Below are 52,157 nucleotides of genomic sequence, written 5' to 3' on the forward strand. Positions count from 1 at the left end.
CGGCTGGCAGAGCGCGCTGTTGGACGAGGACGCACCGCGCCCGCGCACCGAGGTCACCGAGGAACGCGCGCGCAGCGTGATCAGCCGCAACGACTCGCCGGACATCGCGTTCAGCCAGGCGATCAACCCCTACCGTGGCTGCGAGCATGGTTGCATCTACTGTTTCGCACGGCCGTCGCACAGCTATCTCAACCTCTCGCCCGGGCTGGATTTCGAGACGAAGCTGCGCGCGAAAGGCAACTTCGCCGAGGTGCTGCGCGCCGAGCTGGCCAAGCCGGGCTACGCGGTCAGCCCGATCAACATCGGCAGCAACACCGACCCGTACCAGCCGATCGAGAAGCGCTGGCGACTGACCCGCGCCGCGCTGGAACTGCTGGCCGAATGCCATCACCCGTGCACCATCGTGACCAAGAACGCGCTGGTGGAACGCGACCTCGACATCCTGGTGCCGATGGCGCACGAACGGCTGGTGCAGGTGTTCGTCTCGGTCAACTCGCTGGACAACCATCTCGCCGCGAAACTCGAACCGCGCGCCAGCGCGCCGCACCGGCGGATCCAGGCGATCCGCACCCTGGCCGACGCCGGCGTGCCGGTCGGCGTGCTGGTGGCGCCGATCATTCCAGCGCTCAACGACCGCGACATGGAGGCGGTGCTGGCGCAGGCGGCCGAGGCCGGGGCAAGTTGCGCCGGCTACACCACGCTGCGCCTGCCGCACGAGTTGAAGGCCCTGTTCCGCGAATGGCTCGCCCTGCACGCGCCGCAGCGCGCCGAGCACGTGATGAGCCTGGTGCAGCAGATGAACGGCGGGCGCGACTACGACAGCAACTTCGCCACCCGCATGCGCGGGCAGGGCGTGTTCGCCGACCTGCTGCGCCGCCGCTTCGAGGTCGCCTGCCGCAAGCACGGCTTCGGCCGCGCCCGCGAACTCACCCTCGACACCTTGCGCTTCGTGCCGCCGCGCAAGGCGTCGCCGCAGGGTGAGTTGTTCTGAGCCGATCCCGCCGCGCGGAGTTTCACGCGCTGCTGATGGCCACCCGGGTCAAATCGACTGCCACAAGTTGCTATTCCGGCAGCTGTTCCGCTTCGCGGCGCAGGACCGGAAAACACGGAGGCACCGATGTCCTCATTTGCGCTTTACCTGATCGGCATGATCGTCGTGATCGGCGGCCTGGCCTATGCCGCCTTTCTGCTGCACGCACCCACGCAATGGATCATCGTCGGCGTGGTGGTGCTGCTGGGCATCGGCATCGTCGGCGCGGTCACGCATACACGTCGGCGCGATCCACCCGAATCGTGAGCGACGGTTCCTTCCGGCAAGCACCGGAAGGAACCACGCCGCGCGCGGTCAGCCGCCGGCCGGCAGGTACTTCGCGAACCAGCCCAGCGCCCGCTGCAGCACGTCGCGCTGATGCGCCGGGTCGACGAAGTGGTGGCCTTCGTTCGGGTACACCACCAGCGAGGTCGGCACGTTCTGCGCGCGCAGCGCGTGCCACATCTCGAACGACTGCGGCGCCGGGCATTCGGCATCGCGGTCGCCGACCACGATCAGCATCGGCGTCTTCACCTGCTTGATGAAGTTGATCGCCGAACTTTTCGCGTACACCGCCGGATCGTCGTACACGGTGGCGCCGAAGAACGGCGGCATCCACTGGTCGATCAGGTTCTGGCCGTAATAGCTCTGCCAGTTGGCGATGCCGGCGCCGGCGACCACCGCGCGGAAACGCTGGGTCTGGGTCGGCGCGAACATGCTCATGAAGCCGCCGTAGCTCCAGCCGGTGAGGCCGAGCCGCTGGTCGTCCACCGGCACCTTCTTCTCCACCGCGTCGACGCCGGCGAGGATGTCACGCAGGTCGCCGTAGCCGAAATCCTTGCGGTTCGCCTGCACGTATTTTTCGCCCTGGCCGAAGCTGCCGCGCGGGTTCGGCATGAACACGAAATAGCCCAGTGCCGCCAGCGGTGCGCCGCCGTAGCCGACGCCCGGCCAGCGCGGCAGCACCGCGCTGGCCGGACCGCCGTGCACCACCACGATCATCGGGTAGGTCTTGTTCGGATCGTAGTTGGCCGGATACAGCAACCAGCCCTGCACGTGGAAACCTTCGTTGTTCCACTCCACCGATTCGGCCTTGCCCCAGGCCGGCTTCAGTGCGGCATTGAACGCGGTCACCGCCGGCGGCGGCGTATGGCCCAGCGCGCCGGCGTGAACCTCGGTCGCGGCCGTGTACGAGCTCTGCAGGAAGGCCACGGACCTGAGGTCGCCGGACAGCGATATCGCCATCGACACGCTGCCGTCGCCGATGCTGGCCGGCACGGTGAAGTGCACGCGCTGTTGCTGTGCACGCGTGGCGGAAACCGCGTAATCGGCCAGCTGGCTCCGGCCGTTACTGACCTGGCTGACCAGCATCGACTGCGGCCCGCTCCAGCGCAGCCACGACGGCGTGACGCGGATGCCCGGGGTGAGATTGACCGGCGCGCCGCCGCCGGCCGCTACCGCGTAGAGGTCGCCGCCGGTGGCGCCCTGGTCGCTCATCAGGCCGCCGATGAAGGCGATCCGCGTGGCATCCGGCGACCAGCGCGGCAGCGCGATCTGCAGGCCACGCAGGGAACCACTGTCGGTGCCGGCGGGATCGACCAGCACGCTGGCGCTGGCGTCAGCTTGCGCCGGCTGCACGTAGAGTTTCGCGACCCACCAGTTGTTGTCGCCCGGCGGCGGTGCGGCGGTGTAGGCGATGCGCGAACCGTCCGGCGACCAGTCGAATTCGTACGCGTACAGGCCGGCCGGGGTCAGCTCGCGCAGCGCGCCGCTGGCCACATCGAGGCTGGCCACGCGCTGCACTTCCACGCCGCTCACGCCGATTTCGCCAGCAGCCGGCTTGGCCGCGGCCACTGCGCTGGCGTGACGGGTGGCGCCGGGCACGTAGAGGAAGCCGAGCGATTTGCCGTCGGTGGTCCATTGCAGCGACCGCACGTAGCCTTGCAGTTCGGCCAGCCGTGCCGGTGCGCCGCTGCCGCGCGTGTCGGCCAGGTAGATCGCGTTCTGCATGACCTTGGTGCTGGTGAGGTCGACACTGCAGTTGGAGACGAAGGCGAGGCGACGCGAGTCGGGCGCCCAGGCGACGCCGGATTCGGCGCAGCTGCCCGGCTTGGCCGCGGCACTCACCCGATGCGCATGGCGGCCGGCGGCATCGGCCACCTCGATCGCCGGCTTGCCGTCGCGCTGGATCACCCACGCCAGCTGCTTGCCGTCCGGCGAGATCGCCACCGCCTGGATCGACTGCGCCTTGCCCAGCTGGGCCAGTACCTGTTCGATGCGCGGATCGACCGCGGGCGCGGCGGCGAAGGCGTGCGGTGCCAGCGCGAGGGCCAGCAGCAACAAGGGAGCGGGCAGGTGCGAGCGTTTCAGCATGGGAGGATTCCGGCACGGGGAATCCTCAACGCTACAACCCGCCGGTCACAGGCGCCAAGTGCAGGACGGCATGGCCGGCGTGGCTCAGGGCGCGATGGTCGCGGCGGCCTGGCGCGCCGCGACCATCGCGGCGAGTTTGGCGCGGATCGCGGGGATCGCCGCCAACGCGGCCTTCTCGCCGGCGAGGATGGCCTGGTTCTTCTGCTCGAAATCGGTGGGGCCAATGCCGCGCAGGTCGGGCCGGATCACCACGTCGGCGCGCGCGCTTTCCTGCGCGGCCAGTTGCCGGCCCATGATGCTGATCGACTGGCCGACGATGTTCATCATGCCTTGCGGGTTGCTGCCGTCGGGCGCAGCGGAGATGTCCACCGCGATCACGAAATCGGCGCCGAGCCGGCGCGCCGCGTCGACCGGGATCGGGCTGACCACGCCGCCGTCGACGTAGTGCTTGCCGTGGATCTCGACCGGCTCGAACACGCCGGGAATACTCGACGACGCGCGCACCGCGCGGCCGGTGTTGCCGCGCACGAACACCGTGCGCGTGCCGGTTTCCAGCTCGGTGGCCACCGCGGCGAACGGCATCTTCAACTGCTCGATCGGCTGCTTGTGCAGCAACTGGTTCACGTAGTCCTGCAGCGCCTGGCCTTGCACCAGGCCGCCGGAAAACAGCCGCACGTCGCGGATCTTCGCCTCATCCAGACCGAACGCGGTCTGCTGCAGCGCGAACGCATCCATGCCGCTGGCGTACAACGCGCCGACCACGCTGCCGGCGCTGGTGCCGGCGACCACGTCCGGATGGATGCCGCTGGCCTCCAGCATCTTGATCACGCCGATATGCGCGAAACCCTTCGCCGCACCGCCGCCGAGCGCCAGGCCGATCTTCAGCGGCACCGGTGGCGGCGCAGCCACGATCGGCGGCGGCACAGGCTTCGCCGCGTGGGTGCAGGCGCCCAGCGCTAGCGTGGCAAGCAGTGGCAGGAGCAGGCGGCGGAAGGTCATGGTGTACGCGTGCGTGATTTCTGTAGGAGCGCGCTTGCGCGCGATGCGTTTCGGCTTTCGCGAATCCCGGGCAAGGAGCATCGCCCGCGAGCGGGCTCCTACGCCACGGCGCCGTCGGCCTCCAGATGATAGTGCGTGGCCACGTCGACTTCCTGCTTCGAACCGAGGAACACCGGCACGCGCTGGTGCAGGCCGGTCGGTTGCAGCTCCATGATGCGTTCACGCCCGGTGGTCGCGGCGCCGCCGGCCTGCTCGACGATGAAGGCCATCGGGTTGGCCTCGTACATCAGCCGCAGCTTGCCACCCTGCGCGAAGATTTTCGCGTCCAGCGGGTAATAGAACACGCCGCCGCGGGTCACGATGCGGTGCACGTCGGCGACCATCGAGGCGACCCAGCGCATGTTGAAGTCCTTGCCGCGCGGGCCCTCCTTGCCGGCCAGCAGTTCGCCGATGTAACGCTGCATCGGCGCCTGCCAGTGGCGCTGGTTCGACATGTTGATGGCGAACTCGGCGGTCTGTTCCGGAATCCGGATGGCGCGCCGGCTCAGCATGAAGCTGCCGACCTCGCGCTCGAGGGTGAATTCGTGGGTGCCGTGGCCGAAGGTGAGCACCAGCACGGTGGCCGGGCCGTACACCACGTAGCCGGCGGCGAGCTGGGTGGTGCCCGGCTGCAGGAAGTGTTCGGCCTTCGGTTCGGTCACGCCGTCGGGGCAGCGCAGCACCGAGAAGATGGTGCCGACGGAAACGTTCACGTCGATGTTCGAGGAGCCGTCCAGCGGATCGAACAGCAGCAGGTGCTGGCCCTTCGGATAGCCGTCCGGGATCTGCTGCGGGTCTTCCATTTCCTCCGAGGCGCAGGCGGCGAGGTGGCCGCCCCAGGCGTTCGCCTCCAGCAGGATTTCGTTGGAGATCACGTCCAGCTTCTTCTGCGCCTCACCCTGGATGTTCATGCTCAGCGCGTCGCCGCTGCCGGCCATGCCCAGTACGCCGCCCAGTGCACCCTTGTTGGTGGCCACCGCGATGCGCTTGCAGGCGCGCGCGACCACTTCGATCAGCAGCGAAAGTTCGGCGTTGATGTGGCCGGCGCGGCGTTCCTCGATCAGGAACTGGATCAGCGAGATGGGCTTCATGTCGGGTCCGTGGCAGAAGGAACGCGTATTGTCCCGGCTCCGGCTGAACGGTGCCAGCCTGGCGCCGCCCGTGGCCCGCATCCGGCCCGGCTGCTGACATCACGTTGGCAGCAGGGGGCGGGCAAGCTGTACCTCCATAGCGGAGGGATACGACATGCGCGATACGGTTTATTTCCTGGTGTTCGACGGCTTTGCCGACTGGCAGGCCGCGCTGGCGTTGTGCGAGATCCGCCGGCCCGGCGACTGGCAGGTGCAGGCGGTGGGCTTCTCGCGGACGCCGGTGACCTCGATGGGCGGTCTCTGCGTGCAGCCCGACCTGTCACTGGCCCAACTCGACTTCAAGCGGGCGGCGCTGCTGATCGTGCCCGGGGGCCACCTGTGGCAACGCGGCGAAGGCGAGCCGGCGGTGGCGGCGATCCGCCAGCTGCATGCGACCGGCGCGCCGGTGGCCGGCATCGACAGTGGCGTGTTGGCGCTGGCCCGCGCCGGCCTGCTCGACCACTGCCGTCACACCGGCAACTGGAACGGCCAGATCGCCGCGCAGGTGCCCGGTTATGCCGGCGTCGAGCAGTACGACAGCGAGGTGCTGGCGGTCAGCGACGGTGGCGTGATCAGCGCCAGCCACCTGGGCAGCGTGGAATTCGCCCGCGAGGTGATCCACACGCTCGATCTGTACAGCCCCAGCGATCGCGAACACTGGTACCGCCTGTTCAAGCACGCCCAGCTGCCGCCCTGGTGCGTCGGCGAAGCCGTGACCGCGTGAGGAGAAGACCATGCATCCGCTACTGCAACGCACCCTGATGGCCTACCGCCCGCTCTATCTGAATGGCCTGCTGCTGGACGGGCAGTACAAGCTGCCCAAGGCGGACTCGACGGATGCCGCCGGCAGCCCGCGTGCGCGCCGGCGCACCCTGCTGGCTGCGCTGACCCACATCGTCTTCCATCCCCGCGACCGGTGAGGCCCAGAATCCATCACTTCGTGATCGGTCCGGACGGACACGACATCGAGGCAGTCTGCCCGCTTCCGCAGGATTGAATCACCGCATTGGTCAGGAGTATCCAGCATGGACACGACACCCCGCGTCACCTTCTTCCATTCGCCGCAGAGCCGCTCCGCCGGCACCCGCGCGCTGCTGGAGGAACTCGGCGCCGACTACGAGCTGCACGTGCTCAACCTGAAGGCCGGCGAGCAGCGTGAGTCGGCGTATCTCGCGATCAACCCGATGGGCAAGGTGCCGGCGATCCGTCACGGCGGTGCGCTGATCACCGAACAGCCGGCGGTGTTCATCTACCTGGCCGATCTCTATCCCGCGGCAAAACTGGCGCCGCCGCTAGGCGATCCGTTGCGCGGGCCGTACCTGCGCTGGCTGGTGTTCTACGGCTCGTGTTTCGAGCCGGCGGTGACCGACAAGTCGATGCAGCGCGAGCCGGCGCCGCCCTCGGTCTGCGGCTATGGCGACTACGACACCATGCTGAAGACGCTCACCGACCAGCTCGAAAAAGGCCCCTGGCTGCTCGGCGATACGTTCAGCGCGGCCGACGTGCTGTGGGGTACCGCGCTGAACTGGACCACCCTGTTCAAGCTGGTGCCGGAGCTGCCGGTGATCCGCGCGTATGTCGACCGCGTGCTCGCGCGCCCGGCGATGCAGCGTGCGGCGGCGAAGGACGCCGAACTGGTGGCCGCGCAGTCGGCCTGATGCCATGCGCCGTGACGTTCGACGCTGTTCGCCATCGTCCGCCTCGGCGATGATGCGCGGATGCGCCGAGCCGATCGCCTGTTCCTCATCATCCATGCCCTGCGCGGCCGCCGTACCGCGCTGCAGGCGCGCGCGCTGGCGCAGACCTTGGGCGTTTCGTTGCGCACGGTGTACCGCGACGTCGCCGACCTGCAATTGTCCGGCGTGCCGATCGAGGGCGAGGCCGGCGTCGGCTACGTGTTGCGCAAGGGTTCGGACATCCCGCCGCTGATGTTCACCGCGAACGAGCTCGAAGCCTTGGTGGTCGGCACGCGCTTCGTGCGCGCGTTCGCTGGCACCCAACTGGCCGAAAGCGCGCAGTCCGCCCTGCTGAAGATCGAAGCGGTGCTGCCGCCGGAGTTGCGCGAGCGCGCCACGCGCACGCGGATCTTTGCGCCGGTGTGGCGCGACCAGTACCGCGAGGATTTCGCCGCGTTGATCGACCGCCTGCACGCGGCCATCGTGGGCAACCGGGTGCTGCGGCTGGAGTATCGCGACGAGAGCGGCAACGCCAGCACGCGCGAGGTCGAGCCGCTGTGCCTGTCGTTCTGGGGCGGCAAGTGGACGCTGGGCGCGTGGTGCCGGCTGCGCCAGGACTTCCGCAATTTCCGCCCGGACCGGATCACCGCCTGCGTGCCGAGCGACGAAGTCTTCGTCGAGACCGACGAACGCAATCTGGCCGCCTACCTGCGTGCGGTCGGCGTGGGCAAGCTCGATCTCGGCTGAGCAGTGCGGCCAGCCCAACGTTGCCATGCCGCGGGATGAAGGCGAGGATAGGCGTCCATGTCACTTCGCGTGATGCATGCCGACGTCGTCCCGCTACAAGGAATCCGTGTGAACAAGCTCCTGATGATGGCGCGGCTGGCCGCGCTCGCGCTGGTCTGCAGCGCAGTGCCGCTGTACGCCGCAACCACGCCGCCGGCTGGCGCCGCCGCCAGCGCCGACGTGCGCTTCAAGGACATCTACAGCAGCGAGTGGGCCTGGCGCACCGGCCAGGCCGGGATCAGCACCTCCGGCGAGCCGCAGCCGAACAATGGCCGGCTCGACCAGGTCGACGCCGCCGGTCAGCAGGGGCGACTGGACTATTGGCAGGGCGTGCTGAAGCGGCTCGACGGCGTCGACGTGACGCAACTCTCGCCGGCCAACCGAATCAACTACGCGATCTACCGCGCGCAGATCGGCAACTTCGTCGCCGGCCAGCAGTTCATGAACTGGCAGATGCCGTTCAACAGCGACTCCGCATTCTGGTCCGACCTCGGCTACGTGCTGGGCGGCGACCGCCTGCGCACGTCCGCCGATTACGACCGCTACCTCGACCGGCTCGGTCAGATCCCGGCCTACTTCGACCAGCAGATCGCGAACATGCGCGCCGGCCTCAAGCGCGGCTTCAGCGTGCCGCGTGCCGTGCTGGGCGGGCGCGACGTGTCGATCGCCACGGTGGCCGAGCTGAAGGATCCCACCCAGAGCAGCTTCTACGAACCGTTCAAGCAATTGCCGGCGTCGATCCCGGCCGAGCGGGCGCAGGCGTTGCAGGGCCAGGCGCTGCGGCGCATCCGCGACGAGGTGATCCCCGCCTACGCGAAGCTGCTGGCGTTCTTCCGCGACGAATACGTGCCGCAGGCGCGCACCACGCTGGCGGCCGAGGCGCTGCCGGACGGCAAGGCGTTCTATCGCCAGCAGATCCGCGAATACACCACGCTTGACCTGGGGCCTGACGAGATCCACCAGATCGGCCTCGACCAGGTGGCGAAGATCCACGCGCAGATGCTGGAGGTGATGCAGGACACCGGCTTCAAGGGCAGCTTCGCCGACTTCCTGCAGTTCCTGCGCACGGATCCGCAGTTCTACGCGAAGACGCCGGACGAACTGCTGATGCGCAGCGCCTGGGTGGCCAAACAGGTGGACGGCCAGATGGCCAGATACTTCGGTCACCTGCCGCGCGCGCACTTCACCATCAAGCCGGTACCGGCCGACATCGCGCCGTACTACACCTCCGGTCGCGGCGGCGCCGACGCCTACCTGGTCAACACCTACGATCTCAATTCGCGGCCGCTGTTCAACGTACCGGCACTGACCCTGCATGAGAGCTACCCCGGCCATGCTCTGCAGCTGGAGCTGGCCGACGAGCAGCACGACCAGCCCGCGTTCCGTCGCAACAGTTACATCTCCGCCTACGGCGAAGGCTGGGGGCTGTACTCGGAATACCTCGGCAACGAGATGGGCATCTACCACACGCCGTACGAGCGCTTCGGCTACCTCACCTACCAGATGTGGCGCGCCTGCCGGCTGGTGGTCGACACCGGCATCCACCACCTGGGCTGGACGCGCCAGCAGGGCATCGACTACCTCACCGTCAACACCGCGCTGTCCGCGCGCGAGATCGCCAACGAGGTGGACCGCTACATCAGCTGGCCGGGCCAGGCGCTGTCGTACGAGCTGGGCTACCTGAAGCTGCTCGAACTACGCGCGAAGGCGGAGCAGGCGCTGGGCGCGAAGTTCGACCTGCGCCACTTCCACGACACCGTGCTGCAGCTAGGCTCCGTGCCGCTGCCGGTGCTGGAACAGCGCATCGACCGCTTTATCGCCGACGGCGGCCCGGAGCCGGACTACGCTTGCGACTGCGCGAAGGCGAGGGACGTTTCAGGGCATTGAGACCGGGACGGCGGCTCGTTGGCCTTTACTGCAGTTATGAAGTAGAATCTCATGTAACTTCACAGGGAGAGCGAGTGCCATGACTGCTCATTCGACCCGCATCGCCGAAGTCGCGCCGCGTTATGCGTCGCCGGATACGCTCGCCGATCCGGCGCTGCGCGCGTTCTTCAAGCTCGCCGAACACTGGAAGCTGCGCATCGCCGACCAGCGCAGGCTGCTCGGCGACCCGCCGGAGTCGACCTTCTACAAGTGGAAGCGCCAGCAGGGCGGTGCCCTGGGGCGTGACACGCTGGAGCGGATCAGCTACCTGCTCGGCATCTGGAAGTCGCTGCAGATCCTGTTCCCCGACCCGGCCCAGGCCGATGCCTGGCTGCACAAGCCGAACACGGCACCGCCGTTCGGCGGCCATTCCGCGCTGGAGCGCATGCTGTCGGGCAACGTCGCCGACCTGTACGTGGTGCGCCAGTATCTGGATGCGCAGCGCGGCTGAGCGGTGCTGTGCTGCTCGTCGCGGTGAGCGAGACAGGAAAGCCACACGCTTCGCTCCTCCCCTGCTTGTCCCTTGAAGGACTTCCTTCGGTCGCAGAGGAGGGAGTTCGCTTGCCCGATACGGAATCTCGATGCCAACCGAGTTGCCACCCGTCAAACGCATCCGCTGGAATCAGGCCTACCGCATCGTGCCCAGCCGCTTTCCGCCGATCGGGGTGTACGACCGCATCGCCGATCCGGCCGATCTCGACGCGGTGTTCGCGATCGAGGCGCTGACCAACCCGCGCCTGCGCGAGGAAGCCGGCGCGTTGAAGCTGGTGCCGAAGGAGCATCGCATCAGCGGACCGGGCTCCACTCCGGTGATGGCTGCGTTCACCCACCTCAATCCGGACGGCAGCCGCTTCTCCGACGGCAGCTGGGGCGTGTTCTACGCCGCGCACAGCGTCGCCACCGCGGTCGAGGAAACCGTCTATCACCGCGAGCGCTTTCTCGCCGCCACCGCCGAGCCGGTCTGCGACATCGAGATGCGCTGCTACCGCACCAGCGTCGACAGCAAGCTGCACGATATCCGTGGCGGCTGGGCTGCGGCGCACGATCCCGCCAGCTACACCGCCAGCGTCACGCTGGCGCGCGAGCTGCGCGGCGCGGGTTCCAACGGCATCGTCTACGACAGCGCCCGCCATCGCGGCGGCGAATGCCTGGCTGCGTTCCAGCCCGACGTGGTGGCGCCGTGCGTGCAGGCGCAGCATCTGGTGTATCGCTGGGATGGCACGCGCATCGCGCAGGTGTTGGCGGTATCGGAACTGGCGCGGCCGCGCTAGTCCGCAGACGGACAAGTTCGAGCCGAGCCGATGAAGACCCTGCGCAACCTGTTGCTGTTCCTGCTGCTGTCGCCGTTGCTGGCGATGGCGCGAGACAACCGCGAGAACGATCACGCGCAGTGGAACGCGGAGATCGCCGCGTTCCAGGCCGGCGACCAGGCACATCCGCCGGCGGCCGGCGCGGTGCTGTTCATCGGCAGTTCGTCGATCCGCAAGTGGGCCTCGCTGGCGACGGATTTTCCCGGCGTGCGCACGATCAACCGCGGCTTCGGCGGCTCGGAGATCGACGACGCCACTTTCTTCGCCGACCGCATCGTGAGGCCGTACCACCCGCGCGCGATCGTGATCTACGCCGGCGACAACGACTTGCAGGACGGCGACAGCCCGACGCACGTGCGCGACGACTTCGCGGCCTTCGTGCGCAAGATGCGTTCGTTCGATCCCGGCGTGCCGATCGCCTTCATCGCGATCAAGCCGAGCGTGGCGCGCCAGGGGCTGCTGCCGAAGATTCGCGAGGCGAATGCGCTGGTGCGAACGTATGCAGCGACCCAGCCAGGGGTTGCTTATCTGGACGTCTTTACGCCCATGCTGGGCAAGGACGGCCAGCCGCAATCGCCGTGGTTCATCGCCGACGGCCTGCACATGAACCGCCGGGGTTATGCGCTGTGGGTCGAGTTGGTGAAACCCTGGCTGGACGCGACGCTGCGCTGATCCTACGGCTCAGGTATCCGCGTTGGTGGCCCAACCCACGCGATCACCGCGGGTGAATACGCGGTCGTCGTCCAGCACGTCGCCGGCCGCATGCACGGGCTGTTCGCGCAGGCGCGCGTAGACCGGCGTGAAGTCCGGGCGGGTTGCCTCGAACAACTGCTCGAAGCTGTCGATCACGAAGTAGGTCTGCTGGTAGGTGTCGATGCGGTAGCGCGTGCTCATCACGCGTTCCAGGCCAAAGCCGATGCGGTTCGGTGATGGCGAATCCAGGCAGTAGATCGATTCGCCTTTGGAGCTGACGATGCCGGCGCCGTAGATGCGCATGCCCTCGTTCGTGTTGATCAGGCCGAACTCCACCGTGTACCAGTACAGGCGCGTGAGGTTCATCAGTGCCTCGGGACCGATCGCGAACGCCTTCATGCCGCCGCGGCCGTAAGCCTGCATGTAGTCGGCGAACACCGGGTTGAGCAGCAGCGGCACGTGACCGAACAGGTCGTGGAACAGGTCCGGTTCGCTGAGGTAGTCGAGCTGGTCGGGCTTGCGGATCCACCAGCTGACCGGGAAGCGGCGGTTGGCCAGGTGGTCGAAGAACACCTCGTCCGGCAGCAGGCCTTCCACTGCCACCACTTCCCAGCCAGTGGCAGCACCGAGCACCTTGTTCAGCTCGGCGAACTTCGGGATGCCGCCGTCGCCCAGGCCGAAGCGCTCCACGCCAGCCATGAATTCCTGGCAGGCACGCCCGGGCAGCAGCTCGCGCTGGCGCTTGTACAAGGTGTCCCACACCTCGTGATCGGTCTTGCTGTAGCTGGCCCACGGCTGCTCGACCACGCCGGTGGCGTACACCGGCACGTAGCCGCGGTCGGTCTGCTGGTGTTCGACTTTGCGGGGCGTGTCCATGGGCTTGACTCCGGTGCGGCCTGGGGCAAGCCACAGCATACGGCCGTTTCGCCGCACTAAGGTTGTTTTGTTGTCTTGATCGGCGCGATGAATGCACTATTCTTGCGTTTGGATGGATATGACGCGAGGTTTATTGCGCATGACGACACTCGATCGCACCGACCTGCGCATGCTCGCCGTGCTGCAGAGCGAGGGCCGCATCACCAACGCGGAACTGGCCGAGCGGGTCAGCCTGTCGCCGTCGGCCTGCCTGCGCCGGTTGCAGCGACTGGAGACCGAGCGGGTCATCACCGGCTACGCCGCACAGATCGACCCGCAGGCGGTCGGGCTGGGCCTGCAGGCGTTCGTACGGGTGCAGCTGAGCAAGCACGAGAGCGCGGCGATCGAGGGCTTCGTCGAGCACGTCAACGGCTGGGACGAGGTCGTCGCCTGCCACGCGCTGACCGGCGACATGGATTACCTGCTGCACATCTATGTGGCCGACCTCAAGGACTTCTCGCGGTTCCTGCTCGATCATCTGCTGAACGCGGCCGGCGTTGCCGATGTCAATTCCAGTTTCGTGCTGCGCACGGTGAAGCGCTCGCCGTCGCTGCCGCTCGCGCAGCTGGAGCGTTGAGTGCCTCCGCGCCTGCGCCAACTGACGCTAAACTAACCGACTGATGAGCATCGACACCACCACCGAGCCCGACCGCGACCTGCTGCGCCCGCTGCGTTATCTGTGGCGGGTGCCGCTGCTGCTGCTGCACATCGTGCTGGGCATCCTGCTGTGTTCGCTGATCCTCAGCTGGAACCAGCACGCGGTGATGAAAAACGGCCGCGAGCCGTTCGCACACCGCATGATCCGCTGGTGGTCGGTCAATCTGCTGCGGGTCTTCGGCCTGCGTCCGGTGCGTATCGGCGAGGCGCAGCGCGACCCGGTGCTGTTCGTCGCCAACCACACCTCGTGGATCGACATCGTGATGCTGCACAGCCAGCGCGCGGCCTGCTTCGTGGCCAAGGCGGAGATCGCCGGCTGGCCGCTGGTCGGCTGGCTGGCCAGGAACGGCGGCACCATCTTCCATCGCCGCGGCAGCAACCATTCGCTGTCCACGGTGATGCAGGCGATGGTCGAGTGCATGCGCCGCGGTCGTTCGGTGGCGGTGTTCCCGGAAGGCGGCACCGGCTACAACGGCGTGCTGAGGATTTTCCACGCGCGCATCTTCCAGGCCGCGCTGGATGCCGAAGTACCGGTGCAGCCGGTGGCGTTGCGCTTCGCCCGCGACGGACGCCGGGTGATCGACGCCGGCTTCCGCGAGGACGAGAGTTTCCTGCACAACATCGTGCGCATGCTGGGCGAGGCACCGCTGGATGCCGAGGTGCACTTCCTGACGCCGGTACCGGCCGCTCCGGAGGCGCGCCGGCGCATGGCCGAGCTGTCGCGCGAACGCATCGCCGCCGCACTGGAAGATCGCCCCGGATGAGCCTGCTGCACGGAAAGGATTTCCAACCGCCCTGGCCGCTGCGCAGCGGCCACATCCAGACCATGCTGTCCTCCAGCGGCGTGCGCCGCGTCCTGCTGCCGCGCGCGGCGAAGACCGTGTTGCAGGGTGCACAGGCCGTCGTGGTCGACGGCGGCGGCGGCGTGCGCCTTACCGGCGCGTACACCGCGCAGAAAACCCGGCCGCAATCACGCGGCCTGGCCGTGCTGTTCCATGGCTGGGAAGGCAGCGTCGATTCCACCTACGTGCTGCAGACCGGCAGCCGCCTGCTCGCCGACGGCTGGGACATCTTCCGGCTCAACTTCCGCGACCACGGCGACAGCTACGGGCTCAACGAGGCGCTGTTCCACTCCTGCCGCCTCGACGAGGTGGTGCACGCGCTGGGCGACATCGCCGCGCGCTGGCCGACGCGGCCGATGGCCCTGGCCGGCTTCTCGCTGGGCGGCAACTTCGCGCTGCGCGCGGCGATGCAGACCTCGCGCGTGGGCATTCCGCTGAGCTACGTGCTGGCGGTGTGCCCGATCATCGACCCCGGCGAGGGCCTGTTCTCGCTGGAGGAATCCGCGCCGTGGTTCTACCAGGCGTACTTCATGCGCAAGTGGCGGCACTCGCTGCTGGCCAAGCAGAAGGCGTTCCCGCAGCACCAGTATTTCGAGATGTCCGAATTGAACCAGCATCTGCGCGGGCTGACCGAGTCGCTGGTGCTGCGGCATACCGACTTCAACACCTTGCAGCAGTATCTGGACGGCTATTCGGTGGCCGGCGACATCATGCAGGCGATGCAGATTCCTGCCACCATCCTCACCGCCAGGGACGATCCGGTGATCCCGGTCAGCGGCTTCGAGAAACTCGAACTGCCGGCCAACGTCGAGCTGGACATCGCGCCGTACGGCGGCCACTGCGGTTTCATCCGCGGCTGGGGCATGACCAGCTATACCGACGACTACATCGCCACGCGCTTCAATGCGGTGGCGGACGCGGCCGTGCCGGCCGGCTGAACGCCGGCGCGATCGCCTGGAGAGCGGGTGCCCACGGACGAACACGCACCATCACCATGGGCAGGCCAGGGGCGGGGCATGATCGGATCGGGGTGGATGGGAAACTGGCGCGCGGCCGGTTGGCTGCGTCGGGGTTTATGGCTGGCCTGCCTGCTGCCGTGCCTCGCAGCCGGCGCCGCGGATACGAGCTTCCTGCGCTCGTTCGAAAGCGCGGAGCCGGCGCCGCTGGCACCCTTGCCCGACGCCTCGTTCAGCATCGAGGTGGCGGGCGGTCCCGACCAGGCGGCGGCGCTCACCGCCAAACCCGGCGTCGGCTTCAGTGGTTTGCGCTCGCTGCGCTACCGCGGCAGCGCGAGCGGACAACAGCAGGCGGAGCTGTACGCGGTAGACCTGCCGGTACGCCCGGATACGCAGCTGTCCTATCTGATCTTCCCGCTGTCGAACGCGGGCGACCTGCGCAATCCTTCCACCTACGTCGCGGTGGACCTGCTGTTCGACGACGGCAGCCGGCTGTCCGCCCGCGGCGCGCGCGACCAGCATCGGATCGGTGCCTCGGCGCGCGCGCAGGGCGACGGCCGCACGCTGTATCCGGACCAGTGGAACTACCTGTCGATCGACGTGGGCGCGGTCGCCGCCGGACGCACGATCAAGCGCATCGTGCTGATGCACGACGGCCCAGCCGCCAGCTTCGAGGGCTACCTGGACGATCTGCGTCTCGGCGCCGCGCCCGCCGATACGCGCCGGCGTCCCAGCGACTTCGTCGACACCCGTCGCGGCACCAACTCCAACGCGCGCTTCTCGCGCGGCAACAACTTTCCCGCGGTGGCCGTGCCGCACGGCTTCAACTTCTGGACGCCGGTGACCGACGCCGGCTCGAACTGGATGTACCAGTACCAAGAGCGCAACGATGTCGACAACCGCCCGCGGCTGGAAGCGTTCGCGCTGTCGCACGAACCGAGCCCGTGGATGGGCGACCGGCAGACCTTCCAGCTGATGCCGGCCGCGGTCGCCCGCGGTGCGCCGAGTGCGAATCGGGCGGCACGTGCGCTGAGTTTCAGCCATGCGAACGAGACCGCGCACGCGCACACCTATCGCGTCGCGTTCGACAACGGCATCGTCACCGAGATCGCGCCGACCGACCACGCCGCGATGTTCCGCTTCACCTTCGCGGGCGACCGCGCGCAGCTGGTGTTCGACAACCGCGACGACCACGGCAGCATCGTGCTGGATCCATCCGGGCGCAGCTTCAGCGGCTGGTCCGACGTGAAAAGCCGGCTCTCCGCCGGCGCCACCCGGCTGTTCTTTTACGGCACGCTCGACCGGCCGGTGCGCGAGAGCGGCCGGCTGCGCGGCGAAGGCCGCGACCACGTGGCCGCCTGGTTCGGTTTCGACACCACGCAGACGAAAGTGGTGAACCTGCGCATCGCCACCTCGCTGATCAGCCTGGCCCAGGCGCAGCGCAACCTGGCGCTGGAGATCGCACCGGGCGCGAGTTTCGACGACGTGCGCGAACGCGCGCAGCGGCAGTGGGATGCGCAGCTCGGCATCGTCAAGGTGCGCGGCGCCAGCCGCGACGAGCTGACCACGCTGTACTCCAACCTGTACCGGCTGTTCCTGTATCCGAACGCCGCCTACGAGAACACCGGCACGGCGGCGCAGCCGCACTACCGTTACGCCAGCCCGTTCTCCGCGCCGGTCGGTCCGGACACGCCCACGCAGACCGGCGCGCGCGCCGTCGACGGCAAGCCGTACGTCAACAACGGCTTCTGGGACACCTACCGCACCGCATGGCCGGCCTACGTGCTGCTCACGCCGACGCAAGCGGGCGAGATGATCGACGGCTTCGTGCAGCAGTACCGCGACGGCGGCTGGATCGCGCGCTGGTCGTCGCCCGGCTACGCCGACCTGATGGTCGGCACCAGCGCCGACGTGGCATTCGCCGACGCGTGGCTGAAGGGCGTGCGCAACTTCGACGTCCACGCGTTCTACCAGTCCGCGCTGAAGGACGCCACCGTGGTCAGCCCGCTCGCCGGCACCGGCCGCAAGGGGCTGCAGCGCGCGATCTTCCACGGCTACACCTCGACCGGCGTGGAGGAAGGCCTGTCGTGGTCGATGGACGGCTATATCAACGACTTCGCGATCGGCAATCTCGCCGCGGCGCTGGCACAGCAACCCGCGGCGGACGACCCGTATGCCGCGCACTACGCCGACGATGCGGCGTACTTCCGCCAGCGTGCGCTCGGCTACGCGAACCTGTTCGACCCCGCCGTCGGCTTCTTCGTCGGCCGCGACGGTGCCGGTGACTGGCACCACGACGCCGAGAATTTCGACCCGCTGCGCTGGGGCGGCGACTACACCGAGACCGACGCCTGGAACATGGCCTTCCACGTGCCGCAGGACGGCGCCGGCCTGGCCGCGCTGTACGGCGGTCGCGCCGCGCTGGCGGCGAAACTCGATGCGTTCTTCGCCACGTCGGGCGAGTTCCACGTCGGCAGCTACGGCGGACCGATCCACGAGATGCTCGAAGCGCGCGACGTGCGCATGGGCCAGTACGGCCACAGCAACCAGCCCTCGCACCACATCATCTACATGTACGACTATGCGGGCCAGCCGTGGAAGACGCAGGACAAGGTGCGCGACGTGCTGAGTCGCCTCTACGTCGGCAGCGAGATCGGCCAGGGCTACCCGGGCGACGAAGACAACGGCGAGATGTCCGCCTGGTACCTGTTCAGCGCCGCCGGCTTCTATCCGCTGCGCATGGGCACGCCGGAATACGTGATCGGCGCGCCGTACTTCCCGCACATGGACATCGCGCTGGAGAACGGCAAGCACCTGGTGATCGACGCGCCCGCGGTCAGCGATCACAACCGCTACGTGCAGGGCTTGCGGGTGAATGGCCGGCCATGGCATCGGTTGACCCTGCCGCACGCGCTGCTGGCACAGGGCGCCAGGCTGGAGTTCGCGATGGGGCCGCGCCCGTCGCGTTGGGCCAGCGACGAGGCCGCGCTGCCGCCGTCACTCACCGCGCAGGGCAAGCCGCAACCCCTGCGTGATCTGCTCGACGAGCGGCTGGGCCGCGCCCATGGCACGCCCGCCATTCCCGGCCTGCCGTTGCTGTTCAGCAACGACTCCGGCGCCGAGGTGGTGCTGCCCGGCGTGTCGACCACGATTGACTGGCGTTTCGCGCAGCCGCGCCAGGTGACGGTGCTCACGCTGACCTCGGGCACCTCGGCCGCGGCGCCGTCCAGCTGGCAGCTGCAGGCTTCCCTCGACGGCGAGCACTGGTTCGTCCTGGATACGCGCCGGCACGAACCCTTCGCCTGGCCGCAGCAGACCCGGGCCTTTGTCGTGCAGAAGCCCGGCGAGTACGCGTACTACCGCTTGCAGATCGACGCGGCGACGACGGACGCGCCGCGGGCCCTGACCGAGATCGAGTTGCTCGGCCCGGCTACCCGGTAGGACGAGCACGGCAACCGCTTGCGCTCAGGTGGTTGCGCCGAGCGAGCGCTGGCGCATCCAGCAGGCGATGCTCATGCGGTCGCGCGTGGCCGGCAGCACCGCGTGCTCGAACTGCGCGGAGAGGAACAGCAGCAGGGTGCCGGCGTGCGGATAGATGTCGCGGTACGCGCCGTCTTCCAGGTAGAGCCGCAGCGCGCCGCCGTCGGTTTCCTGCCAATTCTCGTTGAGATAGAACACCGCCGAGACCACCCGCGCATCGTTGTCGCGCAGGCGGTCGAGGTGCCGTGTGTAACCGGCGCCGGGCCGATACACCGCGTAGTGCGATTCGCACTCGACCAGGCCCAGCATCAGTTCGCGATTGAGCGCGATGCGCAGCGCGTCGATGCGTTCGGCAAACGCTTGCTGCGGCGCGCTCATGGCGCCGCTGACGAACCAGCGCGTGCTGTCGCCACGCAGCGCCGAGGCGGTATGCGCAGCTCCGGTGCGCGCCGGCAGCAGCAGCTTCGCGTCATGCATCGCCGCGCATTCGCGGGCCAGTGCGCGGGTCTGCGCCGGATCCATCAGGTCCGGTACGAGGCACCAGCCGTCGGCGGCGAGCAAGCTCGCCGCGGCCTTGAAATCGAACCGGTCGGTGGTCATCTGGCGCCCTGGCATGCGCGGAACCGCGGAGTTGCCGATCCGGTGCGGGCCATCGGCGGCCGGCGCTGAAAAGGGTGGATGCAGGGCGGCAGCATACGCTGAAAACCGCACCGGCCCGGCGGCTCAGCGTGGCGGTTGACGCAGTGGATCGAGCAGCGAGGACAGCCCGTTGTGATCCAGCTCCAGCATCAGCGCCAGCAGCCGGCCCAGCTCGCCCTTCGGAAATCCCGTGCGCGCGAACCATGTGAGATACGCGCCGGGCAGGTCGGCGATCAACCGACCCTGATACTTGCCATACGGCATGCGCACACTCACCAGCTTTGGCAGGTCTTCCGGATCCATCACTGTCGTTCCTGTCGTGCTGCTTCACCATCCGACTTCGAGCGCGCCTTTGCCGCCACTTGGCAAATAGGGTGTGCGCTCTCTCAACTATTTATTCAACGGATCCGTGTTGCCCTCATGGCTTCACGAATTTCAACGTCATCCGGTCCGACTCGCCGATCGCCTTCATCTGCGCGTGCTCGCTGTCAGGCCCGGACAGATCCGGTGGCAGGCGGTGCACGTTGATGTCTTCCGGGTCGTTCGGGTTGGCATTGATCTGCGATACGCCGGCCACGCGAAAACCGGTCTTGAGGGCCAGCGCGATCAGGTAATCCTCGGGGAGACGGTGCAATGCCCCGGCGCTTTCCACGCCATCGGCGAACGGTTTGGCGCGGTGTTCGGTGACGCCGAACACGCCGCCGGGCTTGAGCACGTTGAACGCAGCTTTGAACACGGCATCGAGCGTGGCCGGACTGTGGTTGAGCCAGTCGTGCGTGTTGCGGAAGGTGAGCACCATGTCGGCGGAGTGGTCGGCGCCCAGCTTCACCTGATCCGGTGGGGCGAACGGGATGATTTTTGCGATGTGTCCGTATACCGCCGGATCGGCCTTCAGCTTGGCGGCGAACTTCGCGGCTGATGGTGGCGCCGCTTCGATCAGGTGGCCGTGCGCGTGGAGGAACGGCGCGAGGATTTCGGTGTACCAGCCGCCGCCGGGTGCCAGTTCGATCACCGTCATGTTCGGCTTGATGCCGAAGAACTGCAGGGTCTCGACCGGATGCCGATATTTGTCGCGGGCCCGGTTCGCGTCGGAACGCCAGTGGCCATTCACCGCCTGCTGCAGCGCCGCGGTGGTGCTGTCCGGCGCGGTGGCAGGAGTGGCGCTGGCGGCGGCAGGGAGCAGCAAGGCCGCGAGCAGCGGGATGAGCAGCTTGCAGGTACGACGAAACATGGTTCGACCCTCCTGACGATGGGCGTTCAAGACTACGCCGAAACCGAGGGTCGGGGCCGTGCCAGCCCCGTCCTCCGCGGCAACCGCCGCGCTATTTCGCAAACAACTGCGCGCGATCGCCGAACGCCTTGAACTCCAGCGCGTTGCCGCAGGGATCGAGCAGGAACATCGTGGCCCGCTCGCCGGGCTGGCCCGCGAAGCGGATAGGCGGCTCGATCACGAAGCGCGTGCCGGCCGCCGGAGTCGCCGGGGCACTGTTGCGCGGACCGGCCGCGCCGCGCCGGATTCCGCCGAGCGGGACTGAAAGAGTCGAGCGCGGCACTCGGGAGTCCCACGCGCGGCACTCCGGGAGCCAAGCGCCGCTCGAAAAGACCCGGTCTTGGCACTCGGAGAGCCAAGCGCCGCCGGAAAAGAGTCAGGCCTGGTACTCGCGGGAGCCACGCTCCGCCGGCTGGGACCCTCGTTCGGCTGGCGAAGACCCGGCGTCGGGACTCGGAGAGCCAGCCGCCGGTGGAAAAGCGTCGGAGTTGGTACTGGGGAGAGTCGCGGGTGGGTCTTTTTGTCCAGTGCGAATGGCATCCCGGATGCGAGGCAGGGGTCTATTCGAACCACTCGTCGTTTTGGTGCGACCACGTTGGGTCATCCCGTCAGTACGGTTTAGACAGCTTGCGAAAATTTCGCAACGCCCCAGTGTCGGCTTGCGGCCAGAAGCGGTCATTCAGCACTTTGTTTACTGGCGAAGTAACTGCCGCCTTGAACGAATAACTGGGCCATTACATCCTCCGGAAGTGAAGTTCTCGATCGAGGCCAACCGACGTCCGAAAGACAGAGACCTTTGGATAATGGTGGGCCAGTTCGACGAGCTCGGTGGCGTCTTGGTCTGAGACTTGGGGACCCAGATATAGGAAAGCGAGGTCTACCTTCTCAAATCGCCAGTCGCTGAACAGGCCGACATCCCCAGCGTCAGCGTAAGATACGATTCGCCATTCGCGCTCGTAGCTCCAGTCAGCCGCCTTGGTTAGCGTGGCAAGCCTGGTTGTTTCTCGTGCTGCTGCCATCCCGTTTAGGCAGAGCAATCTCGCGATCCCATGATCGGTATATACGTCCGGCTTTTGGTCAAGATACTGAATCTGTTTGGCAATTCGAAAGCAACTGTCCACTTCCTCGGTGCACCGGAAGCCAAGCACAGCGCCTCGATACTTGTCCGCGTAGTGGTACCACATTGCAACATGCTTCTGGCTTTCGGTCAGACAGAGAATTCGCATCATCGGCACCTGCTGCTTCCAATGCTCTCGTAGGTCCTCAAGTAGCGAAGCTTGAATCTTCGGGTTGTCTCTAGTCTCTTGAGTCACTTTACGCATTTCGGCACGAAGCTCTTGAGGAAGGCCGCTCTTAGCGAGAGTCAAGAGTTGACGAAACCTGGGATCAAAATCAGTCAGGTCCGACGGGGGTTGATCCAGATAGGCATCGATACAGTCTGCTGTCGCTTTGGCAATATCATTACTTGTTGAGCCTGCCGCGAGCGTTCTTGGAACGTCGAATGGATCGTTAAACAGAAGTGGCGAACTCCAGCGCAATTTTCCCGACTGGAGCACCAATTTGGCGGTCGAGGCCGGCATGTACTTATAAAAATATTCCCGATCGTGCATGCGAGAAGCGGCGATCATTCGAGCTAACTCCTGCACGCTTACGCGTCCTTGTTTACGACCTCGGTCGCCTTGCGGAATAGATTCATTAGGGTCTGAAATTGAAGATCAGCACTGGCGAACGTAGTGGAACGGTCTCGGTCACAAGAATCCGGGATTGGCTGGTCAGTACTAGCACTAGTGAGCGTATTGTGGCCGACCTTGTAAGGACGTGTCCTCAATGTCCGTTTCGGGTCGAAAGCGGACATCTTTGAGCTTGCGCTCAGCCGTGGCCTTCAATTCGTCTTGGGGCGTAAATGATCCACGCGAGGAACACTACATGAAGGCCTAGCGCAACCAATGCCCCATACCTATTGAGGTTCAGGAGTATGGACATGACCACCGCCATGTACCACGCACCAATAACCAGCGACTTTAGAAATGTGGCTCGCGGCGCGATCCGGCCTGCGCATCGCCGACCGATTCTCATGGAAAGCAGCAGTGCCGGGGTACCAATTACAAGTACGACTATGAGGCCAGGCCCCTTGGGGCCGGAAAACCCCTGCGCCCATTGCCGTATCGGCTCCATGAAGTCGTATAGCCAAAAGCTTATGGCGGCGAGGATGGTCAAGAAGGTTGCGAAAAACCAAGTGGCCATGAGCAGTACTGCATTGAATCTGCGGCCGTCCGCGTTATCAAACGATCCTATCGAGGTGCACTGGATAAATAGGTAATCCAGTGCCTGGCTAACCCTGAGAAGCATATCGCCCCCTGTCGCATTCAACACTTAGGTCTGCTTTGGGTCGAGAACGGGCATTGCCACCAATAAAAACCCACATCGCTCCATCGCTCAATCAGCCCGATCAATCCGCCGCCACACACCGCCCCTGCGCCCACGCGCGCAACGCTTCCACCTGCTCGCGCATCAGCACCGACAACGGTCTGGTCTGCTTCAACGCATTGAGCAATGTCGCCTGCTCCGGTGGCGTGCCGTTGCCGGCCGCATCGTAGAGCGCGCTGACGATGGTCTGTTCGATTTCGGCGCCGGAGAAGCCGTCGCTGGCGGCGGCCAGTGCGGGCAGGTCGAAGCCTGCAGGATCGAGTTTGCGGCGGGCCAGGTGCATCGCGAAGATCTCGCCGCGCACTGATTCCTTCGGCAGGTCGACGAAGAAAATCTCGTCGAAGCGGCCCTTGCGCAGCAGTTCGGCGGGTAGCTCGTCGACTGCGTTGGCGGTGGCGACGACGAAGACCTTGGCCTTGCGTTCGGCCATCCAGGTCAGCAGGTAGCCGAGTACGCGGCGCGACACGCCGCCGTCATCGCCGCCGCCGGCCAGGCCCTTCTCGATTTCGTCGATCCACAGCACGCACGGCGCCAGCAGCTCGGTGCTGGCCAATGCCTCGCGCAGGTTCTTTTCGGTCTCGCCCTGGTATTTGTTGTACAGCGTGCCGAAGTCCAGCCGTACCAGCGGCACGCCGAAGCCGCCGGCGATCGCCTTCGCCGCCAGGCTCTTGCCGCAACCCTGCACGCCGAGCAGCAGCACGCCCTTGGGCGGGTCGAGCGCGGGGTCGGGGGTGGCGGCGAGGAACACCGCGCGCCGGCGCTGCACCCATTCGCGCACGCGGCCGACCCCGGCGATGTCGGCGAAGCTGGCGGTGGCGTATTCGTAGTGCAACAGGCCGGAGCGGTTGAGCAGGTCGAACTTCGACTGCATCAGCTCGGGCAAGTCCTGCGGGCCGAGCGCGCCGTCGTTGTAGATCAGCTTGCGCACGATGCGCCGCGCATCCGGTGCGGACAGGCCGAGCAGGTTGCGCACGATGGTGCGCGCGGCGTCGTTGTCGACCGTGACGTTGCGGCCCTGCTCGCGCTGCCAGGCCACCGCCTCGCCGCGCAGGATGCCGGCCAGCTCCTTGAGGTCGGGCAGCGACAGCGGCACGCGCAGGGCCAGCGCTTCGAGTTCTTCGGGAAGCTCCACTTTGGCGCCGACCAGCACGATGGTGTGCGCGGCCGAACGCTGGCGCTGCACGATCTCGCGCAGCTGGCGCAGGCTCATCGCATAGCGCAGCAGGCTATGGAAGTCGAACATCAGGTAGATGCCGCGCTCGTCCTGCGCGCGGATCGCGTCCAGCGTGGCGGTCGCGTCCGGCGCCACCTCGCCGTCGGTTTGCGCGAAGTCGAGCCGGTCCAGGCCGTCGGTCAGCGTCCAGCGCCACAGCGGACGCAGCGCCTGTGCGATCACGTGGCGGAAGCACTCGATCACCCGCTGCTCATCCACTGTCTCGATCACCAGCAGCGGCGTGGCCGCGCGGACCAGCGTGGTGAGGTCCTCCAATTCGCTCATGTGTCCCCCTTGGAAGGGTGCAGTTTACAGAGCGCGGATGCTTCTGGCTGCGCGCGTACCGGTATACGCTGCAGTTTCCCCACGCCAAGGAGCACTGCCATGCGCCTGCTGCTGTCGTTGTTGCTGGTTGCCCTGTCCCTGCCGGCGCTGGCCGCGCCGCCGCTGGACCGGCTGACCCTGCCGCCGGGTTTCCATATCGCCGTCTATGCCGACCAGGTGCCGAACGCGCGCGAGATCGCGCTGGGCGCGAAGGGCACGGTGTTCGTCGGCTCCAACAGCGCCGGCAAGGTCTACGCGCTGACCGATGCGAACGGCGATGGCGTCGCCGAGAAGGTGCGGGTGATCGCCAGTGGCCTCAAGCTGCCGGTGGGCGTGGCGTTCAAGGATGGCGACCTGTACGTCTCCGCGGTGAGCCGGATTCTGGTGCTGCGCGACATCGAGAACCACCTGGACGACCCGCCGAAGCCCGCGGTGGTCACCGACCAGCTGCCCAGCGAGACCCACCACGGCTGGAAGTTCATCGCGTTCGGTCCGGACGGCAAGCTGTACGTGCCGATCGGCGCGCCGTGCAACATCTGCGACCCGGCACCGGCGCACGGCAAGCTGATCCGCATGAACGCCGACGGCAGCGGCTGGGAAGACGTGGCCCGCGGCATCCGCAACACGGTCGGCTTCGACTGGCAGCCGGGGTCGAAGCACCTGTGGTTCACCGACAACGGCCGCGACCTGCTCGGCGACGACGTTCCCAGCGACGAACTGAACGAGATCACCCGCACCGGCGAGCACTTCGGCTATCCGTACTGCCATCAGGGCGACATCCTCGATCCCGAATTCGGCAAGGGCCACAACTGCAAGGACTACGTGCCGCCGGTGTTGAAGCTCGGCGCGCACGTGGCCGCGCTCGGCATGCGCTTCTATGAAGGCAGGCAGTTTCCGGCCAGTTACAAGGGCGCGATTCTCGTGGCCGAGCACGGCTCGTGGAACCGCACACGGAAATCCGGCTACCGGGTGATGACGGCGCGCCTGAACGGCAGCAAGGTGGTTTCGTACGAGCCGCTGATCACCGGCTTCGAGCAGGACGAAAGCGCCTGGGGCCGCCCGGCCGACGTGCAACCGCTGCCCGACGGCAGCGTGCTGGTCAGCGACGACTTGGCTGGCGCGGTGTATCGGGTGACGTACAAGCCGTGAGTGCGGTGCCATTTTGTTGCAAAGTGCGATTCCTGCCTGCGCAGGAATGACGGTAAAAGATGCGACTTGCGCCCACCTTCGTCATTCCTGCGCAGGCAGGAATCGCACTTCATACGCAATATGCAACCCGAGCGGAGACACCCCATGCAACTACGTAGCGACAACTTCGCCAACGGCCAGCCGATTCCCGCCGAGTTCGCCTTCGGCAAGCGTGACGATCCGTTCGCGCTGTCGGACAACCTCAGCCCGCACCTGGCCTGGAAAAACGCGCCGTCTGCCACGCGCTCGTTCGTGCTCACCTGTATCGACACCGATGTGCCCAGCCGCGGCGACGACGTGAACCAGCAAGGTCGCAGCGTGCCTGCGGACCTGCCGCGGGTGGAGTTCACGCACTGGCTGATGGCGAACATTCCGGCCGAATGCGGCGAGCTTGCCGCCGGCGCCTGCAGCGACCAGGTCACGCCGCGCGGCAAGCGCGAGCCGTTCGGGCCGCCAGGCAGCGTGCAGGGCGTGAACGACTTCACCGGCTGGTTCGCCGGCGATGCCGACATGGGCGGCGAATACCTCGGCTACGACGGACCGTGCCCGCCATGGAACGATGCGCTGCTGCACCACTATCACTTCAAGCTCCATGCACTCGACGTCGCCGCGCTGCCGCTGGGCAAGGGCTTTTCGCTGGCCGAACTGCGCGCAGCGATGGTCGGCCATGTGCTGGCCGAGGCGGAGCTGGTCGGCACCTACAGCCTGAATCCGGCCGTTGCTGGCTGAACGCACGCCGGCGCAAACGTCGGTGTCGCGTGCAGGGCGGCGCCGGCTCTCTTCACACCCGCATGGCACGGGCTGTGGGTGAATGGCCGTACGCGGTCTTCCCCGCCGCGATCGCCCTAACTGCCGAAGAGGATGCCCCCATGCTTCACTACGCCCTGGTTTTCCTGGTCATCGCGATCATTGCCGCCGTGCTCGGCTTTGGCGGCATCGCGGGCGCGGCGACCGGGATCGCGAAGATCCTGTTTATCATTTTCCTGATCCTGGCGATCATCGCGTTCTTCCGCCGCGCCAGCTGACAGCTGTCTGCAGCGCCGCGTTTGCGCCACACTTGAAGTCTTTCCGGAGCATGCAATGAACAAGCAAGTCGAAACCCCCGAACAGCCCGTTGGCAGCCGTATCGACGAGCGCGCCGAGCGGATCAAGCAGGCTACTTCCGAGGCGGTGGCCACGACCAAGGAAAAGGTAGAGCGCGCCGCCGACCACGTCGAGGAAGGCCTGCATCACGCCACCGACAAGGCGGCCGACGCCGCGCACAAGGCCAGCGACAAGGCCGCCCGGGTCAGCGAGCGCAGCCGCGAGGTGTACGACGAAACGGTGGATCGCGCCGATGCGTGGTTGGAACAGGCGCGCGACTACGTGCGCGAGAAACCGGTGCAGTCGGTGGCCATCGCACTGGGTGCGGGCTGGCTGCTCGGTCGTATCCTGCGGCGTTGAACCACGCGGTGCAGGGGCAGGGAATGCGCGACGAGGATGGATCATCCCGCGACGCGGCGGCGCCGGATCCGGCGCCGTCGTCGTCTGGTCTGCTGACCGAGCTGGGCCAGCTCGGCCGGGCGGTGAAACGGTTGTTCGGCGCGCAACTGCATTTGCTGGCGGCGGAGCTGGGATTGGCGCGCAGCGCGATCTCGTGGATGCTGCTGGCCGGCCTGGCCGCCACCGTGGCGGGCGTCGGCCTCGGCCTGACCCTGCTGGGCCTGGTCGGTCTCCTGCTGGCAACCTGGTTCGGCTCGTGGATCTGGGCGCTGCTGGTGCTGGCGGTGCTGCAAGTGCTGTTCCTGCTCGGCGCGATTCTGCTGTTCCGCCGCTGCATGCACTGGATGAGCCTGCCCGCCACGCGTGACGAATGGAGTGCGATGATGCGCGAGACCCTGCACAAGGCCGAAGCGGACGCCGCGGCTGGGCAGGGCGACGGGGAGGATCGGCGATGAGCGTGTTCAAGCAGAACGCCAGGGTGCAGGCCGCGCGCTTGCGCGTGCGCGCGGCGCGGCATGAGCTGAGCACGCCGGCGGCCGCCCTGCTGGCGCGCGGTAGCGAGTATCCGTTGACCACCGTGGGTGTGGCCGCCGGTGCCGGCTTCGTGCTGGGCAGCCTCAACGTGCATCCGCTGCGCGTGCCGGGACTGGTGCCGCTGCTCGGCGGCGGGCTGGCCGAGGCGGTGGCCTATGGCGCGCGGCTGATCGCCGAACTGGGCGCGATGCGGCCGGGTGCCGGCGCCGCCGGCGCGACGGATGCCGGTGGCGGCGAACCTTCATGAGCGACCCCGAAGCGCTCCTGCCGGCGTCGGATGTCGTCGTCGTCGACGTTGCCGCAACCGTGCGACCGGACGTGCCGAATGGGCCAGACGCGCCGAATGAACCCGATGAGCCCAATGAACCGGCAACGCAGAGCGCACGTCGCCTGAACGTGGCACGCGGCACCCGCCGTCACCTGCGCGCGGTGCGCATGGTGCTGAACGGTCTGTTGCTGCTGGCGCTGCTGTACACCATCACGCTGACCAAGGCCTTGCTGATCCCGCTGGTGCTGGCCGCGTTCATCGGCCTGGCGTTGAACCCGATCGTCGCCTTCGGTGCGCGCCTGCGCCTGCCGCGCTGGCTCACCGCCAGCGTGCTGATGCTCGGCCTGATCGTCGGCATCGGCAGCGGCGTGGGCCAGCTGGCACAGCCGGCGATCGGCTGGTTCCATGGCGCACCGACGGCGATCAAGAGCTTCGTGCCGAAACTGCGCAGCTTCACCAAGCCGCTGGAAGCGGCCAACCGCGCCACCCAGACCTTGGTCAGCGGCACCAGTACACGCGCGGCCGCGCCACAGTCCACGCCGGTCTCGATCAGCGCCTGGGACGTGGTCTCCACCGCACCGAAAGTGCTCGCCGCGGTACTCAGCGTGCTGCTGCTGGTGTTCTTCTTCCTAATCTACGGCGATTCGATGCTGCGCCGGCTGGTGGAGATCACCCCCAGCTTCGCCTACAAGCGACATGCGGTGACCATCGTGCGCGGCATCCAGACCGAGGTGTCGCGCTACCTGCTCACCGCGCTGCTGATCAACGCCAGCCTCGGTGCGGTCACCGCTGGCATGCTGTGGCTGTACAAGGTGCCCGATCCGCTGCTGTGGGGCGCGGTGGCGATGTTCGCCAACTTCATTCCCTACGTCGGCGCGATCGTCACCACCACCGTGCTGGCGATCGTGTGCATGCTCTACGCGAACGACGCCAGCCTGGAAGTGTTCCTGCCGGTGCTGACCTTCGCCGGCATCACCGCGGTGGAAGGCAACCTGATCACACCCTTCATCCAGGGCGCCAGCATGCGCCTGAGCCCGATCGCGATCCTGCTGTGGTTGCTGATCTGGGGCTGGCTGTGGGGCATCCCTGGCGCGCTGCTGGCGGTGCCGATGCTGACCTGCACCAAGCTGATCACCGAACGCGTGCGCGGCTGGGAGTGGTTCGCGCACATCGTGCAGCGCTGATGGCCTGGGTCGGGACCGGGGGAGTTCCCCGCAAGAAATCGAGACACCTCTCCCCAACCTGCGGGCTGAACAGGGTTTGCACGTGTTGTGCGGCGATAGCCTCTGCCATGGCGAAGTTGCCAGGTCCTATTCGAACTCGCTCATGATCCGCGCGGTGCCTGAGACGCGGATCGAACTTCCGGGTGTGGTCGGGATTTCAGCCCGCAGGCGGGAGCGCATGCCCATGTCCTCACCCTGCAGCAGATCGATGACGCCGCCGTGGGGCCACTCGATGTCGCGCAAGTAACCGGCAAAAGCCGCCGTCGCGGCACCGGTTGCAGGATCTTCGTAGACGCCGCCGGAGGCGAACGGGTTGCGGGTGTGGAACCGTTGCGAGGTCTCGGCCCAGACCAGCAGGATGGTGACCAGGCCGGCCTGCTTCATCAGGCGACGACCGGTATCCAGGTCGTACTTCATCGCGGCCAGGGTTTCGCGGGATCTCAGGCCCAGCGCCAGGTGGTCTGCGCCACCATGCACGAGGGCCGGGGGAATGCGTGGGTCGAGGTCGTCAGCCGTATAGCCGAACAGGTCGAGGGCGGCGGACACCAGTGGCGCGCGTGCCGGCATGCTTTGGGTGGGTGGAGATTGCAGCGCGGCAGTAATGACCTCGCCGTTTCGGCAGCCTTCGACCGTGATGTCCGCCTGATTGAGAGCGAGCCCGAAAATGCCATCGCCGTGCCGGAGAGCGAGCGCCGCGCCCAGCGCAATCGTGGCATGACCGCAGAACGGCACTTCGGATTCCGGTGAGAAATAGCGTACCCGCCAGCCCGTACCGAGCGGGGCCGCAAAAGCGGTTTCCGAGAACCCGACCTCCGCGGCGACCCGCTGCATCTCGTCGGCATCGGGAAGTTTGTCGGCCAGCATGATACCCGCCGGGTTGCCTCCGCTATTTGCGTCGGAGAAAGCGGCAATTCTCAGTACACCCATGTTCTTTCCTGTGAAGTGATGGAGATCGATGTGCAAATCCGCAGACGTCTGCCGGACGAGATGCCTTGAGCGGCGTATGCAGGCTCAGGGCACGCTCGCGACCGACGAACACGTCTCGTCGCCGCAGGCCTGCCAGCCACCGCCGAGTGCCTTGTACAGCGCCACAGCGCGCGTGTTGATGGCGGTTTCGGCCTGGGCCAGGTCGTCCTCGGCGGCGAGCTGGGTGCGTTCGGCGTCGAGCAGTTCGAGGAAGCCGGTGGCGCCTTCCTGGTAGCGCACGCGGGCCAGGTCGGCGGCGCGCTTGCTCTGCGTGCCCTGCTCGATCAGGTGATCGACGCGCACGCGCTGCTGGTTGAAGCCGGTGACTGCGTTGTCGATGTCCTCGATCGCCAGCAGCACGGATTGCTGATAGCTCGCCTGCGCCGCATCGGCACGTGCCTCGCTGACATGCAGGTTCGCGCGCACGCGCTGCACGTTGAGGCCGGCCCAGCTGATGCTCGGCGCCAGCGACCACGCACGGGTGGCGGGGCTGCCGAAGTCGTTGCTGCGCCCGGACAGGAAGCCGAGGAAACCGCCCAGCGTGAGGTGCGGGAAGAAGTCCGCCTTGGCCACGCCGATGCGCGCGGTGGCGGCGGCGTATTCGCGTTCGGCCATCTGGACGTCCGGACGGCGCGACAACACGTCGCCGGCGTCGCCGATCGGCAGGCTCGTTGCAATCGGCGTGAAGCTCTTCGGCGACACGTCTATGTCGAGCTCGCCGGGGCGTTCGCCCAGCAGTACGGCGAGGCGATACTCGCTGGCGCTGGCCTGGGTCTGCAGCAGCGGCAGTTGCGCCTGCACCGCAGCGAGACGTGCCTTGGCGCTGGCCACGTCCTGCTCGGCGCCGGAGCCTAGCTGCTGGCGTACCTCGGTGAGGTGCACGGTCTGCTGCTGGTTGTCGATGTCGCGCCGGGCGATGTCCAGCCGCAGCTGGCTGCCGCGCAGTTCGAAATAATTGCGCGCCACCTCGGCCAGCAGGCTGACCTGGGCATCGTGCAGCGCCGCCTCGCTGGCGCCGAGGTCGGCGCCGGCCGCTTCCACCGAACGGCGCACGCTGCCGAACAGGTCCAGTTCCCATGACGCGTCGAAGCCGGCCTGGTAGATCGTCGTGGTGCTGCGCTGATCGCTGAAGCCGGGTTGCTGGCCGCGGCTGCGCGTGTAGTTCACGTCGGTGTCGATGGTCGGCAGTTGATCGGACTTTGCGCCGCTGAGCAGGGCACGCGCTTCATGCAGCCGCGCCACGGCGATGCGCAGATCGAGGTTGTTCGCCGCGGCGCGCTGGATCAGCGCGTCCAGGGTGGGATCGTTGAACTGCTTCCACCAGGCGGCCTGGAATTGCGCGTTGTTTTCCTGCGTCGCGTCGAGGCCTTGCAACTGCGGCGCGGCAATCTTCGCGGCGTGATAGTTCGGTCCAACGCTGGCACAGCCGGCCAGTGCGAGGGCGGCGGCCAGCAACGACGCTCGAAGAACCACCATCGTCGTCCCGGCGCTCTTGGCCGTCATCCCGGCGAAGGCCGGGATCGCACTTGCTCGTTTGCTGGTGCGTGCGACAGTGCGATTCCTGCCTTCGCAGGAATGACGAGTGGAAGTCTCCCGCGCGGGGTTGCGAGTGAAGATTTTCATCAGTGGTTCTCCAGCGCCGGCAGCGCATGCGCGGCGGCGCGTTCGGCCGCGCGCGCCTCGCGGCGCTCGACCAGCGCGCGAATGACGACATAGAACAGCGGCGTGTAGATCAGCCCGAAGAGGGTCACGCCGAGCATGCCGGCGAACACCGCCACGCCCATCGCGTGGCGCATCTCGGCGCCGGCGCCGTGCGAGGTGACCAGCGGCACCACACCCATGATGAACGCGAACGAGGTCATCAGGATCGGCCGCAGTCGCAGCTTTGCCGCTTCCAGCACCGCCTCATGGCGCGACATGCCTTCCAGCTGCATTTCGCGGGCGAACTCGACGATCAGGATCGCGTTCTTGCACGCCAGCCCGACCAGCACGATCAAACCGATCTGAGTGAAGATGTTGTTGTCGCCGCCGGACAGCCACACGCCGGCGATCGCGGACAGGAGCACCATCGGCACGATCAGGATCACCGCCAGCGGCAGCGACCAGCTCTCGTACAGCGACGACAGCACCAGGAACACCAGCAGCACGCACAACGGGAACACCAGGATCGCGGTGTTGCCGGCGAGGATCTGCTGGTAGGTCAGCTCGGTCCACTCGAAACTGATGCCGTTGGGCAGGTTGTCCTTCGCCAGTTTCTCCATCGCCGCCTGCGCCTGGCCGGAACTGAAACCGGGCGCGGGGCCGCCGTTGATCTCGGCAGTGGGATAGCCGTTGTAATGCTGCACGCGATCGGGGCCGGCACCGTGCTGCACGGTGACGAACGAACCCAGCGGCACCATCTGGCCCTGCGCGTTGCGCGTCTTCAGCGCGAGGATGTCCTCGGGCGTATGCCGGAACGCCGGGTCGGCCGACACGTTCACCTGGTAGGTGCGGCCGAAGCGGTTGAAGTCGTTGACGTAGAGCGAGCCCATGTAGGCCTGCATGGTCTGGTACACGTCGCCCAGGTTCACGCCGACGGTCTTGGCCTTCTCGCGGTCCACGTCGGCGTCCACCTGCGGCACGCTGATCTGAAAGCTGGAGAACAGCCCGGCCAGTGCCGGCTCCTTGCGGCTGGCGGCAATCAGGTTCTGGGTCTGCTGGTACAGCTCGTCGAAGCCGCGATCGCCGCGATCCTCCAGCTGCAGGCGGAAACCGCCGATCGTGCCCAGCCCCATCACCGGCGGCGGCGGGAACACGGCGATGTAGGCATCCTGGATCGCGGCGAACTTCTGGTTCAGCGCACCGGCGATCGCGCCGGCCGACAACGAGGCGTCACGACGTTCCTCGAACGGCTTCAGCGTGACGAACACGACGCCGGAGTTGGTCGAGTTGGTGAAGCCGTTGATCGACAGGCCGGGGAACGCGACGGCATGTTCGACACCTGGCTGCTTCAAGGCGATCGCACCCATGCGCAGGATCACGTCTTCGGAACGATCCAGCGAGGCCGCATCCGGCAGCTGCGCGAACGCCACCAGGTACTGTTTGTCCTGGCCCGGCACGAAACCGCTCGGCACGTGCGAGAAGCCGAACCAGGTCAGCGCGATCAGGCCGGCATACACCATCAGCGCCAGCTTGCCCTTGCCGACGATGCGCCTGACGCCGCCGACATAGCGCTCCGAGCCGCGCTGGAACAGCCGGTTGAACGGACGGAACAGCCAGCCGAACGCGCGGTCGATGCCGCGGGTGAGGCGATCCTTCGGCGCGTCGTGCGGCTTCAGCAACACGGCGGCCAGCGCCGGGCTCAGGGTCAGCGAGTTGAACGCGGAGATCACCGTGGAGATCGCGATGGTCAGCGCGAATTGGCGATAGAACTGGCCGGTAAGGCCGCTGACGAAGGCGGTCGGGATGAACACCGCGCACAGCACCAGCGCGGTGGCGACGATCGGCCCGGTGACCTCGTACATCGCCTTGCGCGTCGCTTCACGCGGCGATTCGCCGAGCTCGATGTGCCGTTCGACGTTTTCCACCACCACGATCGCGTCATCGACCACGATGCCGATCGCCAGCACCAGGCCGAACAGACTCAAGGCATTGAGCGAGAAACCGGCCAGGTACATCACGGCGAACGTGCCGATCAGCGACACCGGCACCGCCACCAGCGGGATGATCGAGGCGCGCCAGGTCTGCAGGAACAGGATCACCACCAGCACCACCAGCAGGATCGCTTCCAGCAGGGTGTGCGCCACCGCCTCGATCGAGCCGCGCACGAACACGGTCGGGTCATAGACGATCGAATAGTCGACGCCCTGCGGGAATTCTGTCTTCAGCTGCGCCATGGTGGCGCGTACCTCGTCGGAAATCTGGATCGCGTTGGAGCCCGGCCGCGCGAAGATCGGCAGCGCCACCGCTGGCTGGTTGTCGAGCAGGCTGCGCAGCGCGTAGTTGTTCGAGCCCAGGTCGACCTTGGCCACGTCGCCCAGGTGGGTGACGCCACCGTTCGCCGCGGTGCGCACGATGATGTTGCGGAAATCGTCCTCGCTGACCAGTCGCCCGCGCGTATTGATGTTGAGCTGGAACGCGGCGTTGCCCGGGCCGGGCGGCGCATTCAGCGCGCCGGCGGCGACCTGCACGTTCTGCTCGCGAATCGCGCTGATCACGTCGCCGGTGGTGAGCGAGCGCGACGCCAGCTTCTGCGGGTCCAGCCACACGCGCATCGAGTATTCGCCGGCGCCGAAGATCTGCACGTCGCCAACGCCGTCGAGCCGGCCCAGCACGTCCTTCACGTGCAGCCGCGCGTAGTTCGACAGGTACAGCATGTCGTAGCGCTGATCCGGCGAGGTGAGATGCACCACCATGGTCAGGTCGGGCGAGCTCTTCTGCGTGGTCACGCCGAGCCGCTGCACTTCCTCAGGCAGTTTCGGCAGCGCCTGCGCCACGCGGTTCTGCACGTCGACCTGGGCGGTGTTGAGGTCGGTGCCGAGCGCGAACGTCACGGTCAGGGTGAGTGCGCCGTCGCTGGTCGCCTGCGAGGAGGTGTAGAGCATGCCTTCCACGCCATTGATCTGCTCCTCCAGCGGCGTGGCGACGGTCTGCGCGATCACCTTCGGGTTGGCGCCGGGGTAGGCGGCACGCACCACCACGGTGGGCGGCACCACTTCGGGGTATTCGCTGATCGGCAGCTGGAACACCGCGATGGCGCCGGTGATTACAAACAGCAGCGACAGCACGGCGGCCATGATCGGCCGGTCGACGAAAAATTGGGCAATGTTTTTCATGCAATGAATCCTCGACGAAGCCGCTGCGCGGCTTCGGTCTTGTTTGCTCCTCCCTCGCGCGGCAGGCGGAGGGAGCGCGTGTTCAGCCTTGCGGAGTCGTTGGGGTCGCCGCGTTGGTCTGCGCGGTGCGCGAATCGTTGGCATCCGGTACGTCGCCGCGCTCGACCAGCGCCTTGTCGGTGGCGTCGAGGCGATACGACATCGCCACCTTCTGCGGATTCACCTCGGCGCCGGGGCGTACGCGCTGCAGGCCGTTCACCACCACCACGTCGTGAGCGTCCAGACCGCGGTCGATCACGCGCAGGCCGTGGAACAGCGCGCCGGTGTCGACCTTGCGGTATTGCACCTTGTGCGCCTGGTCGACCACATAGACGAACTGGTTGCCGAGGTCGGTGCCGATCGCGCGGTCGTCCACCAGCACGCGCGAGCGGACCTGGCCGCTCTGCAGCTGCACGCGGGCGTACAGGCCGGGCGTGTACAGGCCGTCGGCGTTGTCGAACACCGCGCGCAGGCGCATCGTGCCGGAGCCGGTGTGCAGCTGGTTGTCGACGAAGTCGAGGCGGCCGGCATGCGGGTAACCCGCTTCGTCGGCCAGGCCCATCGCGGCCTCGATCCGTGCGTTGCGGCCAGCCTGCTTCGCGTCGGCGCGCAGATGGTCGAGCTTGAGCCAGGTCTGCTCGTCCACGTCGAAGTACACGTAGACCGGGTTCACCGAGACCACGCTGGTCAGCACGTCGCTGCTGCTGACCAGGTTGCCGGGAGTGACCCGCGCGTTGCTGACGCGGCCGTCGATCGGCGAACGCACCCGGGTGAAGTCGACGTTCAATCGCGCTGCGGCGAGCGCGGCAGAGGCGGCGCCCAGCTGGGCGCGTGCGCTCTGCGCGGTGGTGGTCAGGCGGTCGGCTTCCTGCTGCGCGATCGCGTGCTGGGCCAGCAGCATCTCGGCGCGGCGCTGATTGGTTTCGGCCAGGCTCAGTTCGGCTTTCGCCTGTGCCTGGTTGGCGGCCAGCCGGTCGACTTCGGCCTGGTACGGGCGGGCGTCGAGCTGGAACAGCACGTCGCCCTTGTGCATCAGCGCGCCTTCCTGGAAATGCACCGACTCCACGAAACCGCCGACTCGCGGCTGCACCTGCACCGTGTTCACCGCTTCCAGCCGGCCGGTGAACTCGGCGCTGTCGCTGACCTTGCGGGTCAGCGCCTGCGCCACGGTCACTTCCGGCGGCGGCCCGCCGGTCGGGGTCTGCGCCTGGCTGTCATTGCCGTGCAGGAGCACCCAGCTGCCCAGCACGGTGACGGCGATCAGGGGAACCAGCATCCATTGTTTTTTCATCTTGCGCTCCCAGAATCTTGTAGGCCGGGCACGAGGCTCCGGCGAAGGGTCGAGAGAATAGGTGTACTTGTCGGTATAGAAAATCCGTTTCTTGCGCACTACACTCGTGACCCGCAATCACGAATCGATGAGGAATCGAAGCAATGGAAGACTTTTCCGCCATATCGACCTTCGTCCGCGTGGTCGAGGCCAAGAGCTTTGCCGCCGCCGCCAGCCAGCTGGGCATGACGCCCTCGGGCGTCAGCCGAGCGGTTTCCCGACTGGAAACCCAGCTTGGCGCCCGGCTGCTGTTCCGCTCCACCCGCTCGCTGCGCCTGACCGACGACGGCGCCGCGTTCCATGCGCGTTGCAAGGAAATCCTCGCCGATCTGGCCGAGGCGACCGAAGCGCTGAACTTTGCCAACAGCAAGCCGACCGGCAAGTTGCGCGTCGGCATCTCGCTGTCAGTGGGCCGCGCCGCGGTGATCCCGCGGCTGACCGAGTTCGAGCAGCGCTACCCGGACATCCGGCTGGAGCTGTCGATGAGCGACTCGCCGGCGGATCTCAACGGCGAGGGCCTGGATTGCGCGATCCGCGTCGGCCAGCTGGAGGACTCCAGCCTGATCGCGCGCAAGATCGGCTACCTCATCAACGTGGTGTGCGCCTCGCCCGAGTACCTGCGCAAACACGGCGCGCCGCGCAGCATCGAGGACCTGAAGGACCACCGTTGCATCAACTACGTCCACCCGAACGGCCGTCCGCGCCAGTGGCAGTTCGACACGCCGGGCGGGCAGGTGAGCGTGGACATCGACGCGCACATGCTGATCAACGACGGCGAGTCGGTGCTGCAGGCGGTGGCGTCCGGTCTGGGCATCACCCAGATGCCGCGCATGATGGCCGCCTGCATGCTCGACAAGGGCATGCTCGAACTGGTGATGACCGATACCCGGTCGACCGGCAAGCCGGTGTGGATCGTCTACCCGCAGAAGCGCCACCTGTCCGCCCGCGTGCAGGCCTTCATCGAGTGGGTGCGCGAGCTGTTCGATCGCACCAACCAGTGCACGGTCGCCACGTCGAAGGCCATGCCGAAACCGGTACCCAGGGAGACGCTGGTCGAGGCGGCGTAGGCCTGTGCCGGTTGCGGGCTCAGGCCCCTGCCGGCACCAGCAACAGCAGCGCCACGCCGAACGCGATGCGGTAGATCGCGAATGGCGTGAAGGTGTGGCTACGGATATAGCCGAGCAGCCACTTCACCGCGACGAAGGCGACGATCGCCGAGACCACGAAACCGACGATCAGCGCGCTCCAGTCCTCGTGCGCCGCGCCGCCGCCCTTGAGCACCTTCAGCAACTCGTAGCCGGTGGCCGCGTACATCGTGGGAATGCCGACCAGGAAGGCGAACTCGGTGGCTGCCGCGCGGTTGCTGGTGCCGAACAGCATCGCCGCGAAGATCGTCGCGGCCGAGCGCGAGGTGCCGGGGAAGATGCCGGCGATCATCTGCGCGACGCCGACCAGGATCGCCACCTTCCAGGTCACCTCGCTGCGCTCCGGCTGGCGTGCGGCCAGCCGCTCGGCGGCGATCATCCACAGGCCGCCGATCACCAGCGCCCAGGCCACCGGGGTCACCGTCTCGGGCAGCTTGAAGCCGAGCTTCACCGCGATGAAGCCGAGCACGGCGGTGATCGCGAACGCCACCACCAGCTTCAGCAGGTAGTCGCGGTTGGCCGGCTCGCGCCACTGCGTCAGCAGCTGCCAGATGCGCTTCCAATAGATCAGCGTGACCGCCAGGATCGCGCCGGCCTGGATGCCGATGTTGAACAGGTCCGAGCGCGCGCCCAGCCCGAATTTTTCGGCAATGAGCAGGTGGCCGGTGGAGGAGATCGGCAGGAATTCGGTGATGCCTTCGATGATGCCAAGCAGGATGACATAGAGCAGATCGATCACGGGCGGATCCGTTGCGGGATGGGTCGGGCCGGCGAACGGACTGCCGGCATGAAGCGCCATAGCTTAAGGGGTTTGCCGCCGCGAGGGATGGCCGCGGGCTGGGCGGACGGTCGATCCGGCACGCACTGGAACAGTGCAAACCGCCCATGGCGGCGGGTGTTTCTGGTGCCAACGCAGGCGAGGTCCACGCGCTCCGGCCCGGCGGATGCTGCCGCAGCAAGGTTTGCCCGTCGTGGCACGGGGCTTGCTGAGATGGCTTGAACGCCATGCGAACGCATGGGCCATGAATGGACGTCTGGACGTCTGTTTACACGCCTGCCGCTTCTTCGGGGGAGCCGAACTCATGAAACGATGTTGGATAGCCGCAATTGGCGCTGGCCCGATGGCCATGGCAGCCGCCCTTGCACCGGCACTGCTGTGATGACGTCCCACCGGTGGAGTCACCCATGAAAATGATCACCAGCATCATCCGTCCGTACAAACTCGACGAGGTCCGCGACGCGCTCGCGCATGCCGGTGTGTCGGGCATCACGGTGACGGAGGTGCGCGGCTTCGGCCGCCAGAAGGGCCACACCGAGCTGTACCGCGGTGCCGAGTACGTGGTCGACTTTCTGCCCAAGCTCAAGGTCGAGGTGGTGGTGCCCGACGGCCTGCTCGATGCCGTGCTGGAGGAGATCCAGCGCGCCGCCCGTACCGGCAACGTCGGCGACGGCAAGGTCTTCGTCACCGGCGTGGACCAGGTGATCCGCATCCGCACCGGCGAGCTCGACGCCGATGCCCTCTGATCCGCATCCCATGAGGATTCCCATGAAGGAGCGCAAGTTCCCTCGCGGCATCGGCGGGGGCCTGCTGCTGCTCCTGGCCGCGCCGCTGCTGCACGCCGCTACGCCCGTGCTGGTGGTCGACAAGGGCGACGTCGCGTGGATGCTCACCTCGACCCTGCTGGTGCTGCTGATGACGGTGCCGGGGCTGGCGCTGTTCTACGGCGGCCTGGTGCGCGCGAAGAACGTGCTGTCGGTGCTGATGCAGGTGCTGACGGTGTTCTCGCTGCTGCTGCTGTTGTGGGTGGCATACGGCTACAGCCTGGCGTTCAGCGGCGGCGGCGCGGTGATCGGCAACGTCGGCAAGTTGTTCCTGCACGGCGTGACGAAGGACACGCTGACGGCGACGTTCACCGCCGGCGTGGCGCTGCCGGAATACGTGTTCGTGGCGTTCCAGGCCACCTTCGCCGGCATCACCGGCGCGCTGATCGTGGGCGCGTTCGCCGAGCGCATGCGCTTCCGCGCGGTGCTGCTGTTCGCAGCACTGTGGTTCACCTTCGCCTATCTGCCGATCGCGCACATGGTGTGGGCCGGGCCCGTCGGTTTCCTGTACGCGAGGGGCGCACTGGACTTCGCCGGTGGCACCGTGGTGCACATCAACGCCGGCGTGGCTGGCCTGGTCGGCGCCTGGCTGGTCGGGCCGCGGCTGGGCTTCGGGCGCGAGCCGATGAAGCCGCACAACGTCGCTTTCACCATGGTCGGCGCGGCGCTGCTGTGGGTGGGCTGGTTCGGCTTCAACGCCGGTTCCAACCTGGAAGCAAACGCGGGCGCGGCGCTGGCCTTCATCAACACCTTGCTGGCCACCGCCGCGGCGGTGCTGGCGTGGCTGGCGGTCGAGGCGATCGTGCGCGGCCATGCGTCGATGCTGGGCGGCGCTTCCGGCGCGGTCGCCGGCCTGGTCGGAATTACCCCGGCCTGCGGCACGGTAGGGCCGCTGGGTGCGATCGTGATCGGTGCGTTGGCCAGCGTGTGCTGCGTGTGGGGCGTGACCGGGCTGAAGAAGCTGCTGCGCGCGGACGATGCGCTCGACGTGTTCGGCGTGCACGGCATCGGCGGCATCGTGGGCGCGCTGCTGACCGGCGTGTTCACCGCGCCGGCGCTGGGCGGCACCGGCGCGGCGGGCTTCTCGATCGGCCACCAGCTCGGCGTGCAGGCGCTGGGCGTGGGCATCACCGTGCTGTGGAGCGGCGTGGTCTCGGTGCTGGCCTATCTGGTGGTCAAGGCGGTGTTCGGCCTGCGCGTACCGTACGATGCCGAGCGCGAAGGGCTCGACATTACCTCGCACGGCGAAAGCGCCTACGATGTCTGAGCAGGGCGTCGCATGATGCAATCAGCCGAGCCATGATGGTGCAATACATCGACCGTATTGCACCATCATGTTTCTTTTCGATCCGTCCGGTGCGCCGGAAACATCCGTCAGCCGTTGCCACGCAACGGTCTCAGCCATTGGCACGGGCCTTGCTCCAGCCAGCTCACCATTCATCGCCGAGGTTGCTCCATGTCCGCCAACAAAGTGCTCGACCTGATCCAGGAACACGAGGTCGAGTTCGTCGACTTCCGTTTCGCCGACATGCTCGGTGTGCATCACCACGTCACCTTCCCGGCCCATGCGATCGACGAGTCGACGTTCGAGGACGGCAAGATGTTCGACGGCTCCTCGATCACCGGCTGGAAGGGCATCAACGAATCGGACATGGTGCTGCTGCCCGATCCGGACACCGCGCACCTCGACCCGTTCAGCTCGCACGTGCAGCTGATCCTGCACTGCGACGTGCTGGAACCGAGCACCATGCAGGCCTACGGCCGCGACCCGCGCTCGATCGCCAAGCGCGGCGAGGCGTACCTGAAATCCACCGGTATCGCCGACACCGCGTTCTTCGGCCCGGAGCCGGAGTTCTTCATCTTCGACTCGGTGCGCTGGCAGAACGACCCGGGCCGCGTGTTCTACGAGATCGGTTCGGAAGAGGCGGCGTGGTCGTCGCGCTACAAGTACGACGGCGAGAACCATGGTCACCGCCCCGGCGTGAAGGGCGGCTACTTCCCGGTCAGCCCGGTCGACTCGCTGGGCGACCTGCGCGCGGACATGTGCAAGGTGCTGGAGTCGCTCGGCCAGACCGTCGAGGTGCACCACCATGAGGTGGCCAACGCCGGCCAGTGCGAGATCGGCGTGAAGTTCAACACGCTGGTGAAGAAGGCCGACGAGCTGATGACGATGAAGTACGTCATCAAGAACGTGGCGCACCAGAACGGCAAGACCGTCACCTTCATGCCCAAGCCGCTGGTCGGCGACAACGGCTCGGGCATGCACGTGCACCAGTCGCTGGCGAAGAACGGCGAGAACCTGTTCGCCGGCGACCTGTACGGCGGCCTCAGCCAGACCGCGCTGTGGTACATCGGCGGCATCTTCAAGCACGCGCGCGCGATCAACGCGTTCGCCAACTCCACCACCAACAGCTACAAGCGCCTGGTGCCGGGCTTCGAGGCGCCGGTGATGCTGGCGTACTCGGCACGCAACCGCTCGGCGAGTTGCCGCATCCCGTACGTGGCCAGCCCGAAGGGCCGCCGCATCGAAGTACGCTTCCCCGACCCGATGAACTCCGGCTACCTGGTGTTCACCGCGCTGATGATGGCCGGCCTCGACGGCATCCTGAACAAGATCGACCCGGGCGCACCGGCCGACAAGGATCTGTACGACCTGCCGCCGGAAGAAGAGAAGAACATCCCGCAGGTGTGCTCCAGCCTGGATCAGGCGCTGGAAGCACTGGACAAGGATCGCGAGTTCCTGAAGGCCGGCGGCGTGTTCACCGACGACTTCATCGACGCCTACATCGAAGTGAAGATGAAGGAAGTGACCAAGTTCCGCGCCAGCACCCATCCGCTGGAGTTCCAGATGTACTACTCGCTCTGAGCGAACCGTCGGTGCGGCAAATGCAACGGGCGCTTCGGCGCCCGTTGTCACATGGGTGACCGACGCGCGGCGGGATCAGCCCTCGCGCGGATGCACCGAGAGTACGCGCTCGATGAACAGCTGCAGTTCCTTCATGTAGTTGCCCAGGAACTCGGCGGTGGAGTCGTTGGTGACCGTGCCGTCCTCGGTGATCAGGCCCGGGGTGAACTGGATGTACGCCTCCATCGTGTTCATCAGCGGCGAGTTGCAGAAGCACATGACCCCGCGCAGCTGTTGCTGGGCGACCGCGGTGCCGATCGAGCCGGGCGAGGTGCCGATCACGCCGGACGGCTTGCGCGCGAAGGAGTTCTTGCCCCACGGTCGGCTGGCCCAGTCGATCGCGTTCTTCAGCGCGCCGGGGATCGAGCGGTTGTATTCCGGGGTGACGAACAGCACCGCGTCGACCGCGGCGATCGCCTGCTTGAAGGCGCGCGCCACCGGTGGGTAGTCAGCGTCGTAGTCGTAGCTGTACAGCGGCAGGTCCCGGATCGGGATTTCCACCAACTCCAGCTCCGCCGGCGCGAGGCGGGTGAGTGCCTTGGCCAGCAGGCGGTTGATCGAGCCCTTGGCGAGGCTGCCGACGAGATAGCCGACTTTGTAGGTCTTCATGTGCGTGTCGTCCTGGTGGGTGAAGTGGGGCTGCTGATCGGTGACGCGCTCAGTAACCGACGGTGAAACGTTGCCGCGAATGTTTCGGCGTCTCCAGTTCGTCGACGAGGGCGATCGCGAAGTCCTCCATCGAGATCCAGCTGCGGCCGCTTGCGTCGGTGAGCAGCTGGTCGCCGCCGAGGCGGAATGTTCCGGTGCGCTCGCCCGGCACGAATTCGACCGAAGGCGACAGGAAGGTCCAGTCGAGCTGCTGCTCCTTGCGCAACGCATCGAGGAAGCGTCGCCCGGCCTCCGCCTCCGGCTTGTACGCTGCCGGGAAGCCGGGCGCGTCGATCAGCGCCTGGCCCGGCGCCACCTCCAGGCTGCCGGCGCCGCCGACCACCAGCAGCCGATGTACGGCGGCCTGCTTCAGTGCGGCGATCAGCGCCGCGGCATCGGACGTGGCGAATTTCGTGGCGCTGATCACCGCCTCGTGGCCGGCCAGCAGTGGCGCCAGCTGCGCCGGCCGGGTGGCATCGGCGTTTTTCAGCCGCAACTGCGGCCGTGCGGCCACGCCGCCGGTGTCGCGGGCAATGCCGGTGACCTCGTGCCCGCGTCGAAGCAGCTCCGCCAGCAGGCGCGTGCCGACCAGTCCGCTGACGCCGATCAATGCGATCTTCATGCCTGTCTCTCTGTCGGGGTTGGCACGATCCCGTCGAGTGATGGCGCATGCGCGCGCCGGCACGCAGGCTTCGGCAGGAGGCGTCGAGGAATGGACGTCCATGTCACATTCCCCGCGCTCACGCCAAGCTAACGCGTCGAATGTCATCACAGCGTGGATGCGGGTGCTCACGAGGGTGCGCCCGGTGATGCAGCAGGCCATGCCATGAATGCACGTATGCCGACGATCTTCCTCGGGCACGGCAACCCGATGAACGCGCTGCACGACAACGACTGGAGCCGGGGCTGGGCCGCGCTCGGCCGGCGCCTGCCGCGGCCGCGCGCGGTGTTGTCGGTATCGGCGCACTGGTACCTGCCGGGCACGGCAGTGACGGCGATGGCGGCGCCGCGCACGATCCACGATTTCGGCGGCTTCCCGCGCGAGCTGTTCGAGGTGCAATATCCTGCGCCCGGCGATCATGGCCTGGTGCGCCGCGTGCGCGAACTGCTGCAGCCGCTGGACGTGCGCGCGGATCTTTCGTGGGGACTGGACCACGGCACCTGGTCGGTGCTGCGCCATGTGTTTCCCGCCGCCGACGTGCCGGTGGTGCAACTCTCCATCGACGAGTCGCAGCCGCCGGCGTTCCATTACCGGCTGGGCCGGCTGCTGCGGCCGTTGCGCGAGGAGGGCATCCTGCTGATCGGCAGCGGCGACGTGGTGCACAACCTGCACAGCTACGCGTGGGGGCGGCATCCAGCCGAGCCGTTCGACTGGGCGCTGCGTTTCGAGGCGAAGGCGCGCGAGCTGATGTTGCAGGGCGACCACCAGGCACTGGTGAACTACGAGTCGCTGGGCGCGGACGCGGAGCTGTCGGTGCCCACGCCCGACCACTACCTGCCGCTGCTGTACGTGCTCGGCGCCAGCGACGAAAACGACGCGGTGACCTTCCCGGCCGAGGGCATGGACGGTGGTTCGATCTCGATGCTGTCGGTGCAGTTCGGCTGAACGCGCGCGGCGCGTTCAGCCCCGCCGGGCGAGCACCCGGCCGATGCTGTGCACCAGCGCAGCGAAGTCGCCCTGGTACAGGCAGCCGTTGACGTAGAAGCTGGGCGTGCCGTTGACGCCACTGCGCACGCCGCCCATGAAGTCGCGGCGGATGCGGGCGTCGATGTCGGGGCTGCGCAGCGTGGCGGCGATCGTGGTCTCATCCAGGTCCAGCGCGCGCACGCCGGCCTCCAGGCCGGCGCCGCCACGCGGGGTCCATGCCGCCTGGTTCTCGTACAGCCAGTCGTGCATCGCCCAGAACCGGCCCTCGACCGCCGCGGCCTCGGCCAGCTCGGCCGCCAGCTGGGCGTACGGATGGGCCTGGCTCAGCGGAAAGTGGCGGAACACGAAATACAGGTTGCCGGCGTAGCGGTGCTGGATCTGCTTCACCAGCGGGTAGGCGCTGCCGCAAGCGGGGCACTGGAAATCGCCGTATTCCACCAGGGTCACTACCGCATGGATGTTGCCCTGGGCATGGTCGTGCGCGGAGACCGGCACGGCCAGGATCGCATCCTCGTGCAGCATCAGCGAGCCTCCTGCGCCACGTCCGCGGGCAGCGTCTTCTGGACGTTGTTCGAGGGCAGCGCCTCAAGCGCCTTGACGATGCCGGCGGCCCCCGGGTTCACGCCCATCGGCGAGAGATGACTCCAGCGAATCACGCCGTCGCCGTCGATCACGAACAGCGCGCGCCGGGCGATGCCGGCCTGCTCTTCGTACACGCCATACGCGCGGGCCACCTGGCCCTTGGGCTCGAAGTCGGACAGCAGCGGGAAGTGGTACTTGCGATCGCGCCCCAGCGCGGCGTGACTCCACGCGCCGTCGACCGAGATCGCCAGCAGCTGCGCATTGAGGCGGGCGAACTCGTCCAGCAATTCGTTGTACAGCGCCAGCTGGTCGCTGCACACCGGGCTCCAGTCGGCGGGATAGAACGCCAGGATCACGTTTCGGCCGCGGAATTCCTTCAGCGCCACGCTCTGGTCGGGGGTGGAGTGCAAGGTGAATTCCGGTGCGGCGGTGCCGGCGGCAAGCATGCTCATGACTGGCTCGTTTCAGGTGTGGTCGGCGACGTGGACGATGCGCGGATCATCCGCCGGTTTCGCGGCGGCGCTCCTCCTGCACGGTGAGTATCGCTTCGGGCGTGGCCTCGAGCCGGTTCTTCGGGATCGGCTCGCCGCTGAGATCCGACAGGCCATAGCTGCCCTCCGCGATCTTCTGCAGCGCACGCTCGATGCTGGCGAGGCGGCGTTTGTCCGCGTCGTGCAAGGCCTGGTTGACTTCCCGCTGAGCCATGTCCTGTGCGTGGTCCGCTTCCTCTTCGGCCTCGTCACCATGCTCCAGCTGGAACCCCCGCTCCCTGGCCAGCGCATCTTCCTCGTTGCCCAGCAGCTGGTTGCGCAGCGCGACCAGGCGCTGACGTTGCCGTTCGATGAATGCCCGGCTCAGGTCGGCATGCTGTTCCGACGACATGAAATGCTCCTGCCCGCAGCACCTGTCCGTGCGCGTCTGCGCACATTGGAATCAGCCGGGTGAATGCGCTGTAAAAATCGGCAGGTGGACAGCCGTCCGCTCGTCCGCGGCCGGATCAGCGGGTGGCTTTCGGCGTGTCGCGCAGCTCGGTCACGGCCGACGCGGCGTTCACCTGGAGGACTCCGTCGGAGACCTTGCTGCTGCGTAGCAGGAGATCACGGATCGCTCGCGCATCCAGTCCCGGCGCAATGGACAGCAGCAGGGCGGCCATCCCGCTCACGTGTGGCGCCGCCATCGACGGCCCGGAAGTGAAGTCGTAGCCACCCCCGGGCTGGGTGGTCAGGATGTCGTCGCCGGGGGCGCTGAGGACGCCGGGCGGGGCCGCCGACATGCCGCTCACGCGAACCAGGATGACCCCTGGCGTGTTGTCGGGGAAGCCGTCGACGTTCCCTTCCGGCGGAATGGCGGCGACCACGATGCGGCCCTGTTCCAGGATCTGCACCAGCAGCAGGTTGAGCAGCGGATCGGCGGGCCCGCCCAGGCTCAGGTTGATGATGCGGGCGTCGGTGTCGATGATCGTCGCCAGCGCCTTGGCCAGCGTGAAGGAGTTGCAGCGTGCGCCGGCGTTCGGCACTTGCGGGTACCAGCAGGCCTTGTAGACGCTGAGCGTGGCCTCGGGCGCGATCCCCACGATGCCCTGGTGGTTGTCGCCATCCGCGGCGATGATGCCGGCGACTTCCGTGCCGTGGCTGTCGCGGTCGAACGCCGCCGCGTCGTCGTCGACCAGGTTGTGCGCATCGTGGATGCGCCCGCGAAGGTCGGGATGCGTCAGGTCGACACCCGTGTCGACGACCGCGATGCGGATCCCGCTGCCCTGGCTGAAGTCGTGTGCCAGCGCGGTATCGGTTTCGAGGAAACCGCGTTGCAGGCGGACGTAGGGATCGTTGTAGTGGTGTGCCGCCTCAGCGGACCGTTTGCCGTAAACGGCATAGTCGTGCAATGGCTGCGCGAGCTGCACGCGGCGGTCCCCGGCGAGCGCCTTGAGCAGGCTGTCGCGGCTCGTGCCGGGCGGCGGCTGCAGCACGATGCAGTACAGGTCGAGGGTCTTGATTGGCCAGCCGGCGACCTCGCTGAACGCGTAGCTCTTCTTCAGCGCCGCCAGGGTGGATGCCGCGTGCTGGCCGGCGCCGTAGTACCTGGACGGGGCATAGCCGAGCAGGCTGGAGCCGGCGTGTATCGGCGGTGGCTCCAGCGGGTTGGCGACGGCCAGGATGATGTCGCGCTGGCTGTCCATCGCGGACGCGCTGGCGACCGCCATGCGGCCGAGGCCGGCGTGGTTGTCCGGGGTGACCATGGGGCGCGTGGGCACGCACGCGCTCAGGGCCACCGCCACGACAAGGAAGGGGATGCCGTATCTCATGGCGTGACGGCGACAGGCTCCGCCAGCAGGATGCCGCGCGTGGTGCGCAGCTGCTGCAAGGCATGCTGCGCCGTCGAAGCGGAACTCACCGGGGCGACCGTGTAGGCACCCACATCGTTGGGACCGCTCACCACCTGCAGCCGCAGGGCATGCAGCAGCGCGTTCCAGTCGGCCAGCGTCATGCCCGCGTCGGGCACGACACGGATCGCGCCCGGGGCCGCGGGCAGGGTTTCCTGGCTGAGCGTGCGGTACGAAGGCTCGCCGCCCCCCGACCACAGCTTCACGCCCAGTACGCCGAGGCCGAGCGCCTGGACCAGCACCGCGGCAACCAGTGCCCGGCTCAACCAGTTTCCCGGGCGCGAGCGCAGGCGCAGCTCCTGGGGGTCGGGCATGTCGAGGCGGGCCAGCAGGCGACCGAGCCCGACGTCAGCGTCGACCGGAACGTCCGCCGGCAGCGACAGGGCAAGCCGCAGGCGACTTTGCTGGGCGAACTCCGCGCGGCACGATTCGCACTGCGCAAGGTGGTCTTCCAGCCACGCGCCCTGTTCTTGCGTGGCGCTGTCCTGCAGGACCCAGGGCATCGCTTCCCAGGCGCGGACGCAGTCCTTGCCGGAATCCATCGGAAACGTCATGGTGCGTTCTCCGTGCGTTTTGGCGATTCTCCCGCCAAGGCCGGCAGCACGTTGCGCAGCTTGACCCGCGCATGGAACAGGCGTGCCTTCACCGTGCCCACGGGGCACTGCATGATTACCGCGACGTCGTCCAGGGTGTGACCCACCCCGTAGACCAGCTCGATCACGACCCGCTGATCCACCGACAGGCGCTCCAGCCCCTTGCCCAACCAGTCGCGCAACTCGCGGTCTTCGTCCAGGTCGTGGGCAGGGGTGCGTTCTTCCTGCCGGGCGTCGTCTTCGACGGGTTCATCGCCGTGCTGCCGCAGCGCCTTCAGCCCGCAGCGATAGGCAATGCCCATGAGCCAGGTGGAAACGCGCGAGTCTCCGTGGAAGCTGCCGGCCTTCTGCCAGGCGATCCAGAAGCAGTCGTTGATGACTTCCTCGATGACGTCGGCGCGCCGCGTCAGTCGGGTCAGGAAGCGGCACAGCCTGCCGTGATAACTGCGGTACAGGATCCCCAACGCGACACGGTCGTCCGCCGCCATGCGTTGCAGCAGCATGCGGTCGGTGGCGTCAGAGTCGATATCGTCGTCGTTCATGGGCCTGGAAGAGGTCGGGGACTCGGCTGCGAAGTAGGTACCGTATCAACGCGAAAAGGTTGCCTCCGGATCAAAAGGACCGCGAAAGGGTGGCGACCCAGGGCGAGGCATCCATGACGTCCCACTGCCACCGCGTTTTCGGGTCGGCCAGGATGCGGTCGAGCTCGATCCGCCAGGGTCCATGCCTCCACAGCAAGCCCACGTGACCGTAGGCGTGGATGCCCTCGCGGGCACGGCGACGGGGACCCACATGATCGTACTCGTGGCTGTAGCCGTAGGCGTTGTAGGGCGCAATGGGAGACTGGGTCGCACCCGCCCCGGCGGAAAGGAAGAGCTGGCGTGCCAGCGGCCAGTGGTAACTGATATCCGCGGCGCCGCGCGGCCGATGCTGGCCTTTGCTGCCGATGACGTAGATGGTCGACAGACCCAGGGTCAGCACGTCCCGATAGGTCCAGCTGAGCCCCGCTTCGGCGCGGTCGAAGGCTCTGGAACGGGCCGTGCCGGAGTATCTGTAGTAGAGCAGGTTCGCCTGCATCTGCCAGTCGCCGGCAAGCGACCAGTGGCGCGACGCCTGGGCGAGGGCCGCCACGACGTGGCTGGGCGATTGCACCTCGGCGCTGCCGGACAGACCCAGCGACCAGCCCGCCGGGAAAGCCCAGGAGGCGGCTCCCTGCAGGACGGGCGTCGTACGGGTCATCGCCTGGCCCCGGTCCACCAGCTGCGAGCTGAGTGCCACGGCGCCGCTGAAGGTGGTCGACTGGGCATGCAGCGCCGGTGCCAGGCATGCGCCCATGATCAGTGCTGCGAAACCGGCCCGGATGGCATGGCCACGAGGCGAACGCATCAGGAGCGGATCAGCCGCACGCAAGCCACGCCCGCGCAGACATGCCGGCGGCCATGCCGCGGGGCAGTCCAATACTGCTTGCCAGAGTGTCGTTAAGCACATTGGTTCGTGATGAAACGGCCAGTGTGGACGTCGGCGGCGTTCGCACCATCCCGGGCAGGATGGTGCGGCGAGTTTCCATCGATCTGCGCTGGCCGAAGCATGTCATGGATGGAGGGTGCCGAGGTAGGCGACAAGATCGTCCAGATCCCGGGGATCGGCAAGGCCGTCGTATTTCATCCGGGTGCCGGGGTTGGCCTTTCCTGCCGGCTGCGACAGATAGCCATGCAGCTTTTCCGGTGTCCAGGTCCAGTGCGCCGCGCGCAGGGCATCCGAATAGTTGTAACCCGGCAAGGTGCCCGCCGCGCGCCCCACGACCGCGAACAGGCTGGGGCCCTTCTTGTTGCGCCCGGCCCGGACGCTGTGGCATTCGGCGCATTCCGCCTTGAACACATCCGACCCGGCAGCGACATTGCCGGCATGGGCGAGCGGCGAGGCCAGCGCCCCGCCCAGGCAGAGCCCGGCGACGGCGGCGCCACGTAAAAGCAACTTGGTCACGTTCCGGCTCCCGTACACGTTTTCTAGAAGGCCACGCTCAGGGAAAGCGAGAACGCATCGAGGTCCCGCGCATCGGTCGCCGCAACAGCCGATCCCGGCGCGGCGCCGAAGATGTTCGTGCGGCTGCCATTGAACCGGGCGAAGCGGAACCAGGTGGCGGCGATCTTCATGTTCGCCACCGAGGTGTACGAGTCGTCCTTGCCGAACGGCGCCCAGAACACGCCGATGAGGTTGCTGGTGGTGTCGGGCACGCCGTACGGCGTGTAGCGAACCGCGTCGCGGCTGCCACTGTTCACCAGATGGGTGAGGGTGATCCCGTAGCTCTGCCGGAAGGTGTAGGTCAGGCTGGTGGTCTGGTCGCGCACGACCCCGCGGGTCCGTGCGGCGAGACCCGGAGTGGAGGGACTTGCGGGCGTGCTGCCGTACCGGCGTTTTTCGAGAATGTTCGTGTAGCTCAGCTGCACGATATGTTCCCGGTTGCCGAGGAACTGGTAGGTCAGGTCGTAGCCCAGGTCGGTGATGTCGTCGCGCGGCCCGGTACGGGGGAGCTGGCGCCGCGTGCTCAGCGCGACCACGCCGGCCGAGAAGAACTGGCGCTTGAGATCCTTCATGTAGGCGAAGCGGAAATAGCCGGTATCGCTGAGCTTGCCCGGGTCACCCGAAACGGCGTAGCCCAGGTGATCCTGCTGGGACGTCGGCAGGGCGGTGTAGGAGCCGACTTCGCCATACCAGGTCGAGTCGTACAGGCCATAGACGCTGGCGCCGATGACGCGGTGGGCCAGTGCAGACAGGTTGAGCAAGCTGCCGGAAACCGACGGTGGCCCGATGCCCGCGGCGCCCGGCAATGCGGCGATCGGATCCTGGAAGCCGGGGTTGTTGTTGACGGTCACGCCGAGCGTCGCTTGCTTGTCGCCGAGCTTGAGGTCCTTGGCGACGAAGCGCAGGTCGACGTTGTTCAGCCGGGTGCGGAAGGTGTTGTTGCCGATGTTGCTGTTCTCGACCTTGACGTAACCGCCGACCTGGTCGGTGAGGCGTCCGGCCAGGTAGAGATCGGCTTCGGTCAGCCGCGTCGTGCTCTCGCCGCGGGCCGGGATGGAGCGCGTGGCGATGAGCTGCGCGGCCAGCGGAAGCTTGCCGCCGTTGCCGTCGGTGTCGGTGTAGCCGTTGAGCTTGAAACGCATGCCGTAGGGCGTCAGCGCGGGGCCGTAAGCGCCGGCGTGGCAATCCGCGCAGGCGGCGCCGGTCTGGCGGGCATAGCTCGGCACTGCCTGGGCGGCAGTACTGGCGAGCAGCAGGAGCGCTGCAAGGCCGTACCACAGGTGCGTGTTCCCGGGCCGGCGTCTCGTGCGTCGGTTCAGAAAAGACAACATGGAGTCTCCTTGTCGGGTGGGGCGCCGCAGTAAGTGAGGGGCGGCAGGCCCATCAGCGGCGGGGTTTCGGCAACATCGTGCGCAGCACCCCGTCGCGCAGGACGAAGTGGTGCCACAGCGCTGCGGCGGCATGCAGCAGAACCAATCCGAGCAGTAGCCAGGCGGCATCCTGATGCCATGCCAGCAGTTCGTCGGCGAGATCCTCATCGGCGCCCACCAGTGCCGGCAGCGCCACGCCGAGCAGATGGGCTGGCTTGCCCAGCGCATCGTTGAGGGCCCAGCCCAACAGGGGCAGGGCGAGCAGCAGGGCGTACAGGGCGACGTGGACGAGTGCCGCGGCGGCGCGGGTAAGCCGTGACGGATCGCCGGTCGGCGGCAGCTTGCCCGAGCGGATGCGCAAGGCCACGCGGGCGACGAAAAGCAGAAGCACGAGCACCCCGAAATGGCGATGCCCATCGAGCAGCCACTGGCGCATGGCGCGTCCGGCGACTTCGTCGCGGATCAGGATCAGCACCACCCCGGAAACCACGCAAAGCAGGGTGAGCCAGTGCAGCACCACCAACTTTCCGGGACGCGTGGATGCACCCTCGCCGTTTTCCCCCGGCAGGGTTTCGTTCTTCAACCCCATCCCCGAGTGCCCCTGCGCGTTGCCGTCATCAAGCCGATCCCCTTGCGCACTCCATGGCCAGCCTCGCCTTCACGGCAGAACTTGAGCGCGAGCCGGGAGTGATCTGAAAAACATGAGTGCCGGTCAAGCCATGAAAGGTTGCGT

53 protein-coding genes are annotated in these 52,157 nt (G+C 67.1%); 26 read left to right on the forward strand and 27 right to left on the reverse strand.

Features of this window, described 5'->3' with window-relative positions; all coding sequences use genetic code 11:
- On the forward strand, positions 1-991 hold a 991-nt coding region (locus tag ABD024_RS00650; protein WP_343848649.1), incomplete at its 5' end, for a PA0069 family radical SAM protein.
- A gap of 126 nt (positions 992-1,117) precedes the next feature.
- Positions 1,118-1,297 (forward strand): hypothetical protein, encoded by a 180-nt coding sequence (locus ABD024_RS00655; RefSeq protein WP_140651594.1) that lies wholly within the window; start codon positions 1,118-1,120, stop codon positions 1,295-1,297.
- 48 nt (positions 1,298-1,345) lie between these two features.
- Here the strand turns inward: ABD024_RS00655 and ABD024_RS00660 are convergent, their stop codons facing one another.
- The 3 genes from ABD024_RS00660 to ABD024_RS00670 all read right to left on the reverse strand — a co-directional run bounded on the left by ABD024_RS00660 (position 1,346) and on the right by ABD024_RS00670 (position 5,532).
- Positions 1,346-3,403, reverse strand: coding sequence for an alpha/beta hydrolase family protein (locus ABD024_RS00660; RefSeq protein WP_343848653.1), 2,058 nt, complete (start codon positions 3,401-3,403; stop codon positions 1,346-1,348).
- Positions 3,404-3,487: 84 nt separating this feature from the next.
- A complete protein-coding gene (locus tag ABD024_RS00665) occupies positions 3,488-4,402 on the reverse strand; it encodes a patatin-like phospholipase family protein (protein WP_343848655.1) in 915 nt (304 codons plus the stop codon).
- 98 nt (positions 4,403-4,500) lie between these two features.
- Positions 4,501-5,532, reverse strand: coding sequence for a class 1 fructose-bisphosphatase (locus ABD024_RS00670; RefSeq protein ID WP_343848657.1), 1,032 nt, complete (start codon positions 5,530-5,532; stop codon positions 4,501-4,503).
- Between the two features lie 154 nt (positions 5,533-5,686).
- Between ABD024_RS00670 and ABD024_RS00675 the strand changes: the two genes are divergently transcribed.
- The 8 genes from ABD024_RS00675 (at position 5,687) to ABD024_RS00710 (ending at position 11,941) form a co-directional block, all read left to right on the forward strand.
- Positions 5,687-6,295 carry a DJ-1/PfpI family protein gene (locus tag ABD024_RS00675; protein ID WP_343848660.1) on the forward strand — a complete coding sequence of 203 codons (609 nt, stop codon included), beginning with the start codon at positions 5,687-5,689 and terminating at the stop codon, positions 6,293-6,295.
- Positions 6,296-6,305: 10 nt separating this feature from the next.
- Positions 6,306-6,491: a hypothetical protein gene (locus tag ABD024_RS00680; protein ID WP_343848662.1), complete on the forward strand. Its 186-nt coding sequence runs from the start codon at positions 6,306-6,308 to the stop codon at positions 6,489-6,491.
- 105 nt (positions 6,492-6,596) lie between these two features.
- Positions 6,597-7,229, forward strand: coding sequence for a glutathione S-transferase family protein (locus ABD024_RS00685; protein ID WP_343848664.1), 633 nt, complete (start codon positions 6,597-6,599; stop codon positions 7,227-7,229).
- A 60-nt stretch (positions 7,230-7,289) separates the two neighbouring features.
- Positions 7,290-7,994, forward strand: coding sequence for a helix-turn-helix transcriptional regulator (locus tag ABD024_RS00690; RefSeq protein WP_343848666.1), 705 nt, complete (start codon positions 7,290-7,292; stop codon positions 7,992-7,994).
- A 123-nt stretch (positions 7,995-8,117) separates the two neighbouring features.
- Positions 8,118-9,920 (forward strand): DUF885 domain-containing protein, encoded by a 1,803-nt coding sequence (locus tag ABD024_RS00695; protein WP_343854380.1) that lies wholly within the window; start codon positions 8,118-8,120, stop codon positions 9,918-9,920.
- Between the two features lie 79 nt (positions 9,921-9,999).
- Complete coding sequence (locus ABD024_RS00700; protein ID WP_343848668.1) at positions 10,000-10,410, forward strand: MbcA/ParS/Xre antitoxin family protein; 411 nt, start codon at positions 10,000-10,002, stop codon at positions 10,408-10,410.
- A 130-nt stretch (positions 10,411-10,540) separates the two neighbouring features.
- Positions 10,541-11,230, forward strand: coding sequence for an RES family NAD+ phosphorylase (locus ABD024_RS00705; protein WP_343848671.1), 690 nt, complete (start codon positions 10,541-10,543; stop codon positions 11,228-11,230).
- 30 nt (positions 11,231-11,260) lie between these two features.
- Positions 11,261-11,941 (forward strand): SGNH/GDSL hydrolase family protein, encoded by a 681-nt coding sequence (locus ABD024_RS00710; protein ID WP_343848672.1) that lies wholly within the window; start codon positions 11,261-11,263, stop codon positions 11,939-11,941.
- A gap of 9 nt (positions 11,942-11,950) precedes the next feature.
- On the opposite strand, the gene phhA is transcribed toward ABD024_RS00710, so the two are convergent.
- Positions 11,951-12,838: a phenylalanine 4-monooxygenase gene (gene phhA / locus ABD024_RS00715; protein ID WP_343848674.1), complete on the reverse strand. Its 888-nt coding sequence runs from the start codon at positions 12,836-12,838 to the stop codon at positions 11,951-11,953.
- Between the two features lie 139 nt (positions 12,839-12,977).
- Between phhA and ABD024_RS00720 the strand changes: the two genes are divergently transcribed.
- The 4 genes from ABD024_RS00720 to ABD024_RS00735 all read left to right on the forward strand — a co-directional run bounded on the left by ABD024_RS00720 (position 12,978) and on the right by ABD024_RS00735 (position 18,773).
- Complete coding sequence (locus tag ABD024_RS00720; RefSeq protein WP_343848676.1) at positions 12,978-13,454, forward strand: Lrp/AsnC family transcriptional regulator; 477 nt, start codon at positions 12,978-12,980, stop codon at positions 13,452-13,454.
- 43 nt (positions 13,455-13,497) lie between these two features.
- Entirely contained in the window at positions 13,498-14,298 is an 801-nt protein-coding gene (locus ABD024_RS00725; RefSeq protein WP_343848678.1) for a lysophospholipid acyltransferase family protein, read from the forward strand.
- Positions 14,295-15,314 (forward strand): YheT family hydrolase, encoded by a 1,020-nt coding sequence (locus tag ABD024_RS00730; protein WP_343848680.1) that lies wholly within the window; start codon positions 14,295-14,297, stop codon positions 15,312-15,314. Before ABD024_RS00725 ends, ABD024_RS00730 begins: the two co-directional genes overlap by 4 nt.
- A gap of 96 nt (positions 15,315-15,410) precedes the next feature.
- Positions 15,411-18,773: a GH92 family glycosyl hydrolase gene (locus ABD024_RS00735; protein ID WP_343848682.1), complete on the forward strand. Its 3,363-nt coding sequence runs from the start codon at positions 15,411-15,413 to the stop codon at positions 18,771-18,773.
- Positions 18,774-18,797: 24 nt separating this feature from the next.
- On the opposite strand, the gene ABD024_RS00740 is transcribed toward ABD024_RS00735, so the two are convergent.
- The 6 genes from ABD024_RS00740 to ABD024_RS00765 all read right to left on the reverse strand — a co-directional run bounded on the left by ABD024_RS00740 (position 18,798) and on the right by ABD024_RS00765 (position 24,646).
- Positions 18,798-19,427 (reverse strand): 2OG-Fe(II) oxygenase, encoded by a 630-nt coding sequence (locus tag ABD024_RS00740; RefSeq protein ID WP_343848684.1) that lies wholly within the window; start codon positions 19,425-19,427, stop codon positions 18,798-18,800.
- Between the two features lie 108 nt (positions 19,428-19,535).
- A complete protein-coding gene (locus tag ABD024_RS00745) occupies positions 19,536-19,754 on the reverse strand; it encodes a DUF3820 family protein (protein WP_343848686.1) in 219 nt (72 codons plus the stop codon).
- A gap of 115 nt (positions 19,755-19,869) precedes the next feature.
- Positions 19,870-20,682: a class I SAM-dependent methyltransferase gene (locus ABD024_RS00750; protein WP_343848688.1), complete on the reverse strand. Its 813-nt coding sequence runs from the start codon at positions 20,680-20,682 to the stop codon at positions 19,870-19,872.
- A 91-nt stretch (positions 20,683-20,773) separates the two neighbouring features.
- Positions 20,774-20,902 (reverse strand): hypothetical protein, encoded by a 129-nt coding sequence (locus ABD024_RS00755; RefSeq protein ID WP_343848690.1) that lies wholly within the window; start codon positions 20,900-20,902, stop codon positions 20,774-20,776.
- A gap of 553 nt (positions 20,903-21,455) precedes the next feature.
- Positions 21,456-22,349: a DUF2971 domain-containing protein gene (locus ABD024_RS00760; protein ID WP_343848692.1), complete on the reverse strand. Its 894-nt coding sequence runs from the start codon at positions 22,347-22,349 to the stop codon at positions 21,456-21,458.
- A gap of 821 nt (positions 22,350-23,170) precedes the next feature.
- Positions 23,171-24,646, reverse strand: a complete 1,476-nt coding sequence (locus tag ABD024_RS00765) for an AAA family ATPase (protein WP_343848694.1) — start codon at positions 24,644-24,646, stop codon at positions 23,171-23,173.
- Between the two features lie 99 nt (positions 24,647-24,745).
- Between ABD024_RS00765 and ABD024_RS00770 the strand changes: the two genes are divergently transcribed.
- The 7 genes from ABD024_RS00770 (at position 24,746) to ABD024_RS00800 (ending at position 29,341) form a co-directional block, all read left to right on the forward strand.
- A complete protein-coding gene (locus ABD024_RS00770; protein ID WP_343848696.1) occupies positions 24,746-25,834 on the forward strand; it encodes a PQQ-dependent sugar dehydrogenase in 1,089 nt (362 codons plus the stop codon).
- Positions 25,835-25,978: 144 nt separating this feature from the next.
- Positions 25,979-26,602 carry a YbhB/YbcL family Raf kinase inhibitor-like protein gene (locus ABD024_RS00775; RefSeq protein WP_343848698.1) on the forward strand — a complete coding sequence of 208 codons (624 nt, stop codon included), beginning with the start codon at positions 25,979-25,981 and terminating at the stop codon, positions 26,600-26,602.
- Between the two features lie 140 nt (positions 26,603-26,742).
- Entirely contained in the window at positions 26,743-26,898 is a 156-nt protein-coding gene (locus tag ABD024_RS00780) for a DUF1328 domain-containing protein (RefSeq protein WP_007510123.1), read from the forward strand.
- A gap of 55 nt (positions 26,899-26,953) precedes the next feature.
- On the forward strand, positions 26,954-27,316 hold the full coding sequence (locus tag ABD024_RS00785; protein WP_343848700.1) for an ElaB/YgaM/YqjD family protein: 363 nt from the start codon (positions 26,954-26,956) through the stop codon (positions 27,314-27,316).
- A gap of 23 nt (positions 27,317-27,339) precedes the next feature.
- Complete coding sequence (locus tag ABD024_RS00790) at positions 27,340-27,810, forward strand: ABC transporter ATP-binding protein (RefSeq protein WP_343848702.1); 471 nt, start codon at positions 27,340-27,342, stop codon at positions 27,808-27,810.
- A complete protein-coding gene (locus tag ABD024_RS00795; RefSeq protein WP_343848704.1) occupies positions 27,807-28,136 on the forward strand; it encodes a hypothetical protein in 330 nt (109 codons plus the stop codon). The genes ABD024_RS00790 and ABD024_RS00795 overlap by 4 nt, the downstream gene beginning before the upstream one ends.
- Positions 28,133-29,341, forward strand: a complete 1,209-nt coding sequence (locus ABD024_RS00800) for an AI-2E family transporter (RefSeq protein ID WP_343848706.1) — start codon at positions 28,133-28,135, stop codon at positions 29,339-29,341. Before ABD024_RS00795 ends, ABD024_RS00800 begins: the two co-directional genes overlap by 4 nt.
- A gap of 126 nt (positions 29,342-29,467) precedes the next feature.
- Here the strand turns inward: ABD024_RS00800 and ABD024_RS00805 are convergent, their stop codons facing one another.
- The 4 genes from ABD024_RS00805 to ABD024_RS00820 all read right to left on the reverse strand — a co-directional run bounded on the left by ABD024_RS00805 (position 29,468) and on the right by ABD024_RS00820 (position 36,490).
- Positions 29,468-30,343, reverse strand: coding sequence for a PhzF family phenazine biosynthesis protein (locus ABD024_RS00805; RefSeq protein WP_343848708.1), 876 nt, complete (start codon positions 30,341-30,343; stop codon positions 29,468-29,470).
- Between the two features lie 48 nt (positions 30,344-30,391).
- Positions 30,392-31,822: an efflux transporter outer membrane subunit gene (locus tag ABD024_RS00810; RefSeq protein ID WP_343848710.1), complete on the reverse strand. Its 1,431-nt coding sequence runs from the start codon at positions 31,820-31,822 to the stop codon at positions 30,392-30,394.
- Positions 31,823-31,968: 146 nt separating this feature from the next.
- Positions 31,969-35,160 carry an efflux RND transporter permease subunit gene (locus ABD024_RS00815; RefSeq protein WP_343848712.1) on the reverse strand — a complete coding sequence of 1,064 codons (3,192 nt, stop codon included), beginning with the start codon at positions 35,158-35,160 and terminating at the stop codon, positions 31,969-31,971.
- 82 nt (positions 35,161-35,242) lie between these two features.
- Positions 35,243-36,490 carry an efflux RND transporter periplasmic adaptor subunit gene (locus ABD024_RS00820; protein ID WP_343848714.1) on the reverse strand — a complete coding sequence of 416 codons (1,248 nt, stop codon included), beginning with the start codon at positions 36,488-36,490 and terminating at the stop codon, positions 35,243-35,245.
- A gap of 143 nt (positions 36,491-36,633) precedes the next feature.
- Between ABD024_RS00820 and ABD024_RS00825 the strand changes: the two genes are divergently transcribed.
- The gene (locus ABD024_RS00825; protein WP_343848716.1) at positions 36,634-37,596 is read left to right on the forward strand and encodes a LysR family transcriptional regulator; all 963 of its coding nucleotides are present in this window, start codon (positions 36,634-36,636) and stop codon (positions 37,594-37,596) included.
- A gap of 19 nt (positions 37,597-37,615) precedes the next feature.
- Here ABD024_RS00825 and ABD024_RS00830 read toward each other — a convergent pair whose 3' ends face one another.
- On the reverse strand, positions 37,616-38,413 hold the full coding sequence (locus tag ABD024_RS00830) for an undecaprenyl-diphosphate phosphatase (protein WP_343848718.1): 798 nt from the start codon (positions 38,411-38,413) through the stop codon (positions 37,616-37,618).
- Between the two features lie 446 nt (positions 38,414-38,859).
- Between ABD024_RS00830 and ABD024_RS00835 the strand changes: the two genes are divergently transcribed.
- The 3 genes from ABD024_RS00835 (at position 38,860) to glnA (ending at position 42,142) form a co-directional block, all read left to right on the forward strand.
- A complete protein-coding gene (locus tag ABD024_RS00835; RefSeq protein WP_343848720.1) occupies positions 38,860-39,198 on the forward strand; it encodes a P-II family nitrogen regulator in 339 nt (112 codons plus the stop codon).
- Between the two features lie 22 nt (positions 39,199-39,220).
- Entirely contained in the window at positions 39,221-40,543 is a 1,323-nt protein-coding gene (locus tag ABD024_RS00840) for an ammonium transporter (protein ID WP_343848723.1), read from the forward strand.
- Between the two features lie 189 nt (positions 40,544-40,732).
- A complete protein-coding gene (gene glnA, locus ABD024_RS00845) occupies positions 40,733-42,142 on the forward strand; it encodes a type I glutamate--ammonia ligase (RefSeq protein ID WP_343848725.1) in 1,410 nt (469 codons plus the stop codon).
- Between the two features lie 75 nt (positions 42,143-42,217).
- On the opposite strand, the gene ABD024_RS00850 is transcribed toward glnA, so the two are convergent.
- The gene (locus tag ABD024_RS00850; protein ID WP_343848727.1) at positions 42,218-42,790 is read right to left on the reverse strand and encodes an NADPH-dependent FMN reductase; all 573 of its coding nucleotides are present in this window, start codon (positions 42,788-42,790) and stop codon (positions 42,218-42,220) included.
- Between the two features lie 49 nt (positions 42,791-42,839).
- A complete protein-coding gene (locus ABD024_RS00855; RefSeq protein ID WP_343848730.1) occupies positions 42,840-43,451 on the reverse strand; it encodes an NAD(P)-dependent oxidoreductase in 612 nt (203 codons plus the stop codon).
- A gap of 204 nt (positions 43,452-43,655) precedes the next feature.
- Between ABD024_RS00855 and ygiD the strand changes: the two genes are divergently transcribed.
- Positions 43,656-44,435, forward strand: a complete 780-nt coding sequence (gene ygiD / locus ABD024_RS00860) for a 4,5-DOPA-extradiol-dioxygenase (protein WP_343848732.1) — start codon at positions 43,656-43,658, stop codon at positions 44,433-44,435.
- 15 nt (positions 44,436-44,450) lie between these two features.
- Here ygiD and ABD024_RS00865 read toward each other — a convergent pair whose 3' ends face one another.
- The 10 genes from ABD024_RS00865 to ABD024_RS00910 all read right to left on the reverse strand — a co-directional run bounded on the left by ABD024_RS00865 (position 44,451) and on the right by ABD024_RS00910 (position 52,007).
- Positions 44,451-44,999: a DsbA family protein gene (locus ABD024_RS00865; RefSeq protein ID WP_343848734.1), complete on the reverse strand. Its 549-nt coding sequence runs from the start codon at positions 44,997-44,999 to the stop codon at positions 44,451-44,453.
- Positions 44,999-45,511 (reverse strand): redoxin domain-containing protein, encoded by a 513-nt coding sequence (locus ABD024_RS00870; protein WP_343848736.1) that lies wholly within the window; start codon positions 45,509-45,511, stop codon positions 44,999-45,001. The genes ABD024_RS00865 and ABD024_RS00870 overlap by 1 nt, the downstream gene beginning before the upstream one ends.
- Positions 45,512-45,557: 46 nt before the next feature.
- Positions 45,558-45,941: a TraR/DksA family transcriptional regulator gene (locus ABD024_RS00875; RefSeq protein WP_343848738.1), complete on the reverse strand. Its 384-nt coding sequence runs from the start codon at positions 45,939-45,941 to the stop codon at positions 45,558-45,560.
- A gap of 115 nt (positions 45,942-46,056) precedes the next feature.
- Positions 46,057-47,295: a S8 family serine peptidase gene (locus tag ABD024_RS00880; protein ID WP_425543155.1), complete on the reverse strand. Its 1,239-nt coding sequence runs from the start codon at positions 47,293-47,295 to the stop codon at positions 46,057-46,059.
- 62 nt (positions 47,296-47,357) lie between these two features.
- A complete protein-coding gene (locus tag ABD024_RS00885) occupies positions 47,358-47,993 on the reverse strand; it encodes an anti-sigma factor family protein (RefSeq protein WP_343848742.1) in 636 nt (211 codons plus the stop codon).
- Positions 47,990-48,574 carry a sigma-70 family RNA polymerase sigma factor gene (locus ABD024_RS00890; protein WP_343848744.1) on the reverse strand — a complete coding sequence of 195 codons (585 nt, stop codon included), beginning with the start codon at positions 48,572-48,574 and terminating at the stop codon, positions 47,990-47,992. Before ABD024_RS00890 ends, ABD024_RS00885 begins: the two co-directional genes overlap by 4 nt.
- Before the next feature lie 70 nt (positions 48,575-48,644).
- Positions 48,645-49,418 carry a TorF family putative porin gene (locus ABD024_RS00895; protein ID WP_343848746.1) on the reverse strand — a complete coding sequence of 258 codons (774 nt, stop codon included), beginning with the start codon at positions 49,416-49,418 and terminating at the stop codon, positions 48,645-48,647.
- Positions 49,419-49,622: 204 nt separating this feature from the next.
- A complete protein-coding gene (locus ABD024_RS00900; protein ID WP_343848748.1) occupies positions 49,623-50,015 on the reverse strand; it encodes a c-type cytochrome in 393 nt (130 codons plus the stop codon).
- A 23-nt stretch (positions 50,016-50,038) separates the two neighbouring features.
- Complete coding sequence (locus tag ABD024_RS00905; protein ID WP_343848750.1) at positions 50,039-51,385, reverse strand: cytochrome C; 1,347 nt, start codon at positions 51,383-51,385, stop codon at positions 50,039-50,041.
- Positions 51,386-51,437: 52 nt separating this feature from the next.
- On the reverse strand, positions 51,438-52,007 hold the full coding sequence (locus ABD024_RS00910; protein WP_425543104.1) for a cytochrome b/b6 domain-containing protein: 570 nt from the start codon (positions 52,005-52,007) through the stop codon (positions 51,438-51,440).
- Positions 52,008-52,157: the final 150 nt, after the last annotated feature.

Source organism: Rhodanobacter soli, assembly GCF_039523495.1.
Lineage (GTDB): Bacteria > Pseudomonadota > Gammaproteobacteria > Xanthomonadales > Rhodanobacteraceae > Rhodanobacter > Rhodanobacter soli.

Coding starts and splice junctions, on each gene's coding strand:
- ABD024_RS00655 (WP_140651594.1), top strand. CDS start 1,118: ATGTCCTCATTTGCGCTTTACCTGATCGGCATGATCGTCGTGATCGGC.
- ABD024_RS00660 (WP_343848653.1), bottom strand. CDS start 3,403: ATGCTGAAACGCTCGCACCTGCCCGCTCCCTTGTTGCTGCTGGCCCTC.
- ABD024_RS00665 (WP_343848655.1), bottom strand. CDS start 4,402: ATGACCTTCCGCCGCCTGCTCCTGCCACTGCTTGCCACGCTAGCGCTG.
- ABD024_RS00670 (WP_343848657.1), bottom strand. CDS start 5,532: ATGAAGCCCATCTCGCTGATCCAGTTCCTGATCGAGGAACGCCGCGCC.
- ABD024_RS00675 (WP_343848660.1), top strand. CDS start 5,687: ATGCGCGATACGGTTTATTTCCTGGTGTTCGACGGCTTTGCCGACTGG.
- ABD024_RS00680 (WP_343848662.1), top strand. CDS start 6,306: ATGCATCCGCTACTGCAACGCACCCTGATGGCCTACCGCCCGCTCTAT.
- ABD024_RS00685 (WP_343848664.1), top strand. CDS start 6,597: ATGGACACGACACCCCGCGTCACCTTCTTCCATTCGCCGCAGAGCCGC.
- ABD024_RS00690 (WP_343848666.1), top strand. CDS start 7,290: ATGCGCCGAGCCGATCGCCTGTTCCTCATCATCCATGCCCTGCGCGGC.
- ABD024_RS00695 (WP_343854380.1), top strand. CDS start 8,118: ATGATGGCGCGGCTGGCCGCGCTCGCGCTGGTCTGCAGCGCAGTGCCG.
- ABD024_RS00700 (WP_343848668.1), top strand. CDS start 10,000: ATGACTGCTCATTCGACCCGCATCGCCGAAGTCGCGCCGCGTTATGCG.
- ABD024_RS00705 (WP_343848671.1), top strand. CDS start 10,541: ATGCCAACCGAGTTGCCACCCGTCAAACGCATCCGCTGGAATCAGGCC.
- ABD024_RS00710 (WP_343848672.1), top strand. CDS start 11,261: ATGAAGACCCTGCGCAACCTGTTGCTGTTCCTGCTGCTGTCGCCGTTG.
- phhA (WP_343848674.1), bottom strand. CDS start 12,838: ATGGACACGCCCCGCAAAGTCGAACACCAGCAGACCGACCGCGGCTAC.
- ABD024_RS00720 (WP_343848676.1), top strand. CDS start 12,978: ATGACGACACTCGATCGCACCGACCTGCGCATGCTCGCCGTGCTGCAG.
- ABD024_RS00725 (WP_343848678.1), top strand. CDS start 13,498: ATGAGCATCGACACCACCACCGAGCCCGACCGCGACCTGCTGCGCCCG.
- ABD024_RS00730 (WP_343848680.1), top strand. CDS start 14,295: ATGAGCCTGCTGCACGGAAAGGATTTCCAACCGCCCTGGCCGCTGCGC.
- ABD024_RS00735 (WP_343848682.1), top strand. CDS start 15,411: ATGGGAAACTGGCGCGCGGCCGGTTGGCTGCGTCGGGGTTTATGGCTG.
- ABD024_RS00740 (WP_343848684.1), bottom strand. CDS start 19,427: ATGCCAGGGCGCCAGATGACCACCGACCGGTTCGATTTCAAGGCCGCG.
- ABD024_RS00745 (WP_343848686.1), bottom strand. CDS start 19,754: ATGGATCCGGAAGACCTGCCAAAGCTGGTGAGTGTGCGCATGCCGTAT.
- ABD024_RS00750 (WP_343848688.1), bottom strand. CDS start 20,682: ATGTTTCGTCGTACCTGCAAGCTGCTCATCCCGCTGCTCGCGGCCTTG.
- ABD024_RS00760 (WP_343848692.1), bottom strand. CDS start 22,349: ATGATCGCCGCTTCTCGCATGCACGATCGGGAATATTTTTATAAGTAC.
- ABD024_RS00765 (WP_343848694.1), bottom strand. CDS start 24,646: ATGAGCGAATTGGAGGACCTCACCACGCTGGTCCGCGCGGCCACGCCG.
- ABD024_RS00770 (WP_343848696.1), top strand. CDS start 24,746: ATGCGCCTGCTGCTGTCGTTGTTGCTGGTTGCCCTGTCCCTGCCGGCG.
- ABD024_RS00775 (WP_343848698.1), top strand. CDS start 25,979: ATGCAACTACGTAGCGACAACTTCGCCAACGGCCAGCCGATTCCCGCC.
- ABD024_RS00780 (WP_007510123.1), top strand. CDS start 26,743: ATGCTTCACTACGCCCTGGTTTTCCTGGTCATCGCGATCATTGCCGCC.
- ABD024_RS00785 (WP_343848700.1), top strand. CDS start 26,954: ATGAACAAGCAAGTCGAAACCCCCGAACAGCCCGTTGGCAGCCGTATC.
- ABD024_RS00790 (WP_343848702.1), top strand. CDS start 27,340: ATGCGCGACGAGGATGGATCATCCCGCGACGCGGCGGCGCCGGATCCG.
- ABD024_RS00795 (WP_343848704.1), top strand. CDS start 27,807: ATGAGCGTGTTCAAGCAGAACGCCAGGGTGCAGGCCGCGCGCTTGCGC.
- ABD024_RS00800 (WP_343848706.1), top strand. CDS start 28,133: ATGAGCGACCCCGAAGCGCTCCTGCCGGCGTCGGATGTCGTCGTCGTC.
- ABD024_RS00810 (WP_343848710.1), bottom strand. CDS start 31,822: ATGGTGGTTCTTCGAGCGTCGTTGCTGGCCGCCGCCCTCGCACTGGCC.
- ABD024_RS00815 (WP_343848712.1), bottom strand. CDS start 35,160: ATGAAAAACATTGCCCAATTTTTCGTCGACCGGCCGATCATGGCCGCC.
- ABD024_RS00820 (WP_343848714.1), bottom strand. CDS start 36,490: ATGAAAAAACAATGGATGCTGGTTCCCCTGATCGCCGTCACCGTGCTG.
- ABD024_RS00825 (WP_343848716.1), top strand. CDS start 36,634: ATGGAAGACTTTTCCGCCATATCGACCTTCGTCCGCGTGGTCGAGGCC.
- ABD024_RS00835 (WP_343848720.1), top strand. CDS start 38,860: ATGAAAATGATCACCAGCATCATCCGTCCGTACAAACTCGACGAGGTC.
- ABD024_RS00840 (WP_343848723.1), top strand. CDS start 39,221: ATGAAGGAGCGCAAGTTCCCTCGCGGCATCGGCGGGGGCCTGCTGCTG.
- glnA (WP_343848725.1), top strand. CDS start 40,733: ATGTCCGCCAACAAAGTGCTCGACCTGATCCAGGAACACGAGGTCGAG.
- ABD024_RS00850 (WP_343848727.1), bottom strand. CDS start 42,790: ATGAAGACCTACAAAGTCGGCTATCTCGTCGGCAGCCTCGCCAAGGGC.
- ABD024_RS00855 (WP_343848730.1), bottom strand. CDS start 43,451: ATGAAGATCGCATTGATCGGCGTCAGCGGACTGGTCGGCACGCGCCTG.
- ygiD (WP_343848732.1), top strand. CDS start 43,656: ATGAATGCACGTATGCCGACGATCTTCCTCGGGCACGGCAACCCGATG.
- ABD024_RS00865 (WP_343848734.1), bottom strand. CDS start 44,999: ATGCTGCACGAGGATGCGATCCTGGCCGTGCCGGTCTCCGCGCACGAC.
- ABD024_RS00870 (WP_343848736.1), bottom strand. CDS start 45,511: ATGAGCATGCTTGCCGCCGGCACCGCCGCACCGGAATTCACCTTGCAC.
- ABD024_RS00875 (WP_343848738.1), bottom strand. CDS start 45,941: ATGTCGTCGGAACAGCATGCCGACCTGAGCCGGGCATTCATCGAACGG.
- ABD024_RS00880 (WP_425543155.1), bottom strand. CDS start 47,295: ATGGTCACCCCGGACAACCACGCCGGCCTCGGCCGCATGGCGGTCGCC.
- ABD024_RS00885 (WP_343848742.1), bottom strand. CDS start 47,993: ATGACGTTTCCGATGGATTCCGGCAAGGACTGCGTCCGCGCCTGGGAA.
- ABD024_RS00890 (WP_343848744.1), bottom strand. CDS start 48,574: ATGAACGACGACGATATCGACTCTGACGCCACCGACCGCATGCTGCTG.
- ABD024_RS00895 (WP_343848746.1), bottom strand. CDS start 49,418: ATGCGTTCGCCTCGTGGCCATGCCATCCGGGCCGGTTTCGCAGCACTG.
- ABD024_RS00905 (WP_343848750.1), bottom strand. CDS start 51,385: ATGTTGTCTTTTCTGAACCGACGCACGAGACGCCGGCCCGGGAACACG.